Origin of the sequence: Psychrobacter phenylpyruvicus DSM 7000 = NBRC 102152 (assembly GCF_000685805.1) — a bacterium.
Taxonomy (GTDB): domain Bacteria; phylum Pseudomonadota; class Gammaproteobacteria; order Pseudomonadales; family Moraxellaceae; genus Psychrobacter; species Psychrobacter phenylpyruvicus.
Genome location: NZ_JMKP01000013.1, coordinates 1 through 57,671, shown reverse-complemented (window position 1 = coordinate 57,671; position 57,671 = coordinate 1). Strand labels below are relative to the sequence as shown.

Annotated in this window: 44 protein-coding genes and 3 tRNA genes (1 of these 47 running past the window's edge); 26 read left to right on the top strand and 21 right to left on the bottom strand. The window is 41.3% G+C overall.

The features are described from left to right. The 3 genes from rpoC to G561_RS0106960 form a co-directional block, all read left to right on the top strand. Nucleotides 1-1,542, top strand: partial view of a DNA-directed RNA polymerase subunit beta' gene (gene rpoC, locus G561_RS0106970; protein WP_028858894.1) — the 3' portion only. The gene continues 2,688 nt to the left of window position 1, outside the view; 1,542 of the gene's 4,230 nt are visible here — the last part of the coding sequence; the start codon falls outside the window, past its left edge; its stop codon occupies nt 1,540-1,542. Nucleotides 1,543-1,907: 365 nt separating this feature from the next. Further along, nucleotides 1,908-2,630: a hypothetical protein gene (locus tag G561_RS0106965; protein ID WP_028858893.1), complete on the top strand. Its 723-nt coding sequence runs from the start codon at nt 1,908-1,910 to the stop codon at nt 2,628-2,630. A gap of 149 nt (nt 2,631-2,779) precedes the next feature. Continuing rightward, complete coding sequence (locus tag G561_RS0106960) at nt 2,780-3,289, top strand: DUF6586 family protein (RefSeq protein WP_028858892.1); 510 nt, start codon at nt 2,780-2,782, stop codon at nt 3,287-3,289. 191 nt (nt 3,290-3,480) lie between these two features. Here G561_RS0106960 and G561_RS0106955 read toward each other — a convergent pair whose 3' ends face one another. Then, nucleotides 3,481-4,173, bottom strand: a complete 693-nt coding sequence (locus G561_RS0106955) for a DUF4442 domain-containing protein (protein WP_037031906.1) — start codon at nt 4,171-4,173, stop codon at nt 3,481-3,483. Between the two features lie 199 nt (nt 4,174-4,372). Here G561_RS0106955 and G561_RS14205 point away from each other — a divergent pair, with 199 nt between their 5' ends. From G561_RS14205 to G561_RS15655, 16 genes are all read left to right on the top strand, one after another. Continuing rightward, nucleotides 4,373-5,854, top strand: coding sequence for an McrB family protein (locus tag G561_RS14205; protein WP_028858890.1), 1,482 nt, complete (start codon nt 4,373-4,375; stop codon nt 5,852-5,854). A gap of 3 nt (nt 5,855-5,857) precedes the next feature. Beyond that, nucleotides 5,858-7,390 (top strand): 5-methylcytosine restriction system specificity protein McrC, encoded by a 1,533-nt coding sequence (locus tag G561_RS0106945; RefSeq protein WP_028858889.1) that lies wholly within the window; start codon nt 5,858-5,860, stop codon nt 7,388-7,390. 157 nt (nt 7,391-7,547) lie between these two features. Further along, a tRNA-Pro gene (locus G561_RS0106940) sits at nt 7,548-7,624 on the top strand. Nucleotides 7,625-7,745: 121 nt separating this feature from the next. Next, nucleotides 7,746-7,822: transfer RNA gene (locus G561_RS0106935), tRNA-Arg, on the top strand. 73 nt (nt 7,823-7,895) lie between these two features. Beyond that, nucleotides 7,896-7,971, top strand: a tRNA-His gene (locus G561_RS0106930). 270 nt (nt 7,972-8,241) lie between these two features. Further along, complete coding sequence (locus tag G561_RS0106925; protein ID WP_028858888.1) at nt 8,242-9,267, top strand: hypothetical protein; 1,026 nt, start codon at nt 8,242-8,244, stop codon at nt 9,265-9,267. Between the two features lie 182 nt (nt 9,268-9,449). Further along, nucleotides 9,450-11,708: a cytochrome c biogenesis protein CcdA gene (locus G561_RS14200; protein ID WP_037031905.1), complete on the top strand. Its 2,259-nt coding sequence runs from the start codon at nt 9,450-9,452 to the stop codon at nt 11,706-11,708. 151 nt (nt 11,709-11,859) lie between these two features. Further along, nucleotides 11,860-12,399 carry a DUF3465 domain-containing protein gene (locus G561_RS0106915; protein ID WP_227674067.1) on the top strand — a complete coding sequence of 180 codons (540 nt, stop codon included), beginning with the start codon at nt 11,860-11,862 and terminating at the stop codon, nt 12,397-12,399. Between the two features lie 249 nt (nt 12,400-12,648). Beyond that, nucleotides 12,649-13,971 (top strand): phospholipase A, encoded by a 1,323-nt coding sequence (locus G561_RS0106910; RefSeq protein WP_028858886.1) that lies wholly within the window; start codon nt 12,649-12,651, stop codon nt 13,969-13,971. 6 nt (nt 13,972-13,977) lie between these two features. After that, nucleotides 13,978-14,778, top strand: a complete 801-nt coding sequence (locus G561_RS0106905; RefSeq protein ID WP_227674066.1) for a ComF family protein — start codon at nt 13,978-13,980, stop codon at nt 14,776-14,778. A gap of 135 nt (nt 14,779-14,913) precedes the next feature. Beyond that, nucleotides 14,914-15,495, top strand: a complete 582-nt coding sequence (locus G561_RS0106900; RefSeq protein ID WP_037031903.1) for a prepilin-type N-terminal cleavage/methylation domain-containing protein — start codon at nt 14,914-14,916, stop codon at nt 15,493-15,495. Between the two features lie 40 nt (nt 15,496-15,535). After that, complete coding sequence (locus tag G561_RS0106895) at nt 15,536-16,549, top strand: prepilin-type N-terminal cleavage/methylation domain-containing protein (protein ID WP_028858883.1); 1,014 nt, start codon at nt 15,536-15,538, stop codon at nt 16,547-16,549. A 13-nt stretch (nt 16,550-16,562) separates the two neighbouring features. After that, complete coding sequence (locus G561_RS0106890) at nt 16,563-17,444, top strand: hypothetical protein (protein WP_028858882.1); 882 nt, start codon at nt 16,563-16,565, stop codon at nt 17,442-17,444. 263 nt (nt 17,445-17,707) lie between these two features. Beyond that, nucleotides 17,708-21,910 (top strand): pilus assembly protein, encoded by a 4,203-nt coding sequence (locus G561_RS0106885; protein ID WP_028858881.1) that lies wholly within the window; start codon nt 17,708-17,710, stop codon nt 21,908-21,910. 12 nt (nt 21,911-21,922) lie between these two features. After that, nucleotides 21,923-22,423: a type IV pilin protein gene (locus G561_RS14975; RefSeq protein ID WP_051584425.1), complete on the top strand. Its 501-nt coding sequence runs from the start codon at nt 21,923-21,925 to the stop codon at nt 22,421-22,423. A gap of 116 nt (nt 22,424-22,539) precedes the next feature. Then, a complete protein-coding gene (locus tag G561_RS15655; protein WP_051584424.1) occupies nt 22,540-22,947 on the top strand; it encodes a pilin in 408 nt (135 codons plus the stop codon). Nucleotides 22,948-23,050: 103 nt separating this feature from the next. Here the strand turns inward: G561_RS15655 and fdxA are convergent, their stop codons facing one another. Next, nucleotides 23,051-23,374, bottom strand: coding sequence for a ferredoxin FdxA (gene fdxA, locus G561_RS0106870; protein ID WP_028858880.1), 324 nt, complete (start codon nt 23,372-23,374; stop codon nt 23,051-23,053). A 231-nt stretch (nt 23,375-23,605) separates the two neighbouring features. Further along, entirely contained in the window at nt 23,606-26,683 is a 3,078-nt protein-coding gene (gene mutS, locus G561_RS0106865) for a DNA mismatch repair protein MutS (RefSeq protein ID WP_037031902.1), read from the bottom strand. Nucleotides 26,684-27,100: 417 nt separating this feature from the next. On the opposite strand from mutS, the gene secA reads away from it, so the two are divergent. After that, nucleotides 27,101-29,878 carry a preprotein translocase subunit SecA gene (gene secA, locus G561_RS0106860; RefSeq protein ID WP_028858878.1) on the top strand — a complete coding sequence of 926 codons (2,778 nt, stop codon included), beginning with the start codon at nt 27,101-27,103 and terminating at the stop codon, nt 29,876-29,878. Nucleotides 29,879-30,053: 175 nt separating this feature from the next. Next, nucleotides 30,054-30,398 (top strand): hypothetical protein, encoded by a 345-nt coding sequence (locus tag G561_RS14185; RefSeq protein WP_037031900.1) that lies wholly within the window; start codon nt 30,054-30,056, stop codon nt 30,396-30,398. 140 nt (nt 30,399-30,538) lie between these two features. Here the strand turns inward: G561_RS14185 and G561_RS0106850 are convergent, their stop codons facing one another. From G561_RS0106850 to G561_RS0106825, 6 genes are all read right to left on the bottom strand, one after another. Further along, on the bottom strand, nt 30,539-31,153 hold the full coding sequence (locus tag G561_RS0106850; RefSeq protein WP_028858877.1) for a YsnF/AvaK domain-containing protein: 615 nt from the start codon (nt 31,151-31,153) through the stop codon (nt 30,539-30,541). Nucleotides 31,154-31,358: 205 nt separating this feature from the next. Further along, nucleotides 31,359-32,207, bottom strand: coding sequence for a DUF2382 domain-containing protein (locus G561_RS0106845; protein WP_037031897.1), 849 nt, complete (start codon nt 32,205-32,207; stop codon nt 31,359-31,361). 441 nt (nt 32,208-32,648) lie between these two features. Next, the gene (locus G561_RS0106840) at nt 32,649-33,830 is read right to left on the bottom strand and encodes a thiolase family protein (RefSeq protein ID WP_028858875.1); all 1,182 of its coding nucleotides are present in this window, start codon (nt 33,828-33,830) and stop codon (nt 32,649-32,651) included. A gap of 123 nt (nt 33,831-33,953) precedes the next feature. Next, nucleotides 33,954-35,291, bottom strand: coding sequence for a homoserine dehydrogenase (locus tag G561_RS0106835; protein ID WP_028858874.1), 1,338 nt, complete (start codon nt 35,289-35,291; stop codon nt 33,954-33,956). Nucleotides 35,292-35,667: 376 nt separating this feature from the next. Then, entirely contained in the window at nt 35,668-36,489 is an 822-nt protein-coding gene (locus tag G561_RS0106830; RefSeq protein WP_028858873.1) for a DsbC family protein, read from the bottom strand. Nucleotides 36,490-36,848: 359 nt separating this feature from the next. Next, the gene (locus G561_RS0106825) at nt 36,849-39,296 is read right to left on the bottom strand and encodes a YgiQ family radical SAM protein (protein ID WP_028858872.1); all 2,448 of its coding nucleotides are present in this window, start codon (nt 39,294-39,296) and stop codon (nt 36,849-36,851) included. Between the two features lie 983 nt (nt 39,297-40,279). On the opposite strand from G561_RS0106825, the gene G561_RS14965 reads away from it, so the two are divergent. Continuing rightward, a complete protein-coding gene (locus tag G561_RS14965) occupies nt 40,280-40,993 on the top strand; it encodes a DUF2059 domain-containing protein (protein WP_081794405.1) in 714 nt (237 codons plus the stop codon). A gap of 194 nt (nt 40,994-41,187) precedes the next feature. On the opposite strand, the gene G561_RS0106810 is transcribed toward G561_RS14965, so the two are convergent. Continuing rightward, entirely contained in the window at nt 41,188-41,439 is a 252-nt protein-coding gene (locus G561_RS0106810) for a YfhL family 4Fe-4S dicluster ferredoxin (protein WP_028858869.1), read from the bottom strand. Between the two features lie 44 nt (nt 41,440-41,483). Then, nucleotides 41,484-41,993 carry a pantetheine-phosphate adenylyltransferase gene (gene coaD, locus G561_RS0106805; RefSeq protein WP_028858868.1) on the bottom strand — a complete coding sequence of 170 codons (510 nt, stop codon included), beginning with the start codon at nt 41,991-41,993 and terminating at the stop codon, nt 41,484-41,486. A gap of 358 nt (nt 41,994-42,351) precedes the next feature. Between coaD and smpB the strand changes: the two genes are divergently transcribed. Then, nucleotides 42,352-42,828: an SsrA-binding protein SmpB gene (gene smpB, locus G561_RS0106800; RefSeq protein ID WP_028858867.1), complete on the top strand. Its 477-nt coding sequence runs from the start codon at nt 42,352-42,354 to the stop codon at nt 42,826-42,828. Nucleotides 42,829-42,939: 111 nt separating this feature from the next. Here smpB and gorA read toward each other — a convergent pair whose 3' ends face one another. The 8 genes from gorA to G561_RS14170 form a co-directional block, all read right to left on the bottom strand. After that, complete coding sequence (gene gorA / locus G561_RS0106795; RefSeq protein WP_028858866.1) at nt 42,940-44,295, bottom strand: glutathione-disulfide reductase; 1,356 nt, start codon at nt 44,293-44,295, stop codon at nt 42,940-42,942. 226 nt (nt 44,296-44,521) lie between these two features. Continuing rightward, the gene (locus tag G561_RS0106790; RefSeq protein WP_028858865.1) at nt 44,522-44,974 is read right to left on the bottom strand and encodes a threonine/serine exporter family protein; all 453 of its coding nucleotides are present in this window, start codon (nt 44,972-44,974) and stop codon (nt 44,522-44,524) included. Nucleotide 44,975: 1 nt separating this feature from the next. Next, a complete protein-coding gene (locus tag G561_RS0106785; RefSeq protein WP_028858864.1) occupies nt 44,976-45,764 on the bottom strand; it encodes a threonine/serine exporter family protein in 789 nt (262 codons plus the stop codon). Nucleotides 45,765-46,212: 448 nt separating this feature from the next. After that, nucleotides 46,213-46,899 (bottom strand): hypothetical protein, encoded by a 687-nt coding sequence (locus tag G561_RS0106780; protein WP_028858863.1) that lies wholly within the window; start codon nt 46,897-46,899, stop codon nt 46,213-46,215. Beyond that, the gene (locus G561_RS0106775) at nt 46,899-47,684 is read right to left on the bottom strand and encodes a hypothetical protein (RefSeq protein WP_028858862.1); all 786 of its coding nucleotides are present in this window, start codon (nt 47,682-47,684) and stop codon (nt 46,899-46,901) included. Before G561_RS0106775 ends, G561_RS0106780 begins: the two co-directional genes overlap by 1 nt. A gap of 20 nt (nt 47,685-47,704) precedes the next feature. Then, a complete protein-coding gene (locus G561_RS14960; protein WP_051584423.1) occupies nt 47,705-48,220 on the bottom strand; it encodes a PAAR domain-containing protein in 516 nt (171 codons plus the stop codon). Nucleotides 48,221-48,477: 257 nt separating this feature from the next. After that, the gene (locus G561_RS0106765) at nt 48,478-49,476 is read right to left on the bottom strand and encodes a DUF368 domain-containing protein (RefSeq protein WP_028858861.1); all 999 of its coding nucleotides are present in this window, start codon (nt 49,474-49,476) and stop codon (nt 48,478-48,480) included. Between the two features lie 347 nt (nt 49,477-49,823). Next, the gene (locus G561_RS14170; RefSeq protein ID WP_051584422.1) at nt 49,824-52,439 is read right to left on the bottom strand and encodes a TonB-dependent receptor domain-containing protein; all 2,616 of its coding nucleotides are present in this window, start codon (nt 52,437-52,439) and stop codon (nt 49,824-49,826) included. An 815-nt stretch (nt 52,440-53,254) separates the two neighbouring features. Between G561_RS14170 and G561_RS0106755 the strand changes: the two genes are divergently transcribed. Both G561_RS0106755 and G561_RS0106750 read left to right on the top strand, forming a co-directional pair. After that, nucleotides 53,255-53,536 (top strand): DUF503 domain-containing protein, encoded by a 282-nt coding sequence (locus tag G561_RS0106755; RefSeq protein WP_028858860.1) that lies wholly within the window; start codon nt 53,255-53,257, stop codon nt 53,534-53,536. Nucleotides 53,537-53,716: 180 nt separating this feature from the next. Continuing rightward, complete coding sequence (locus G561_RS0106750; protein WP_028858859.1) at nt 53,717-54,103, top strand: DUF805 domain-containing protein; 387 nt, start codon at nt 53,717-53,719, stop codon at nt 54,101-54,103. 188 nt (nt 54,104-54,291) lie between these two features. On the opposite strand, the gene G561_RS0106745 is transcribed toward G561_RS0106750, so the two are convergent. Next, nucleotides 54,292-55,398, bottom strand: a complete 1,107-nt coding sequence (locus tag G561_RS0106745) for an ArsO family NAD(P)H-dependent flavin-containing monooxygenase (RefSeq protein ID WP_028858858.1) — start codon at nt 55,396-55,398, stop codon at nt 54,292-54,294. Nucleotides 55,399-55,753: 355 nt separating this feature from the next. Here G561_RS0106745 and G561_RS0106740 point away from each other — a divergent pair, with 355 nt between their 5' ends. Beyond that, on the top strand, nt 55,754-57,376 hold the full coding sequence (locus tag G561_RS0106740) for a tetratricopeptide repeat protein (RefSeq protein WP_028858857.1): 1,623 nt from the start codon (nt 55,754-55,756) through the stop codon (nt 57,374-57,376). Between the two features lie 7 nt (nt 57,377-57,383). On the opposite strand, the gene G561_RS14165 is transcribed toward G561_RS0106740, so the two are convergent. After that, nucleotides 57,384-57,671 (bottom strand): transposase (locus G561_RS14165; protein ID WP_037031887.1); only part of this gene is annotated, 288 nt, incomplete at its 5' end.

Sequence of the window (57,671 nt, the reverse complement as noted above, 5' to 3'; positions counted from 1 at the left end):
GCTCAGTGTTACGGTCGTGACTTAGCCCGTGGTCATAAAGTGAACATTGGTGAGTCTGTGGGTGTTATGGCTGCTCAGTCAATTGGTGAGCCAGGTACTCAGTTAACCATGCGTACGTTCCACGTAGGTGGTGCAGCAAGTTCTACTTCAGTAGATAACAGCATCTCTGCGCGTAACACAGGTTTCATCCGCTTCCATAATATGAAGACGGTTGAACACGTAGATGGTCACTTAGTTATCGTTTCACGTTCTGCTGAAATTGGTATTGCCGATGACGTAGGCCGTGAGCGTGAGCGCTATAAAGTACCTTATGGTTCAAGTGTTCTAGTGAAAGATGGTGATGAGGTTGAAAGTGGACAGGCTATTGCCAAGTGGGATCCGCACACTCACCCAATTATCACAGAATTCGCTGGTAAAGCACGCTTCAGCGACATTATCGATGGCTCGACTGCCACGGTTAAGATTGATGAAGCCACTGGTATGAGCTCGTTTGAAATTCTTGGTTCAAAAGACCGTCCAAGTAACTCAAAAGACTTACGCCCAGCGATTATTCTAGATACTACTGGTGGTAAAGAAGTAGTTTACTTCCTACCAGCTGAGACTATTATCCGTGTCTCTGACGGTGAAGAAGTGACTGCAGGTTCGGTATTAGGTCGTGTACCACAAGCTACCTCAGGTACTAAAGATATTACCGGTGGTCTGCCACGTGTTGCTGACTTATTTGAAGCACGTCGTCCGAAAGATCATGCCATCATGGCAGAGATGTCTGGTGTGGTAAGCTTCGGTACCTCGACCAAAGGTAAGAACCGCTTTATCATCACCAATGAAGATGGCGAAGTACACGAAGAGCTGATTCCAAAATGGCGTCAAATCAACGTATTCGAAAACGAAACCGTTGCCCGTGGTGAGGTCATTGCAGATGGTCCATTAAATCCGCATGACATCTTACGCTTACAAGGCGAAACCGCTCTGGCGAACTATATTGTTGACGAAGTACAAGAGGTATATCGTCTGCAAGGTGTTAAGATCAATGATAAGCACATTGAAGTAATTATCCGTCAGATGCTACGTAAAGTAGAAGTTACTGATGCTGGTGATTCTAACTACTTCAAGGGCGATCAGGTTGAATACGCTGATGTGAAAGCGCTGAACGAAAAACTACTGGCTGAAGATAAGTTCCCAGTACAGTTTGAGCGTCAATTATTGGGTATTACCAAAGCCAGCTTGGCAACAGAGAGCTTTATCTCAGCGGCTTCTTTCCAAGAAACCACTCGTGTGTTAACTGCTGCTGCTGTTGAAGGCAAAGTGGATGAACTTCGTGGCTTGAAAGAGAACGTTGTAGTCGGTCGTCTGATCCCAGCGGGTACAGGTCTTGCTTACCATGCGGCTCGTAAGAAAGCCAAAGAAGGTAAGCCGGCTTATGATGTAGAAAGTGCTCTAGATGCTGCGTTCGATCTAGAAGCAAATACTACTGCTCAAGACTTTAGAAGCTTCGATGAAGCCTTTGCTCAAGAGCTTAGCCAAGACAAGCCAGGTCAGTAAGGATTACTTGCTGATTTGAGTAATAAATAAAAGTCATAGCTAGCAAAAAATCCGGCATTCGTGCCGGATTTTTTATTGCAATAAACTATTAGATATCAGCTACTTATTAATTTTTGAATTTTTAGATCAAAAAGTTAGGCCCAAGGCTTCAGAAACTTGCCCATAAAGCAATAAATGAACTTGAATCGATCTCTATAAGCCTTTATAACTATAACAAGAGCAGTTATTTAACAAATTAACCAAACTTACTGTTTGTTTAACTTCTCTGTATGATAAGAGTAGTAAAATACTACATTTATTTAATAATAAATTAATAATGATATAAAGACAGTTTTAATTATTTTGATTAATTATTTGAGGCGATTATGAGAAAAGTTATTCTATTAATATCTGCCTTGTTCTCAGCAGGGATGATGAGTAGTGCGTACGCTGAAAATAAAGCACCAGACTGTGATAGTTTAAATATCATGTTGATGTCTATGAAAGACGAGCTGAATATTAATGCCAACTGGCGCACAACTGGCTCATCACCCAATAAATTTAAGACAGTAAGCGTTGGTGACTCCAATAATTCAGGGGATCCCAGTTTTGATATCAACTGCCCAAACTTAACTGCCAGTTATGATGGTAATGCATTGAAGATGAAGGCAGACAGCTATAAAGGCATTATTGATCATTTATATAAGCAGTTAAATCGGGGTGTGGATTTATATAACTATCGCTGGTATACCGATCCTAAGGTAAAAGCTGATTTTAAAGTGGATAAGTATAGTTTTGATTTAGAAAGATTATTGCTTACCGATGGCTATATTAAAATGCCCGAGGGAGGCAGTATTAGTAAAAAACAGTCTTTTATTCCTAATACGGCAGTTATTAGTTATAAAATTAATGGGGGCACGTTAAAGCCGCTGCTGGTTAATAAAAACGTTACCAAATACTCTTCGGATTTTAAAGGGGCCAAAACCATTGATATTTATCATAAAAATCCGAATATGGCCCGCAGAGGTTTTGGGGTTGAAAGAATATTTATTGATAAAGAAAATGGGGTACTAGAGATTTATAAAGAGCATGTTTTTCCGCCCAAATAAATGGTTTTAGTCATTTATTATTGGTACCAAATTATAGGAAGCCTGCTTGTATTAAGCGGGTTTTTTTATTTTCAGCAAGGATGAATGAGATATAAATAACATATTTATGGTACATTTATCTTTTATATAAGTAGGGTGTGAGAGTAGAAATGGCAGATAAAGGTAGAGTAGCCCGTTATCAAGCAGATCGAACCAATCAAAAGTTTTATTTTTGTAGAGTAGCGTGTAAGCAAGCAGGCGAGACGACAGATAAACAGTTATATCAAGCCCATTGTGAAACCGCAATCTTTCATCTACAAGGGGCGTTATGGGCTTTCTTACAGGAGTTGGCACATTTTTATAACTTAGATACCAGTCAGCCCAGTATTGACTACATTGAGACTGCTTTAGAGAAAAAAACTCTAATTTCACCAGAGCTACAACGTATTAAAATCTCGCTAGATTCTGGGGTATTGGCCAATATCAATAAGGCCTATCAGCGCTGTCAGTATGCACCAGCACCTGACACTAAGGGCTTAGAAACCTCTAGTCAAGATTTGATTGTCAATGTGGTAACGTTGTCAAATCAGTGGTTGCCCGACGAGCAGACCATTCGTGACTGGCGCACTGAGTTTATGACTTTGGTCGATGAGATGCGCGGCGGCATGGTGGAATACTAGTCATATCCGTGGCTATTATCTCAGACTCTCGGTTACAGCTAGTTTAGGTTAAAGCTAATTTTTGGCCATAAAAGTTTAAGCTATAATAAGTGATAAAAAGGCACTGCTGATGGTCAGTCGTGCCTTTTTTATTGAGCTTGATTAAGTGGCTCCTTGAAGAAGCTACTCAGAGTAAGTTTATTTACCTTAACTTATTTGCTTTTACCTTCACGGCGCTGTTTAAGCTGAGATTTTGGAATCCAAGCCCAAGTCATATCTACCGTAATTGGAGCACGGTCGCTATCAGAGTTACGGTCCTCGATGACACAAGGAATGACCATCTCACCTTTAGGGGTATCTAAAATATATTGACGCTGCTCATCACTTAAAGTGGCTATGGCAGCTATTTGTCCTTTTTTGACAGGACGATAGAAATTCACTTCATAAGATTTAACCAGTAGGACTCTATCAGAAGGTAGATTCATTGCCAAGACAAAGCCGGTAGCGGTCTCTGCCAATAAAGTTACTGCCACAGCATGTACCGAACCAATGTGGTTTTGTACGGCTTTTTTATTTTCTAAGCTAACCACCAGCTTATTTGGGCTCACTTCTTCGTAAACAATGCCAGTAGTGCCGACATAAGGTACAATCTTACTAAAGGCTTTGGTCAGTACAAAAGATTGAGTCGATTTGGGTAGAAATTGTACCGCCTTTAAGATTTTGGTAAAAGGATTACTAACTCCTTTGGATTGAGTTTCATTAGAGGCGCCCTGATCGGCAGTATTATTGCTCGACTGAGCCGCTTTAGAAGGCAGGTTTAGTTGAGCGGCTATTGTGGCTGCTTTTTCAGCCGCAGCTTTGCTAGTAGAAGAGACTTGCTGTATAAGGTTTGATAATTGGCTCATAACGCTTCCTTTCATGGTTTGAGTGAACTTTTATGGTTACAGTTGTTTTATAGTTACAGTTAAATAGTGATATCCGGTCATAATGAAAAGAGTATAGCAAAACCAGCAGCCAATAAGAGATGATATAGCGGTCACAAAAAAGCGTTGCCGATTGCTAAGTAACCCCACCATTAAAACTTTAAAAATGCGAAGAGATACTTTGAACCAAGATTTGATACCCCATTTAACCTCCTTACCGACTGAACCTACCAATATTATTTTTACTGGTGTAGCAGGCACAGGAAAAACTCATAGGCTGCTTGAGTTACAAAAGCAATATGACGAATCTATCGAGTCTTCCTGGGGCAGTTGGCGTATCCAGCAGCTTAGTCATTATGGATGGTGTGAGGTGGTGTGCGCTGTATTGCTCCTAGAAGACAGGTTGATGACAGTGCCGGAGATGATGCGTCATCCGCTAGTCATGGATAAAGCCGCGGCTAATAAACGTAATGAAAATATCAATCAGACTTTATGGGTTCAGCTGAACAAGCACGCTCATCCAGAATCGGTGACGGTCAATACCAGCCAACGTTCTGCTAACTCTTATTTTGATAAAACACAGAGCAGTCAGTGGTTCTTATTAGATGAGATGAAGCAGGCACTACGCAGTCAGCTATCTGAGCTGTTGTCGTTGTATGAGGAACAGGGTAAACAACAGCATCACAGCCAAGAGCTAGTGGTAAGCCGTAGCTGTTTGGTGAGTTTTCATCAATCTTATGGCTATGATGAATTTGTGGAAGGAATTCGCCCTCGTATTCACCCACAAACCGGTCAAATGCAGTATGAGATACAGCAAGGGGCTTTTTTGGAGCTGTGTGCTAAGGCAAGTAATGATCCCAATCACCGTTATGCGATGTTGATTGACGAGATTAATAGAGCCAATACTTCACAAGTATTTGGTGAGCTGATGAGCGTCATAGAACCGAGCAAGCGAGCAGGGGGAGCAACCCCAATGGCGGTACGTTTGGCTTACTCAGGGCGTCAATTTATGGTACCTAGCAATGTTGATATTTATGCCACCATGAATACTCAAGACCGCTCCTTGGCGACCTTAGACACTGCCTTTAGAAGACGCTTTGAGTTTGTTACTTGCTATCCTGACAGCTCGATTTTAAGTGATATTACAGACAAAGCAGGCGATAGCGTTAACTTAGCAGCTTTGATGCAAGCTTTAAATCAGCGCTTGTTTACTTTGTTTGGGGCAGAAGCTCAGTTGGGGCAGTCTTATTTCATGGGTATAAACGATACCGCTCAGCTGGCTCGACGTCTATATCGCCAGATTATTCCGCAAATCATTGAGTACATAAAGCTCAGCGCTATGCCGGCACAAATCCCTGGGCTATTGGCTCAAGTGCTATATGGTCAGGGCAGTGGGGGAAATCAATTAATGGACAGCTTTACTGAGTTAACCCCCTCACTCAGCTTGTTACAAATGGGTATTGAGCCCAATGCTCAAGAATCGCAGTGGTCACCTGCTACGCAGGGTCAGGCTTCTGCTTCAGCTGGATTAAACCCTAACTTCATTGCTGCAGCTACCCTAAATACTGAGGTAAAAAAAGAAGCTGATATAGAAGACATATATCTAACAGCCAAGCCCTATCAGCTGCTTTATGCCAGCTATCTGTCACCACAGGAGTCATAACCCTTGTATTCAGGCGTTACTGGTCAAAATACAGATCGATATGGCGTGATCAACACTTATCAGAATGATGGCGTGATTAGCTGCTTTGAACATCAGCGTCTCAGCCGGCAAGACTTTGCGTACAGCACAGACTTTGACTATTTGATTGAACAAGAGCTGCCTTGCTTTGGTATAGAAGTTAAGCGCGGTCAGCTGAGATTGGTGGTCAGTCATTATTTAGCAAAAGTAATTTTACCCAGTGGCTTAACTCTTGAGATACTGCCGAAAATTAGTGTAGAGACAGCAGCAGATACTCACCAAAGCCCCTGGCAGCTGCCAACTGCAACTGACTCAACTGCTGTATTGGCTAAGCGTAAGATAGAGATAGCACAGGCTCGGCAGTGGGTGGCGACCATGCTACAGGATATTAGTACAGATAACTTACAAAAAGAGCTAGCGGCGCTAAACCTAGCCTCTAAACCTGGCTTTTATCCTCCTTTTTATTCAAATATACCCTCGCAACTGGCAAGCGCTTCGCCAGCGTTAGATAAGCCTTGGTATGAGGGCTTGCTAGCAACAATCCGTCAAGCACTGCATCAAGCAGCACAGATCTTACCGAGTCGCTATCAAACTCAGGTGCATAATCAGCCCAAAGCACAAGGTAAGATTAATCTTGCCGCTCAGCTAAAAAACAACTGGCATCGCCCGCATTACCTATATACTGAGCAAGCGGTGTTTGAGACTGATCAACTATTGGCACAGTTTTTGGCCACTGCTTGGCAACAGCTGCAGAAGCTGTCTGCTCAGGCTGTGATAAATGAAAGCAGCTTTGATCAGCAGCTACCGAGTAGCTTGCAAGGGGTGATGGCCTTGCCCTCTCAGAGTTGGACGCCCATTTACCAACAGCTAAAAAACAATACAGCCAGTTGGGGCAGCCAGTTAGGTGTTGTACAGCTGCAGCGCGTGACTCATGCCATAGAGTGGGGGTGGTGGTTATTGACGCAAGGGACTGTGGCTGAATCGAAACACAGCAGAGACCGTAAGTTTGGGGATCAGCTGCCTACTGCGGCACTAATGATAAATATGAACCATGCGTTTGAGCGTTGGGTGCTCGGTAAGCTAAAGGGCTGGGTTACCCAGCAGTTAGCAGATAGCCAACTTATTATTCAGCCCAGTTTTGATTGGCTACACGTGAAGTCGCCGACCGCTCACTCGCTATCAAACCCAGAGGTTATCCAAAAGCTGGTACCTGATGCTTGTCTAATGACCAAAGACGGCAGAATTAGTCATGTGTTAGATATTAAGTATAAAGCGCTTTCTGCCGCTACTCATGTAAGCGGGGCAGACTGGCAGCAGCTTTATAGCTATCAACAGCACTTAAATTGTCAAAATGCGTGGTTAATTTATCCCAAAACAAAAAATTTTGCACAAAGGCTTGACGTTTTTGATAATTTGGACGAGAATAGGCACTCAAATCAGGACGGTGATGTTTCAGACAGGATTACACAAATGAGTGTGATACCTTTTGACCCCCATCAGGGCTTACTACTGATTTGATGGTTTTATAATAGGTTCGACATTTTTTGAAAATAATTTAAAAAAAGTGTTGACAAGATGAAGGTTTAGTCCTATTATATGCACCTCGATAGCGATGACACAGATTATTTAGTTAATCACAAGGTTATCAAAGTCGAAAAAAAGAAAAGTAAGATATCGGAGTGTGGCGCAGTTTGGTAGCGCATCTGGTTTGGGACCAGAGGGTCGTAGGTTCGAATCCTATCACTCCGACCACTTTTTACTAGAGCCTTACAGGCTTTTTTTTATGCTTCAAATACGACATTCGTTGTTTATTACTCTCTTTTATGTGTTTTAATAACAGTGTAGTTAGATAACAACAATGTTAGCACTATGAGCGCCTGTAGCTCAGTTGGATAGAGCATCTGCCTTCTAAGCAGGTGGTCGCAGGTTCGAATCCTGCCAGGCGCACCACTTTCGCCTGAATTGTAATACCTATATGGTTAGGTAATGCATTGCACTTTCAATACACTCTGTGTTGATTATGGCGGCTGTAGCTCAGTTGGTAGAGCCCCGGGTTGTGATCTCGGTTGTCGTGGGTTCAAGTCCCATCAGTCGCCCCATTTTTATCCCTCCTTTTACTTCTCAAAGCTAAAAATTATCTTATTTGCTAATCTAGACGTTGTCTTGGTTGGTTTTTTTGCATTTTCGTTTTTTGTGTTTTATTTCATTGCTATTTCAATTCCAATTCCATTATTTATGGCTCCGTATCTATATTGATTGATTCATGGATTACTCAGTCAGTAGCTACCAAACTGCTTATCAATCTAACATGTTCAGCTTTGGCAATAATGGTATGATAAAGGCATCTTAAAGAGGGTCGAGATATTATTATGGCAAACCGTTCAATAACGATTACCGCACAAATTAAGTCTAAAGATGACGTTAGCTCTGAATCCGTCACTGTTCAACAAGGTGAGGTAGAGGCTATTGACGTTGTGGATCAATCTATGACCATGCCTAACACAAAAGCGGAATTAGTTGCGTTATACCAAACCGAAGCTTTTGAGATTAATAACTCTGTCCAAGCTAAGGAAATGGAGAAGGTAGCCAAACAGCGAGTGGGGTTGTATGAACATCAGCTAAAACGCACTGAGTTTTTTTATACCATAAACCCCTTATTACGTCCCACTTATATGGTGCAGACGCTAAAGTCACAGTTTATTGAGTACCAGCAATTCCAAATGGCCCGAGCCCTTGATCAGCGGGGCATAATTGATTTGGATAAAAATGAGATGATGTGGCAGCAGTTGCACATTGTTGATGATCTTATTGCAGATATCGTACATCATATGCCTGCTCAGCAGCCTGTGGGTTGGCAATTGACTTCAGTGAATAAAAACCATCTAAAACTCCCTACTGTAGGGCGTCTTAGAGATAAAGACAGTATCGCCGATCAGGCCAGTCTTAATAGCTATGTATTGGGCCACTTTGGGGTAATGAGTTACACCTATGACCGGGGCTACTTTATTGGTCATGTCTTGGGTTATTTATTTTGTTGCTATTATCTAGCTCACTTGTCGATAGCCTATGGGGTAACGCCTTTACCTGAAACTGTCGTGCCTGACTATAAATATGCTTCATTAGAAACTGCGAAGCTGGTTCGGTTATTGCACAGCGTTGATGTCTATTGTAAGCGTCGTATTTATCAGTTGGCGGTACTTTGTGCCCGACTTAGCTGTTATCAATTGGATAAATATATTGAAAAAATGCTCATTGCAGAGGTCAATGAATTTGATAAAAAACAGCAAATTGAGCATTTGGATGCCTTGTTTACCCAAGGTATCATGCCTGAGATGCCGGATACGGTGGATTTGAAGCAATTTCCTGGTGCCTTTGGAGATGAAGGTAAATCTTAACAGCTGGTGTCATTAATACTTATTATACAAAAATATATTATATAGCAAGTTCAGTGAATTATAGTCATAAATCGTTTGTGGCTATTCGATAGATAGCTGTGGACTTGTTTTATTCAGTACACCCACCCACTTGACCTTATCCACTGCTAGTAAGGTCACCTTGCCGATATGAAATGACTTTAATGAAAAACTCAGTAAAAATAACAAACACCCCTTCTCGTTTTGGTGGTAAAGCCTTAGCGGCTTCGTTAGCCTTATCTATAAGCTTTGGATTGGTTTCTGGAGTAAGTGGTAATCAAGCCCAAGCGGCTAGCCTAGCAGATTTATTTGGGGGTGCTGAGACTCAGGGTAGCCAAGAGAAATTCCTAAAGGTAGATCAGGCCTTTTCGGTCAAACCTAGCCAAAATGGCAATAAAGTTAACATCGCGCTAAAGATTACCCCCAAGCACTATCTATATAAAGACAAGATTTCTTTAAAATTGCCAGCAGGGGTATCAGCCTCTACGATTAAATTCTCTCATGCCTCACAGACCATTGATGATCCTACCTTTGGTAAGGTAGATGTGTTTAAGCAGCCGCAAGTTACTGCAACGGCAACCTTGACCAACACCACTGCTGCTGCAATTAATGAAAACATAACCATTAGCTGGCAGGGCTGTGCTGAGGCAGGGCTGTGCTATCCCCCGCAAACAGAAACGCTGGCCATAAGTTTACCGCCCTCTACGTCAAGCGCAGCAGGGCAAAATAGAAGCGAGCCAGCGGCTACTGCTAAGCCAAAAGAGACTGCTGCGGCTAATTCCAAGCCAGTAACCAGCGGAAATAGTGCTTCGGCTAACCCAGATACAACAGCTAAAACCCAAAATAACTTGGCAGCGCCAGCGAAACAACAGTCACAGACGACAGCAGCTACCACTGCCAGTGCTCTTGAAGCAGACGATAACAATGCATTGGATGAGAAGTTACCGGCACAAGATACCGAGCTTGCCGATACCGCTAATAGCGAAAATGAGACTGCCTTAGCTTTTAATGAGGATAGGCAAAATGTAGAAGGTGTTGGCGACTCTACTGAGGCTAGCCTAACTGCGCAAGATAATGGCTTAAACGCAGGCTCAAGTGAGTCTGGTTTGCGGTTGGGTAGTGAAGGAGTTGTTGATCAAGATCCCTTTGGTCTGGCAGAGCACCCTTGGTTGGCTTTGTTATTGTTATTTTTGGCAGGTTTGGGTCTAGCGTTTACTCCTTGTGTTCTGCCTATGTTGCCTATTGTCAGTAATATCGTGGCACGACAGCATACTCCGACTGCCAAAAAAGGTCTGATATTGAGTGGTAGCTACGCCTTAGGTGTAGCCATTGCATATGGTATCTTAGGTGCGATTATCGCTGTATTTGGTCAGCAACTTGGTATTATTGGTTGGCTGCAAAACCCAGTTATATTATTAGCTTTTGCCGCAGTATTTGTTCTGTTGGCTTTGTATATGCTAGATGTGATTAGAATTCCTGTTCCCAATGCCATTCGCCAAAAGACTCAATCTTTGAGCCAAGCAGGGGATAAATATCTGGGTAGTACCTTTGGTAGTTTTATTGCTGGGTTACTGTCAGCACTTGTGGTATCTCCTTGTGTGTCTGCTCCTTTGTTCGGGGCCTTACTGGCTGTCTCAACCATTGGCAATCCGCTACTGGGCTTTGCCGCCTTATTCATGTTAGGTTTTGGATTGTCAGCACCGCTCATGCTACTTGGCGCTAGTCAGGGTAACTTAATGCCAAAAGCAGGCGAGTGGATGAACTGGGTGAAGCAAGGGTTTGCTTTATTATTATTTGCGGTGGCACTGTTACTGGTTGAACGTGTCATGGTTAGCCCTATTATGTTGATGCTGTGGGCGATGTGGTTCATGGTAGTAGCAGTATGGGCTTGGAAATGGAGTGGTCGAGGACAATTATTTACTAAGCCATTAGCCATCTTGTTAGGCGGTTGGGCTGCTCTGACACTGGTAGGCGCTGCTGCTGGTAGTAAAGACTCATGGCAGCCTCTGGCTGTGTTTTCTCAGCCTAACGCGGCATTAATTAATGCCAATTCACAAGCATTAGGCTCATCTGATGCGATAACAGGTATTCAGAGCAGCGATAAGCATATCTATACTTTAGATGAGCTTATTCCTATTATTGAACAAAACCCCAAAGTATTGGTTGATGTTACGGCAGAATGGTGTGTTGAGTGCCGTATTATGGACAAAACCTTGTTTACCAATCGACCAGCTGCAATGCAGCAGTGGCAGTTAGTCCGACTAGATGTGACTGAAACTAATGAAGAGTCGGCACGTATTTTGTCCGAGTTAAGCTTATTTGGGCCTCCTGCCTTATTGTATTTCGTCGATGGCAAGTTACAGGTGCAGCAAGTGGGTACGGTTGAGCGTCCTCAATTTGAAGAAACTTTGAATAGATTTTAAGGTATGAACTGGTTTAGAATAGCTATACTATAAAGTTTTATATAAAGAAGTGCTTCAAAGTGTAGGCGCTGTTTATTGTGGTTAAACTAGAGTTGCTTTAACGGTTATTTTACACTATATTGCTTTACACCTTATCTTTAAGGCGATAATTGTGAGAAACTTGATTCCTAAACTGGGGCTAGCCCTAGTGCTAAGCTCTGGGTTAATCTTGTGTGCCTGTGAACCTGAAACTGGAGGAACGACAGGTACTGTGGAAGGCGGCTCCAACCTTAACAACATTGAAATAGATTCAGCAGATACTTCTGTTGCCGCTGGTACTGAACAACGTACAGAATCCTCTTTGGTTTGTGTTAATAGAGTGATTTTGGAAGCTTTTGAGCAGCAACGCAACTCTATACAAGTTAAAGGCTGCGGGCAGGTAATAGCGGTATTGGCTGACGATAATAAGGGCAGCCGTCACCAGCGTTTTATTGTTGAGTTAGCGGATGTTGAACCAAAACATACAGTACTTATTGCTCATAATATAGATTTAGCACCAAGAGTTGACGCTCTACAAAAAGGCGATGAGGTGGTCTTTTATGGCCAATACGAATACAACCCACAAGGTGGGGTAGTACATTGGACGCATCATGATCCCGCCGCACGACACCAGCATGGTTGGATAGAGCATAAGGCGCAGCGTTTCCAATAGTTCCTATTTACCGGGTTTGGTTTATATTTATAGGACTTAACCTGCCGTTACTAACAACTTACTGGCAATCTTTCTTTATATTGTGATTTTTTAGTTTTTAACCTATTTTGGCAGAGTTTTTCTACCTCTACAGAGGCTAGGGAACTCACTATAAGTCAGCGTTTTGTCACTTATAGATGATAATGTTTTTAGTTAACTGTTTTGTTTAATAGTATAATGACCCTTTTACCCTATTTATCAGGAATACGCATGATTACTTTGCGGCCATTAGTACAGATGTCGAGACTGCCTTCTGCAAAAATTAAGTTTTTGACCCTTTCTGTTGCAGCGGCTTGTTGCGTGCCGTTAACCGTTAGTGCTGCTTCTGCTGAGACCGGAAATTCAACCACCGACGCCGTAGGCTCAAATGCCCCACAAGTGGCTGTTGATGCCTTTATGAAATGTACCGATTTAAAACTAGAAGCGGCTCGTCTGGCTTGCTATGACAAAGTTGCTTATGGTGAAGAGGTTATTTTAGGTCGTGAAAAAGCACCTTTGGATTTGGTTGAGACCGTTAAGGCCAGCTTTAGTGACCTTCGACCAACTGCAGTCTTTGTAACCGAAAATCGTGAAGTTTCAAAGGTAGATGTAGAGTCAGCCACTGAAGTAGAGGAACCAGTCTCTCCTGGAGCGCCGACCGCTTTTGGTAATGAACAGCTGGCTAAAGCAGGTGTTACCATTGAGGATGTTGCGGCTTATACCCCGCTTAGTTTGGCTTATGACTTAGATAAAAATAGTGAGCAGGGCACTTGGACTGTTAGACCGCATCGTCCTATTTATTTATTACCCGCTTATGTTCAATACTCTCCAAATCTCCGTCCAGAAACACCTACTCAACATCCTGAAGATTTTGAATTTGAAGATTATGGCAATAAATATGCTGACAAATTAGAGCTTAAAGCTCAGATATCTTTGAAGACTAAGATGATAGAAGACGTGTTTGATACCAACGCCGATGTTTGGTTTGGTTATACGCAGCAAATGCATTGGCAGGTGTATAACAGTGAGCACTCACGTCCTTTTAGAGCTACCGACTATTTGCCTGAGGTGTTTATTACTCAGCCAGTAAAAGCGAGCTTACCTTTTAATGGTCGTTTGCGTATGTTGGGTGCGGGGGCTATTCACCACTCTAATGGCCAGTCTGATCCTTGGTCGCGCTCGTGGAACCGTTTGTATCTAATGGGTGGGGCTGAGTGGGGTAAGTTTAGTCTTCAGCCCAAGATTTGGACCCATGTTAAAGAGAAGAATAACTCTAAGTCGAGTGATAACCCAGATATTACCGATTACTATGGTCATGGAGAGCTTAAAGCATTATACGACTTTGGTCGAGGCGAGACCTTGTCTGCTTTAGGTCGTTATAATTTTGAAACTGACAAAGGGGCTATTGAGGTAGATTATACGGTTCCTATATCGCGTGATGTGTATGGGTTTATCCAACTTTTCCATGGTTATGGGGAGTCTATCATTGATTATAATAAAGAAACCACTGCTGTCGGTGTGGGTCTATCTTTAAATGATTGGAAAGGTCTGTAGAAGTCATTGACTTCTTTGGCCCAGAAAGCGGCACAGCGAAAAACTATACGACCAAGAGTTATCCAACAAGCTGTGCCTGCCTTTTATCAACTGGGTATGTGGCGGGTACAGTATTTACAAAGTGTTTGCTGTGTTTGCCATAGCAATCCAGCTGTTGCACAAAAAGAGGGCTTGCATTGTAAGCGCTCTTTTTTTTCATCAATTATTTGTCAAGCCTGTCATGATAGTGTCTCTTGGCAGCCTAAGCTTTTGCAGCACCTCATCCCTCTCGAAGATGTTGACCCTCTTAATTCTCAGCCAGTCTCTCCTCGCACTTTGCAAATTCAAGCAGCGGCTCCGCATCTCAGCTATATAAGAGCTGCTATCATTGCTTTTAAATATAAAGAGCAAGTGGATGCTTTACCAGTATTGGTTCATGCCATTCATCAATTACCTAGACCGAAAGGTTGTCATGCAACCAATAGTGTCATTGTACCCACACCAACTACTTCCAATCGGCTAAAAAAGCGGGGTTATGACCCTGTCTCAGTACTGGCTTACTATTTATCAAAGCATTGGCAAATACCTTTGTGGTATGGGGTAAATCGTATTGATGATGCGGTTAGCCAGCAAGGTTTGGCCAGAAACGAACGTCAAGCTAACATAAGCCATGCCTTTAATATCAATGCCAAACCTACAGTGAAGCGGTTGTTGTTATTTGATGATGTGGTGACTACTGGAACGACCTTAGCTGCGATCGCTAAGACCATAACTAACATCCATCCTGATACAAAAATAAGAGCTTACTGTGTCTCTCATGGTAAATAAATCCCCCTTTAGCACAAAAGTTAGGTACTATAATATTTAGTTTTACTTAACTTTGTTTTATTTATTTCGCCTTAATATTATATAATAAGCTCCAGAATACTAGTCACTTTCTAAGCCTATCGGGATAGCTCAACAATGGTCAGAGACCCGAAATTATATTATGGCTTTCAGCAGCAGGGACTTGGACTTATGGAAGTCTTAGTGGCCTTGTTTATATTTAGTAGTGCTGCTTTAGGCTATGCTATCTTGCAGGGTCAGGCCATGAGCAGTACCAATCACTCAATGATGCGCCTGCGGGCATTGATGATATTGAATGAGACTTCAGAGCGTATAAGGACTAATAGTCAGCTGCAGGACTTTAGTATTTATCAGCAATACTTTAATGACACGGGGGTTTTTGAAGCGGCAGACTGTATACAAAGTAAAGGTTGCAGTGCAGAACAGCTGGCACGGAATGATGTCGTAAATTTAACACAGCATGCGGCTGAGCAAGGATTTAGCCTAGGTATGATTGACTGTCCAGGAGTTAGGGAGAGGATAAATGGGGTAGCCCCAAAGTGCTTGATAGTAGCTTGGGGGAAGACCACAGCAGATAATCAAAGTGGTATGAGCCAGGATAGTAAGGAGCGCAGCGAATCAACGCATTGTTTTAATGCAGAGGGTAGCGTCGCAAAACAAGCTGACTGTGTCTTTGCGAGATTAATTGATGCTTCATAAAGTCAATCACAGACAGCGACCAGTCAAGGCTTTAGCCAAAATGCGTTGTCAATCTAAGGCCAATATGACGCTAACTGAGCGAGGATTTACCTTAATTGAGTTAATGTTAGCCTTGAGTTTAGGATTGGTAATAAGCTCAGCCGCTTTTCAGCTTTTTACCCATAGTATGAGCACTCAAAAGCTACAGCGTTCTGTCTCTGAGGTACAGGATGCAGCTGTTTTTGGGTTAACTGCAATGGTGAAAGAAATCTCACATGCCAACCTAGGTGCTTCAAACTCGATGCGACAACAAACGGCTGGGACAGGGATTGTGTTAACTGGCTCTGAGGATAGCTTGCAATCAAGCTTAGCGGGCAAGCCGATCAAAGTGGGTAACCTAAGAGGAATACGCGGCATTGAGCCTAGGCTACTGACCAAAAATGGGGCGGGGCCTAGTAATCTTATAGCGCCTGCAACTAGTGATCAGCTGACCATACAGTATCAGGCTCCTTTTGATAGTTATGACTGTGAAGGTAGGACAGTTAATAAAGGAGATATGGTGATTGAGCGCTATTTTACGCGTATAGACAATCAGCGTGTCGGTAAAGAGGATAAAGCACAGGCCATTGTTTTGGCATGTGATGCCGGTAGCTATTTATTAAATGGGGTACAAAATGCCAATAGCCAAGCTAAAGATAGTCTGAGCATTGAAGGCTTTGGTGACAATGGGGTGATACTGATTAATAGGGTAGATTATTTCTCAGTTAAGCTAGGCGTTCAGCTAGAGCAAGGAGTGGCTTATATGCCTATCGATACGTATCTTACTAAGCATGCTTCGAGTCAAATCTTGATGCCCTATGCCTCAAACTACATCTATGATGCGCCTATTGTGGCGATTGAGTTAGGGGTTATTGCCCGCAGTATGAGTGAGGTGGCTGGAGGAGATAGCAAAAAAATGCGTACTACTTTTCAGTTGCAAGGTGAAGACTATCAAATTAGACAAACAACCCCCCATTATAAGCGTCAAACGTTACAAACTGTGGTAGCGCTACGCAATACTCGGCTCAGCCAATGATGAAGAATTGGCAATGAAAACAGCCGAAAACTTCAAAATAAACCTTGCTTATCGAACAGATAGTCGATTTAGACGCCGACTTAATAATCAGGGGCAACACACTCAAAAGCAACAAGGGGCAGTGTTGATGATAGTACTATTGCTCCTGCTGTTAATGGCTACCGCTAGTCTTATTGCTATAAGAAGTGCTAATACCTCTTTGGATTTGACCACAACCTATCAAATCAATCAGCTATTGTTTCAAGCATCCGACGCCCCGCTGCGACAGCTAGATAAGCTATCAAAAGATAAGGAGCAGTTAGGCTTATTAACAGCGGACTCCGGACCTTTTGGCTACTTGTCAAAACAGGGAATAAATCCAGTACTAGCAGAATATACGGTGTGCTACCAGCCAGAACTGCACTCGAAAATTTTTAGCGCTTCTAGCGCAAAAATAATAACCGATAGCAAGGAAGTTCTAAATCCTAAAGGCTACTGTAATTTGGCTGACAGTGATGGTGATCACTTTGTTAGTGACCGAAAAATCATCGCTACCCAACTATCATTTGTGCGGCTAAGCTCAGTAGAGCATCACTCCTTAGAGCCGGCAAAATCTAAAGATACCACCAAAACTCATACATCGACTCCATTTTCAGGTCCTGTAGGGCAAGACTTAGCAAATAATAAGCAAACCCACATTCGGCTTTATGTCACCTCTGTTATGCCAAGCTTCAGCAGAGCTAGGCTGGGTGAGATTGACAGCTGCTTGGCCAAGCCGGTGACTATAAAGATCTCAAAAAACACTTGGTTTAGCCAGAGCGAAAATCAATTGGCTTGTCTAAAAAGAACAGGTACTCCTTTCAATACCCAAGTGCAAGACTATGTGTTTTCTTATCAGGCAGTACCTGATATATAACCTTAGTTTTGCTTTTTTATCATAGTAGCCGGTGATTTATTACCAGCTAATAATACCTAAATGGCCCCATCAACAGCTAAGGATAATGACTTATCGAGGATGATGACTTTCAGTCTAACCACTTCCGACCTAATAACTGTCAGTTTAATAACTATCAGCTTAATAACTGTCAGTTTAATAACTATATCCTTTTTTGTCTGCAGAGGTTATGGCGTAGCGGGATACAGCTGGTAAAAAAGTCTTGTCAGAGTTTTAGGCTGCTTATGCCATCAATCAGTGTAGTTTTGATTGTGATGGCCATGCTCATTCAGCTTGTCGTTAGTCCTTATGCTTCGGCCAATACTTCACCGGCCCAAGGAGATTTAGCTGTTTATAGTGTGGGCTATCATTCAAGCTCGGTACAAGCGCCAGGACCGGTGTTATTTTTATTGCTAGACCCTGCCTTATATACAACTCCCAATCACACACAGCACCTGCAATATTTACAGCACGCTTTAGATTATCTTATGGACACGCCCGGACTGATGGCAGATAACTTGCAATTGGGTATTGGTAAAGTGACTGATGTGGATCAGGGAGAGACGGCGGCAGAGTTGGTATTGGTTCCAGTAGCAGCCCTTGGTCAGGTAGCCGATAGCCATCACCCTAAGTCACAGCGTCATAAAATTAAAAACTTCATCAAAGATCAGTGTCCGCAGTTTCCCAACTGTAGAAGACAACATACAGGGGACGATGACTTATTTATCAGCAGTATGGCTGCTTATGCTCAAGCGTCTGCTTATATGATGGGCACAGATAACGGCAGTAGGGCAGTTAACAAGGCTAATAGGGTTAACAAGGCTAGTAGGGATGGTCGTTCAAGCGAAACTGATTCAGTATCGCTTGACGATATTGAAATTGTTGATATCGGAAATACTTCGAGCCAATTGCCTGTAGGGCAACCCTCCATTAAAGCTAATAATGAGCCAGTCGCATTGATGGATATAGAGCCAGCTTTCTCTATAAGCAATGCTCAAAAGCTTTATTCAAAACCTATCTATAATCAATGTTCTGCACGGCACTTTGAGACCGAGGCATTAGATGCTTTGGCTTATAGCGTCGGCAATGCAGTGGTTATCATAACGGCGGACTCAGATTCAGCAGCGTTGATATCAAGTGGGCCTGCATCGCCGATGTCAAACTTAGACCCTTTAGCCATGATGACTCAGTCTTTAATAGCAAAATACCCTTCATCTACTCGTGGCGATTTAGCTTACCAACAATATATCTTGCAGCAGTGCCATTCACAATCGCTGAGCTCAACCTCAAATCCAACCGCAGCCTTGAGTCCAAATCTAATCCAAACATTAGGCACTGAGGGGGATTGGTCAAATAAAGCCCTATCTTGGCGCTGTGTCCAAAATTATGCTCGCCATCTCAATCAGTTTAAGGCCGCTAACGTTGATTATCATAATCCGTTAGGGATTGCCCTAAAAACGGCGGTTATTGCTTTTAGTAATGCAGACAATGCTCTAAACGTAGTGGGTGAAAATAAAGGCTTACCCAGCTACGACTGTCTAGCAGCCACAGTAGCACCGAGCATAAGACAAAAGTGTTTGTTAGGGCAGTATGGACATAATTATGGAGAAGGGGGCTTTTTTCAGTCAGTTAATACTAGGGTAGGTGCGACTTCTGAACAAGGGAGAAAGCAAAGTGTAGAGCTGGCTCAAGCCTTGATTATTATGGCAAAAAACTTGACGACACAGCCCTCCGCTATGGCAAGGAAAGCACCGTTTCAGATGGTTAACTTTATGCATGGTAGTGAGTTGTTTAAAAAGAGTTATCAGACTTATTTACAGCCTCAATTTGGCAGCTTACAGGCACAGTGGCCAGGAGGTGTGAGTAAATATCAGTCATCCGTAGTAAACAATATTTTTGCTGCAGAAGTTATTAAAAATAAGCGGCAATTATTGAAAAATCCTAGAAATATCTATCTAAGTCAAGCTGAGACAGGAGAGCTGATAGCACAAACCACTGAGAGCATTAACCGCTTTCAGCTGCCTAAACTGACTCCAAAGCAACAGCTCAAACTTCGACAATCGCTACTGAGCTATATGTTTGATGCTAGCCCGCCAAGTGGTGGTATTCATCATTCAACGCCTATTGCTTTAATTAGTAAAGCTCAACCGCTAACCTCCAATCAATCTAGTACTATTAACCTGTCTGAATCCACAAAATATAGCTATAAAAAGCATATTTTATACGGGGCTATGGACAATGCTTTGCATATTATTGATGAGGCAACGGGTGAGGAGATAGCGGCCTATTTTGCCAAAGAGGTCTTGGCTGAAAACGGCCAATACCAAGCTATCAGGCAGGACAGCTTGGCGGCATCAACAGAAGCTCATCCCAGCTTTGGTATCGATGGGCCTTGGACTCAATATGCCCGTTATATAACCAATGCAGAGGGGGAGAGTATCGCGAAGCCTTTGTATGTATTTGGTGGTGCAAGATTAGGGGCTAGGGCTTACTACGGCTTGGATTTAACCGGTCTGGATAGAGTAGACTCTGCCCATAACCTAAATGGCTTTGCGCCAAAGCAGTTATTTACTATTACCCCTGATCGGCAAGATTTTGGTCAGCAGTATTTCAAACAGTTAGCTTATAGTTGGAGTAAGCCGGTCATTACTCATATTAATTGGTTTGGTGTGCCTAAATTAGTTGCGATACTCTCAGGAGGCTATGATGCCAATGAGTATGATAAGCCGGATGGATTACGGGAACGCCACTACTTACAACAAGGCCAACAGTCGATATTGGGTAATGCTATATATATTGTCGATGCCAAAACAGGAGTGCCACTTATTGTGGCTACAGCAGACAATGAGACACAGAGTATTATAGGCAGTAACGATGATAACGGCTTTTCTGACTTGTCAAAAGACGCCGGTAAAGTATTGCAGGTAGCAAATGCCTCAATGTTGTATAGCATCACAGGTTCAGTTAAGGCTATGGATAGAGAGGAGGATGGTCTCACAGATCATCTGTATTTTGCAGATTTGGAGGGACAGCTATTTCGATTGGATATAGACAATGTGGCTTCCTCGCCTGCCCTAGCGAGTAAGGTGCGGGTGGTACGTTTAGCAGATTTTAGACGTCAAAAAAACAGTCCTGGACCACGCTTTTATGAAACTCCTGTGGTCACTCTGCAAAATCATAATGCTGTTGATAGTCGCTCTAGTAAATTTGCCACAGTCAGTGTCGCTTCAGGCGATCGTAGCCATCCTTTGCGTATTACTGATCCTACAAAGCATACCGTGAGTCTGGAGATTGAGTATTTAGATAGCTTAGGGCATAGACAGATCTTACAAGCTGTGCATAAGCAATTTTTAACTACAGATGATGCAGGAGTTAAATTAGAAAGTAGCAAGTGGCAACTGATAGCTTCTGATTTAGCGCTAACTAGTGACATTGATAATAATAGTGATATTCGCTTTGATAACGGTCAGTTTCAATTGGCCACCAAGCTGTTTATGCCGGGTTCATTGCTGAAGGCAACCACTACATTTGCTTCGACAGATAAAATCAGTGCCAGCCTTAGAGTGCCAAGCTCTTTTGTCTCAATTAGTCCAAGTCAGTCTCTGCCAGCAATAGCAGATCCTTTGGCTCCTATTCTTAGTGTTACCAAATACTGGATTGGAATTAAGCCGATGACAACAGAAAAAATGTCAGTCCTTAGTCGCACAGCCAATCATGTCTATACCCTCTACGATAAGGATGTGGCCAATCCGGCTTTATTTAATACGCCGGTGTCCGCATTACAGACTCGTGATATCTATTTGACTGAAGAGAACTTCCCAGATTTACCCACTATTGATGTCAGCAATCCCCAATTCAGTGGTTATCAAAAGCAAGGTTGGCGCTCGCCTTTGACTCAATTTGGTCAACACCATGCCAATTTTAATAAGGCGGGTGTGGTAGAGAAGCTGAATAATCAAGATAGGGTTTCGGGTAGTAACAGCTTAGCCAATGCCTTAGCTATTAAAGCTTTTGGTCCTATGTTTGCAGTCAGTAATAAGCTTTATCTAACCGCCTATAATCCGGTACCAAAGTCACAGCCTCTAGCTGCTTGTCGCGCGCAGCTTATAGGCAATACAGAGGTGTATCAGTTTTGTCTTCCATACGGTAACTGTAACACTGCTAACAAAGTCTATCGCAGTCATGTGCAGCGAATTGGCTATGGTAACGGATTAAATCCTTTGTCTTGGAAAACAGTGGGAGAGGGCAAAGCCAGACAGCTATTTATAGCTCAAGTTTCCGGTATTTACTCAGAAGCAAATCCGACTGAAGAGACTCACTTATCTATACTAGTGAACCTTAATGATATCCAAGCGGCTCCTAAGTTTGTTAATAGCTTTACGCTACAGCCAAAATTACAGCTCGAGCAGTGGTTTGATTATAGCAATCACCTTTCAGTTTCAGACTAGGCAGTACATAAAATGGCTATCAGTGCAGACTCTAAGAGAAATCAATTTGTTATTAGCAAAGAGGCGCAGGGATTTAGTTTAATTGAGTTGATGTTGGTGAGTATGATCATCGCTGTATTGATGCTGATTGCTGTACCAAGTTATAACCATTACCTACTGCAAAAAGAGCAACATATTGCACAGCAGCAGGGACTGTATCTTGCCAATCAATTGCAGCGATGGCGAGCAAGGCATCTGACTTATGCTGGGTTTTCGGTCAGTGAAGCACTTAAAAATCAGCCCACAACTAAATATTCAGTCCAACTCACAGACGCAACCGGCAAGCGACTATTGACTGACAGCCATGCAAATCCACAGGGGTGGCGGCTGTTGATTCAGCCTAAGCCTGAATTTGAGAAGCTTAAATCAGCCAGTCATTATTATCTAGACAGCTGGGGGCAAAGATGTGTGTTTGCGAGTACGCCGTCTTTGCCAGAAATAATCTCTATGCAGCAGTGTTCTAATAGTTGGTAGGTAAACCTTATTGGATTAATGTTAACCCATCATTACTTTAGTCAATTATTATTTAGTTAATTTAAATAAATAGTGTTATTATCAAATTTAATTGATTTATTTGGCAAGGATGTATGATGGAAACAGAAAAAGGTTTTACTTTGATAGAGTTGATGGTGGTGGTCGCCATCATTGGGACCTTATCCTTAATTGCCATACCTGCTTATCAAAATTATGCCAAAAAGTCTTCTGAAGTGGCATGTCTTGCTGAAACCAAGGCCTTTAGTGATAAGCTATTTATAGATATTAATACAGGTATAGATGACTTAAAGACAGAACCTTCTTATAATCTATTGGAGGCTTTTAAACTAAAAAACTCTGCTTGTAAAGATTTAATCTATACCGCAGAAGTCTTAGACGCAGACAATAAAGTAACGACTTTGGCCAATATTACCGGCACCATAAAAAACCCGATAGATAAAGATAAGCATCAGATTATATGTACTTTAGGGGAGGTAGTGAACTGTCCTTATCCACTTAATTAGTCTGACGTAGTAACAGCCATAAGAAAAGCGACCCATATCATAGATATAGGTCGCTTTTTGATTCACCGAGCTTGGCTATGCGTAAGTGTGTAGGGCTTAGTGCTTAGCGCTCTAAATACTGAATCTTACCTTCAACGCCATCCCACTTCGCAGCGTCTGGTAATTGATCTTTCATTTCAGTAATGTTTGGCCACTCTTCTGCAAGCTCTGCGTTCAACTCAATAAACTCTTCTTGACCCTTAGGCACTTCGTCTTCTGAGAAAATAGCATTGGCTGGGCACTCAGGCTCACATAAGGCGCAGTCAATACATTCGTCAGGATGAATGACCAAAAAGTTAGGCCCTTCATAAAAGCAGTCCACAGGGCAGACTTCAACACAATCGGTGTATTTGCAGCGGATGCAATTATCAGTGACAACAAATGTCATAGCGAGCTACCTTTATAAAAGTTATCTTGGACTTTGTTTTAACCATTATGGCGAATTTGGCTTAGTGACTTATAACTTCAATATGAGTCATAGTAACCGTACCAGTAGCAAGCTAAATGGTTAATATCACAAGATAAGTAAGTTGCGAATGAGGGATAAGATTTATTTGTGAGGTGTATTTTACCCTGTTAATCACTATTTCACAAATTCCTATCAGTCAGCTTTTTTGATTTAATTGTCCTCAGTATCGCTCTTTAACTTATATAGCAAATCAAGCGCTTGTCTGGGAGTTAATTCATCGGGTTGCAGTTGTTTGAGTTTTTCAAAGACGGCCATAGCCCTAGGATTTATCGAGTCTGCTTGGCTTATCTCAGCGGTTTGTTCAGAGCTAAATTCTGCAGGCTGAGACGGTGTTAACTGTAACGATGTCTGCGAATAAGCTGTGTTTTTTTGCTCAGTATTCAGGCTTTGGTCAGCATTTGCATAAGCTTTATCGATTTTAGCATGATTAACTTCGTAGTCGGCTTCAGGGGAAGCGGCTGCTCTATTTAACGAGTTTTGTTGGGTGAGATAGTGAGTAGCTGCAGTTAATACTTGTTCAGGGATCCCCGCCATTTTTGCCACATGCAGGCCAAAGCTTGAGCTGGCAGCTCCCTTTTGTATTTTGTGCAGCAATAACAATTGCCCTTCTACTTCACTGGCAGCAACATGTACGTTTCTGATTTTATGAGCCAGTTCAGGTTGTTTTGCCAATTCAGTTAGCTCAAAGTAATGCGTGGCAAATAAAGTTAAACTTCCCATTTCAGCCAACTGAACCGCACAAGCATGAGCAATGGCCAGACCATCGGTGGTAGAGGTGCCCCGACCTACCTCATCCATTAATACCAATGAGCGCGAGCTGGCAAGGTTTAAAATTTGAGCGGTTTCAATCATTTCCACCATAAAAGTAGACTTACCACCCGCCAAGTCGTCAGCCGAGCCAATACGGGTAAATATACGGTCAATGTCACCGATACGTGCGGAGCTAGCTGGCACAAAGCTACCACAGCATGCAAGCAATACAATCAAGGCCGTCTGACGCATATAAGTGGATTTACCGCCCATATTAGGTCCGGTAATCAGCAGTAAACGTTGCTCATTAGATTCAGTGCCTAATTGACAGTCATTGGCCACGAACTGCTGAGCTGAAGCAGGGGAGAGGGGTGCCGATGCTTTACCGTGCAGATTCTGTGGTTGGTTCATAGCTTCCACCACCAAGTGACGACCGTCTTCGATATCAATATAGCTTGATTCAGGGGTCAAAACAGGCCGTACCCAGTGGCTTTCTTTAGCCAATACTGCCCAGTTTAGCAGCACATCAAGCTGTGAGAGGGAAGAGCTTAACTGCTGTAAGTGAGACAGCTGTTCGCTAAGGGTGACCAAAACCCCTTGGTATAAAGCTTTTTCACGGGCTAGGGCATTGGTTTGAGCTTCTAAGTAGTCCACTTCTAGAGTTTTTAGCGGTTCGGTGATAAAGCGCTCACTATTTTTCAGAGTTTGGCGACGGATAAAGGCCTCTGGTGCGGAGCTGGCTTGTCCTTTAGGTAGCTCAAAATAAAAACCACTGACTTTATTAAAGCCCACTTTAAGGCTTGGTAACTTGTAGTTTTGACGCGCCTCATCAGCCATCTCTTCCAAGGTTTCTTGAATATTGTCATGCAAATGCACCAAGCGATCAAACTCTTCATCGTAGCCAGTTGCTATCATTCCGCCGTCACGAATATGGGCTGGCGGTTCTTCTACAATGGCTCTGTCTAATAAGTCAGCAATCTCAATGAGCTCAGGGTGCTGTAAAGGCAGCTGTTTAAATAATTGCAGCAATAAAGGCGGTGCCTCAGCGGTTAGACCTAAAGTCTGTAAATATTCAGCCACTTGCTCACTGCTTCTGATACTAGATGCCAGACGTCTTAAATCACGAGGCTTAGCGCTGTGTAACGCGATACGGCTGCTGATGCGTTCAATATCCCCAATGCTTTGTAGCTGCTGTTGTAACGGCTGCAAATTAGCCAGTGCCGGCTGATCAACAAACCATTCAACAGCGTCTAGTCGGGCCTGCAATTGCTGATGGGCTTGCGATAGACGTAAAGGACGCTTTAGCTGGTTTGCCAGCAGTCTCTTGCCCATTGGGGTCTGACAGTGGTTGACCACACTAAGTAAGCTAGTACCAGTTGGGCTTACTGGTGAAAAAAGCTCTAGGTTGCGGCTGCTAATGTCATCAATAATAAGATAGTCCTCATCACGCTCGACAATAAGCTCGTTCAGCTGAGGGGTATGACGCTGCTGAGTTTGCTGCGCATAATGAATTAAGGCGGCGGTACTGGTCTGGGCCACTAAGCTGTCGGCAATACCTAGCCCTTCAACGGTCTGAACATTAAATTGCCGGCATACTGTGGTGGCCGCATGCTGAGCATGGAAATCACTGGCTGCTACACTAATAACGGGGCAGTACAGCTTGTCTTGTAGCCAGTGTCGCCACTCATCTGAGGTGGTTTCAGGAATGATAACTTCACTGGGCGAAAAGCGAATCAGTATCGTGAGTAGCCGCTGCTTTAATAACTGCTCAAAGTCTAGGGATTTTTCTGGACTGTTGCCCTCTTGAGGGCCGCTGTTGTCCTTATCATAGCTATCGAGCATTGGCTGCTGTAATAAGGAGTCTAGACGAAGGGTCTGAGTACGAATAGTTCCGGCATTTAAGTCAAGTTGACTGATGCCCACCTGCCATTTTTTGGCTTGGGCTAAAGTAGCTTGTTGTAAGTTTTTACTGACCTGAAAATCAATGGCAACAACACTTGGAGTTTGGTTAGGCCCAATTAACGCATCGTCAGTCAGGGTACCTGCGGTTAATGTTTTTACCACTTCACGGCGCATAATACCTTTGGCAGCGGGCTTGTCGCTAGGGCTATTTGGCTCGGCAGTATCTTCTACTTGCTCACAAATAACTACAGTTTCACCAGCAGCGATAAGACGGGCCATATAGCTTTCTGCAGCGTGAAAGGGTACGCCTGCCATGGCAATATTATTGCCTGCTTTATCATTACCACGGCGGGTGAGGGTGATGTCTAAAATATCGGCAGCACGCTGGGCATCGTCGAAGAACAACTCATAAAAATCGCCCATACGATACAGCAGCAAAGCATGGGGGTATTGTGCCTTCAAGGTTAAGTACTGCACCATCATTGGGGTGTGGTCATCTAAGTTATAGACCGTACCAGCAATATTTAGAATTGAGTCGTTAGTAGGGGTATTAGACATAGTTGGGGTAACAGACATAGTAAGCTTTCAAAGAAAAACAATAAGCAAAAAATAGGAGTGGCCCCTCTTGTTTGGGGCTTTAAGAAGATAAAAAAGAGTATTACAGTAATATACTCTCTCTATTTTCTATTTTAACATCTATTGAGGGCGAATTTAGAAACGTATGGTAAGCGCTGCCTGAGCGGTTATATAGTGTTGTCTGCGCGGTTATATGGTGTTGCTTGGGCGGTTATATATAGTAAAGCCAAGCGTGGACTGGTAGGTAAAATTACTGAGACAAGCCAACTTTTTTATAAAAAATAACAAATAATTTATGGCTGTAGATTCAGTTGCCCTTGTATCTATCAATACTGTTACCATATATAATAGATAAAATTTTTTTATGGTCTGCACCTAATAATGCACGACTGAGTCGATAAGTAGGTCTACAAAGTTATGTTGTCAAAAATAATCGGAAGCGTAATTGGTACTAAAAACGATCGTGAGTTAAAGCGGATGCGCCAAATTGTCGCAAAAGTAAATGCTCAAGAAGAAGCAATAGCCGCCCTGACAGACGAACAGCTTCGTAATAAAACGGCAGAGTTTAAGAGTCGTTTTGACGAAGGGGCTAGCCTAGACTCTTTATTGCCTGAGGCTTTTGCGGTGTGTCGTGAAGCCTCAAAGCGTGTGTTAGGTATGCGTCATTACGATGTGCAGATTATCGGTGGTATCACCCTGCATGAAGGTAAAATCGCTGAGATGCGTACCGGTGAAGGTAAAACCTTAATGGCAACTTTGGCCATTTACCTCAATGCCATCAGTGGTAAAGGGGTACACGTGGTCACGGTGAACGACTACCTTGCGGCGCGTGACGCTGATTTAAACCGTCCCTTATTTAACTTCTTAGGATTAACGGTCGGCGTTATCTACTCGCAGCAGCCCCCACAAGAAAAAGTAGATGCTTATCAAGCTGACATTACTTATGGTACCAACAATGAGTACGGGTTTGATTACTTACGAGATAACATGGTATTTAGCTTAGCTGAGAAAAAACAGCGGCCGTTAAACTACTGTATTATTGACGAAATTGACTCGATTTTAATTGATGAAGCCCGTACACCGCTTATTATTTCAGGTCAGGCAGATGACTCTTCTGCTACTTATGCGCTAATCAATAATATTATTCCTCGTCTAAAACGCTCGACTGATGAAGAAGCCAACAAAGAAAATAGAGATGGTGACTTCTGGATTGATGAAAAAAACCGCTCAATCGAAATCAGTGAAAAAGGCTACGAAAAAATTGAGGCTTTCTTAGTTGAAGTTGGTGAGCTTGGGGAAAATGAGAGCTTATACAGTCCAACCCGTCTGCCATTACTGGCTCACGTACAAGCAGCGATACGAGCACATCATATCTTCGTCAAAAACGTGCACTACATCGTTAATGATGGCGAAGTAATCATCGTTGACGAAAACACCGGTCGTACCATGCCAGGTCGTCGTTGGTCAGATGGTCTGCATCAGGCAGTAGAGGCCAAGGAAGGGGTAGAAATCCAGGCAGAGAACCAAACTCTGGCAACCACCACATTCCAGAACTATTTCCGTCTATATGACAAGCTATCGGGTATGACGGGTACTGCGGATACTGAAGCTGCTGAATTTAAATCTACCTATGACATCGATGTGGTGGTTATTCCAACCCACAAACCGATTGCCCGTATTGACTTAGATGACCAGATTTTCTTAACTAAGCTGGGCAAATACAAAGGCATTATCCGCGAAATTAAAGAGATTCAGGCCAAGGGCGCTCCGGTATTGGTGGGTACTGCCACTATTGAAGCCAGTGAAGAATTATCATATTTACTGGACCAAGAAGGTATCAAACACAACGTCCTAAACGCTAAGCAGCACGAGCGTGAGGCTGAAATTATTGCTCAGGCAGGTAGCCCAAGAGCGGTCACTATTGCCACTAACATGGCAGGTCGTGGTACCGATATTATCCTAGGCGGTAACTGGCAGGCACAGATTGTCGATCCAGAAAACGTTAGCCCAGAAGAGATGGAGCGTCTAAGACAAGACTGGCAGAAAAAACACGATGAAGTATTGGCTGCAGGTGGCCTGCATATTATCGGTTCAGAGCGTCATGAATCACGCCGTATTGATAACCAGCTGCGTGGTCGTGCGGGCCGTCAAGGGGATCCAGGACAGTCACGATTCTTCTTGTCTTTAGAAGATGACTTAATGCGTATTTTCGCCGGTGATCGTGTGGTGAATATGATGCGCGCTATGGGTCTGAAGGAAGATGAAGCCATTGAGCACAAGATGGTGTCTCGCTCAATTGAAAATGCGCAAGGTAAAGTTGAAAGCCGTGACTTCGATGCGCGTAAAAACTTACTTAAATACGATGACGTGGCTAATGAGCAGCGTAAAGTTATCTACTCACAGCGCGATGATCTGCTTGCTGAAGCGGATTTACAAGATGCTATTGAAGAGATGCATCGTGATGTTTATGATGCGTTAATTAGCCAATTTGTTCCACCAGGATCTATTGATGATCAGTGGAATATTGATGGGTTAGAAGATGAGCTAGAAAGCGAGTTTAAATACTATATTCCCATAAATGACTGGTTAGATGAAGATCGCCGATTGGATGAAGAAGGTCTGCGTGAGAAAATTATCCAAACCGCCATTCAGCGTTATCGTGATCGCCGTGAGCAAATGTCGCCTGAGAATGCTGCTCAGCTTGAGCGTCATTTTATGCTACAAAGCTTGGACCGTCACTGGAAAGAGCATTTAACCCAAATGGATCAACTGCGTAAAGGGATTCATTTACGAGGGTATGCCCAAAAAGATCCGCAACAAGAATACAAGCGTGAGTCGTTCGAGCTATTCCAGATGATGCTAGGTGCTATTAAGTCAGACACCGTTCAAGATTTATCACGTGTTCATATTCCAACCAAAGAAGAATTAGAAGCGATGGAAGCTGAGCGCTTGGCACAGGCCGAACGTCAGCGTATGATGTTTGAACACGATGACTTAGATAGCTTAACTGGTGAGCGTCATAACGAGGCTGAAGTGGCTGCTGTTAATCAGGCACAACAGCAACAAAACAGACAGATGGCTGCACAATCAGCGGCAGATGGGGACAACCCATACGAAGGTATGAACATTAGTCGTAACGCTCCTTGTCCTTGTGGTTCGGGACTGCGTTATAAACAATGTCATGGGAAAATATAGTAGGCCAAAGAAAAATATAGTAGCTGTCAACTTTAGCTTATTCTTGATACTATTAAGTTAAGTTTGGTATCAAAGTCCTAAACACACAGTTAGAGTGCTGTTTATCGATCATGAGCACTCATAATGAGGTTGAAACTGAGTTTTTTTAGTAACACAAAACAAAAGGATAATGAATATGATGGGTATCAAATACTCTATGAAGTTAACAGTATTAACTGCAGCAATGGCGGCAGTGATGGGACTTACTGCCTGTCAAAAACAGTCAGAAGAAGCCCCAGCACCAGAAGCTGAAGCAGATGTGCCAATGTCAGCTGAGCCTGCTGAAGGTAATGATCCTGTTATCGTGGCTGATGATCTAGACGATGTTGATGCGCGCTCTGATAGTATTGAAGAAGCACAATCACAATCAATGGATGTTGAGAACGGCACGATGACTGCAGATCCAGAAGAGAAAACGGTTAAAGAGCCAGCCTCTACTGACGCAGCACCGGCTGAAACAGAGCAGTCACCAGCTGAGTAATGATACTTTTATAAGTGGTATTTTATAAGAGTAGCTTATAACTGACATTGTGACGATATAAGTAAGATAGCCAGCAATTGCTGGCTATTTTTTTGATTTATTTAATCAACTGTTTGTTTGAATAAAGTTCGTCTTAAGCCTCAAGGCTTGCGCACTTCATGATCAAAGTAACCTTCTTCTTGGACATCTAACTCTTCATGCTTCAGTTCCACATCAAAAGTATCTTTATGGATATGAGTGGATTTCTCAATAGCCACATCCTGTACCGCATAAGTTTCTTTTTTGATAACTGCCACCTGGCGAGAAATTACTATCTCTACAGGCTCATGCTCAAGCGATACCTGCTTGCCATTGACTGTAATACTTGGCTTACTGTCTAGTGTGGGCTCAATATGGCGCACTAAATCCGCCTCACTGGCCGTTGAGTTTAACAACTGTCTTGAGTCGGGATCATAGTACTCAGTATCAATGACCAATACTTCTTCCACTAGTTCTACCGGTACATTGACTGTTTTAGTTCTAACGTGCTTAGTTACGGTTACTTTACCGACATCAAGGCGTTCTTTATCTACAACAGCACGCTCTTCAAGCAGCTCCATATTACCGACTAAAGTACGATTGCTCTCAGTCGCTGTAGGACTAGAGAGGTCAGTCACTGAACGGTTCGTTGCAGTCTGTGGTTGGTTTTGTAGTGACTCTGACTGGGTAAGATTGGTATTATCTAATTTATTAGAATTATTTGATATAGGGCTCATAAGCATTCCTTTGGAATTAAAAGAGGTAACTATTAACAGCATACCCGAGGTACAATTAAAGCGCGTTTTTATTATGTTTATTTAGTTATAGATAGCGTTAAAAAAGCCAGAGTTAATTAACCCTGGCTTTCGCTTCGCTGCAATCTAACTGATTGAGTTACATCATAAGATTGCTATTTTTGGTAATTCATATCTTCAATATTGATTATTTATTACGATAGGCACGTACGTCGTCAGCAGTGATATCATCACGATCAACGATGTTACCTTCGCGGTCCACGATATTACCATCACGGTCGATATCTAGCTCTTCACGCTGAATCGTTTCATGAATGGTCTCAGTGCGGCGCTCAGTAGTTTTGCCGATATTAACTTCTTCTGTAACATAAGTGTCTTTGCTAACATTGGCACGTTCTGCTTCAAGTTCAACTTGTACCGAGTCTGCACCAGCATCATCACCAATTCTACGATCAGTAGGACGGTTCACTTCTTTACGTTCGATATGAGCATGCTCTTCTTCTAGCTCAACATCTACTGCGCGGTCTTCAGATACCACATGCTTGCCTACTTTAACTAGACCAGCAACAATGCGATCTTTGTTTACAGTTAGACGCTCTTCTAGCAGCTCTAGAGTATTAGGTGCATTGTAGTAATCTTCGTTCAATTCAAGACGCTCTTCAGCTGGAATAGTATCAGCTACGAAAGCTTGACGGTCTTTATTAGCTTGTTCATTATAGCTGTACTGATAGTCATGGTCATACTCTTCCATGGCTTCCACTTGAGATTTAGTCAGGCTGTCAAAGAAAATGTCATCACCAACGATACGGGCTAGACCAGCAGGCACTAAAACTTCTTTTGAGCTAAACCAACCGCCTGCATCTACAATTAAGTAGCGGATGCGACCAGTAATATCTTCAACCAACGCTCCTTCAACTTTACCGATTTTTTCTTCGTTGGCACCAAAAGCAGTTTTGCCAGTTGGATCATAATAATCATCACCAATTAGGTCACGGTGAGTAGCTTGGATGTCTTTTAAACGAATTAGTTGACTCATTATTTTTCTTCCTTTTGTGTTTGAGTTTGAAGTGTTTTCTGACACTTTATTGCTTGGTTAAAGTTAATTTTTTATTTAATAATTCTTGATGCTTTAAAACGAAACCGTCCACCTAAGTATCGGTTAAGTATCTGATTTAATTAAAGATAATTGCTAAAAAGCCTTTTCAGCAACTCATCCTCAATTGCTCGTCGATAACTTGATTATTAGAATAACAATAGAAAATTGGAGTTTATATAGTGAACGAGTATCACAGTATTAAAATGCGTAATTGCGTGTAATAGGGTGTAAACCAACTAACAAAGCTTTGTTTACTGTTACACATCCACTGTTTATTAGTGAGGGCATTACTGAGTTGCATAAAAAAAGAGCCTCATAAAGAGACTCTTTAATAAATTAAGAAATTGAAATAGTTATTTAATAACTACTATTAGATAACTACTAAGGCAATTCGATTGCGACCGCAACGGCTTCACCGCCACCGATACATAGTGAAGCAACACCTTTCTTACCACCAGTGCGTTTTAAAGAATTGATTAGTGTCACTAGGATACGAGCACCAGAACAACCTACTGGGTGACCAAGGGCACAAGCACCGCCTTCAATGTTTACCTTAGCATGAGGAATATTCATCTCATCCATAGCAGCCATAGTTACCATAGCGAAGGCTTCGTTAATTTCCCATAAGTCGACATCTTCAACTGACCAACCCGCTTTTTCTAGTACTTTTTGCATAGAACCAATTGGGGCGATGGTGAACTTACTTGGGTGTAAAGAGTTGGTAGCGGTAGCAACGATACGGGCTTCAATATTTAAGCCTTTTTCAGAAGCTACTTTTTCAGAGGTTACCACAACCGCTGCTGCACCATCAGAGATTGAGCTGGCGTTGGCGGCAGTAATTGTCCCTTCTTTAGCAAAAGCAGGACGTAAAGTAGGAATACGCTCAGCATTGGCTTTAGCAGGCTGCTCGTCAGTATCGATAACCACTTCACCCTTACGGGTTTTTACAGTAACAGGGGTGATTTCATCTTTGAAATGACCTTCGTTAATAGCGGTTAGCGCACGGTTTAATGATTCAATAGCGAAATCATCCATTTGCTCACGAGTATAACCTTTTTCATCCGCCATTTCTTGGGCGAACTGTCCCATAAGCTTACCGGTATCAGCATCTTCTAAGCCGTCAAGGAACATATGGTCTTTAACTGCATTATGGCCCATACGGTAACCTTGACGTGCTTGAGGCAAGACATAAGGAGCATTGGTCATAGACTCCATACCACCGGCAACGATAATATCAGCGCTGCCTGCTTTAATCGAATCATGAGCTTGCATTACTGCTTTTAAGCCTGAACCACAAAGTTTGTTGATGGTTACAGCGCCAGTGCTGTCTGGAATACCAGCATTGCGCATAGCTTGACGAGCAGGGCCCTGGCCAATACCTGCAGTTAGGATGCAGCCCATAATAACTTCATCAATCTCTTCCGCGTTTACACCCGCACGTTCAACGGCTACTTTAATGGCAGTAGCACCAAGCTGTGGAGCAGTGGCACCGGTAAGGTCGCCTTGGAATCCGCCCATTGGGGTACGGGCGCCGCTAACAATAACAATTGAATCTGAAGACATACTATTATCCTTAATTATGAAATGTAATTTATAACAGGTTATAAAACCCTTTAATCTTAGGTGGGTTAATAAAAACGGAGACTATCCCTTGTTATCAACCCACCCACAAACTAAGTCTTAACTCTAGTCTAGTTCGTGTAAGCGAATACGCACCACATCCGAGGTAATCGCTTCTAATGCTTCAATCTTATTAATGGCGCTATTCATTTGATTTTCAATTACTGGTAGCGTCAAAATAATGATGGGTACTTGGCCTTTTTGATGGGCCGGCTTTTGTAAAATAGCATCAATATTGATGCCGGCATCACTTAGAATACGGGTCACATCGGCTAATACGCCAGGGGTGTCTTTGGCTTCAAGACGCAAATAATAACCGGTGATCATCTGATCGGCAGCTAAGACCGGTGTATCAGACAGTTGGTTTGGCATAAACGCTAGGTGGGGAACGTGATGGCCATCTTTCACCGTTAACACACGGATTAAATCCATCACATCGGCCATAACCGCAGAAGCGGTAGCGCCGGCACCAGCACCGTCACCATAATAAAGCGTTTGGCCTAGCGGATGAGAGTTCACCAATACAGCGTTCTTCACCCCATTGACGTTGGCCAGAAGTTTATCTTCAGGGATTAAAGTGGGGTGAACTCGCAGCTCAATACCGGTAAGCTTCTTATCATTAGCATTGCCCTGTTGATTGTCATAGCGGCGCACGGCAAAGCCTAAATGCTTAATACGATAACCCAGCTCTTCAGCGTAAGTCACATCTTGTAGGGTGATTTTGGTAATGCCTTCACAGTACACTTTATCAAACTGCAAAGGAATACCAAATGCAATAGAAGCCAGTAGGGCTAATTTATGAGCAGCATCGATACCTTCCACATCGAAGGTAGGATCTGCTTCAGCATAGCCAAGCTCTTGTGCTTCAGCCAATACGTCATCGAAGTCGCGACCTTTATCGCGCATTTCCGACATAATAAAGTTGCCAGTACCATTGATGATGCCCGTTAACCAGTCAATTTTGTTGGCGGCCAGTGCTTCACGTAATACTTTAATAATAGGGATACCGCCAGCAACAGCGGCTTCATAAGCCACATGGACCTTGTGCTCTTCGGCCAAGGCAAAAATTTCGTTGCCATGTTCAGCAAGTAAGGCTTTGTTGGCAGTGACCACATGTTTGCCGTTTTTGATGGCGTGAATAATGACTTCTTTAGCAACGGTCATGCCACCAATTACTTCAACAACAATATCGACATCATCGCTTTCGGCAATCGCCATTAAATCACTATTCTGTTTGATGGCAGGGTCGATGTCATCGCGTTGACGACGGGTACCTACCTGGGTAATAACAATATCGTGACCACTACGCCTCTTAAGTTCTTTTAAGTTGTCCTTCAGTAGGTCTAGGACACCTGTGCCCACAGTGCCCAGTCCCAATATAGCAAGTTTGATTGATTTGCTCACGTTATCCTCAGTAGTGTTATCCAGCGTTATAATCTTTTTTTGGTATGAATAAAATTATAGAAATGCTTAGTAAATAAAGGTAAAGCCTCTATAGTTTATTACTATATAGGTTAATAATACTATTGTTTTCTAAAACTAAATAGCCCTTATTCATTGTGCCTTAATAGCTATGATTTACCTTCCTATCTTTGGTTTTATATCAAAGCGTTATTTATCTTAGCAGTCAATGTTAATCGAATAAAGCACTAACTACTTAACAGTCATTACTATTGCTAACCCCCTAAATCTATATTACTTCTATTTATTAATTTAAATAAGGCATACAGCTTTAGGAGGGGTTAAAAGCTTTAGGGGCTTATTAAAAAAGTACTTAGGATTATTTATTAGCAATAGCTGCCGCTGCCATCTCTTTGGCTGGCAAGTAACCGCCAATTTGAACCCCAGATTCAGTGAAGACGGCGGGTGTGCCGCTGACACCTAAGCTTAAGCCTAAATCAATATGAGATTGAACGGGGCTATCACATTTTGGTGTAGAGAGGGGTTGGCCTTTTTTGGCTTTATCCATGGCTGCTTTAGGATCATCGCTACACCAGATGGCTTCCATTTTTGGCAAACTGCCTTGGCTACGTGGCCACGCCAAATAGCGAACCTCAATACCTTCGGCATTAAGTTGCTTCATCTCAGAGTGCATCTTGGTACAGTAAGGACAATCTGCGTCAGTGAAGCTATAGATAACTGCTTTGGTTTCCCCCTTAGCAGGATAAATAATCATTTCATTCTTAGGCACAGATGCCAGTTTTTCTTTGGCTACTTTGGCTATTAGTTCAGCACTAATCTCAACTGGCTGCTGCTGACCCACTTCCAAGATTTGACCTAGGATAATATGGCGGCCTTCTTTATCGCTATAAAAAGCTGGGGCACCTTCAGCATCGACCCAGTAGATATTTTCCATACTGGTGGGCACAGCAGATAAGATTTTTTGTTCGATGCCAGAAGCTTTTAGATTGTCTTCAATGGCTTTAACCACGGTAGCATCTGACTCTGAAGCGCTTGTAGCTTTTGTGGTAGTAGGTTGGTTTTGCTTAGCTTCAGTGTTGTTACTATTACACCCAGTTATGGCCACAGCCAGAGCCAATAAGGCTGCCTTTGGTAGAGCAGGGGAGGTTGTTGAGAAGGATTTGGAAAACAGGTTGATCATAAATATTATCTCTTAAACGACGTTTTTGAAGGATTGTTATTATTAATAAAGGCTAGAACAATAATAGAGGTTAGAAAAAGATAGATATTATTTGTAATAACTAAATTTGCAATTTGCAATAACTAAGTTTGCAATCCCTAAGGCTACTGCCCTTGGTTAATACTGAATAGTTATTGCTATAGTTTTTGCTATAAAAAGCGCTACAAAAAGTGCTTTCAGTTTAGCATATTATATGTTTTATATGACCCAGTTAAACAAAAGCCCCACTGCGGTTAACAGTGAGGCAATGATTGGCTAAGCATTCAGCGGCTAGGCTTGACTGATAAACCTAATCGTCAATAGATAGCTGCATCAAGCAACTACTTTGTCGCACGAGGCGGTAGGCCTGTATGCTGGGTTTGGAAGTTGCCTTTTTTAACTCGTTTAGCATTTGAGTGCTTATGGCCTGCAGCAGCAGATGAGTTTCTACGCTTAGCAGAATCAGATCCCACACGGCTGTTCTTTTTGCGTGCAGACTTATAGCTGTCCTGACTGTCTCTGCCCTCTAGACGTGAGTTGAATGGAGGCACCAAACAATGGCGAGCGGTACCAATTAAGTCTTCACGGCCTAAGCGCTTTAGGGCGGCTCGAAGCATGGCCCAGTTTTTGGGATCATGATAGCGCAGGAAAGCTTTGTGCAATTTGCGCTGTTTGCCTGACTTCACAATCTCCACATCACCACCTTCACGGGTTACCTTACGCAGTGGATCTTTGTGGGTGTGATACATAGTGGTCGCTGTGGCCATTGGGCTTGGATAGAACGCTTGTACTTGATCGGTTCTAAAGTCATGGCGTTTTAGCCACAGAGCCAGATTCATCATATCTTCATCAGTGGTGCCGGGGTGAGCGGCAATAAAGTAGGGGATTAAATACTGCTCCTTGCCTGCCTCAGCGCTGTATTGCTCAAACATCTGTTTGAATTTATCGTATGAACCCATACCTGGCTTCATCATCTTCGACAGCACGTTTTCTTCAGAATGTTCAGGGGCAATTTTTAGATAACCACCGACGTGATGGGTTACCAATTCTTTGACATACTCAGGGTCTTTTACCGCCAAGTCGTAACGCAGACCGGAAGCAATTAAAATCTTCTTGATGCCTTTAATATCACGGGCTTTACGATACAGCTTGGTCAAATTGCTGTGGTCGGTTAATAAGTTCTCACAGATATCTGGATAGACGCAAGAGGGCTTACGGCAGTTTTTCTCAATAGTCTCATCTTTGCAGCTGAGACGGTACATATTGGCGGTGGGTCCGCCTAGGTCGGAAATAACGCCCGTAAAGTTTGGCGCTGTATCACGAATGGCTTCTACTTCACGCAAAATAGAATCTTCCGAACGGTTCTGAATAATACGGCCTTCGTGCTCAGTGATAGAGCAGAAGGTACAACCTCCGAAGCAGCCACGCATAATATTGACCGAGAATTTAATCATGTCAAAGGCAGGAATGCGTGCTTTACCATAGCTTGGGTGCGGCACACGAGCGTAAGGCAAATCAAAGACATAATCCATTTCTTCAGTGGATAACGGAATCGGTGGTGGGTTTAACCACACATCAATATCAGTTCTAGAGTTGCCACCACCAGTGCCATGACGCTGTACTAGCGCACGAGCGTTACCTGGGTTGGTTTCTAAATGCAGAATACGGTTGGCGTGAGCATATAGCACAGGGTCGGATTTCACTTGTTCATAATCTGGCAAGCGAATAACCGTCTTGTCGCGTGGTGGCAATTTAAGTTTGTGTTTACGCGCTGTTTTTGGTTTGTTGCTTTCATCCTGGGGATCGACTAAACCCACCATCTTTACCGGTTGCACGTCATCATTAACTTGATCGGCGTTTAGGATTTTATTCTCAACCGGCTCAGCTTTAAAGCCTTTGTACTGACGCTCCATCGCTGATAGGCTCTCAGTCACTTTGCTTTCAGAGTTGCCTTTTTCTTTTTCGATAGAGCAGCTGTCTAAGTCTTCAGTCATCACATAGGGATTAATGATAGGGTCAACACGGCCCACGGTATCCACATCATTACTAGCCACCTCAATCATGTCGGCCTTCCAGTGGCGACGTGAGGGCGTTAGTAAATAAGCGGTGCCACGTAAGCTGCTCATTTGCTCAAAGGTGTAGCCCTTTGACAAGCCATGCACCACATCGACAATGGCACGTTCCGCATTACCATACAGTAGCACGTCGGCACGACTGTCTAGCAAGATACTACGGCGCACCTTATCTGACCAATAGTCATAATGAGCGATACGGCGTAAGCTGCCTTCAATACCACCCAAAATAATCGGCACATCTGGATAAGCTTCACGGCAGCGCTGACTGTAGACAATGGCGGCACGATCAGGTCGTTTATCCGGCGCATTGTCTGGTGAATAAGCGTCATCGCTGCGGATACGGCGGTCAGCAGTATAGCGGTTAATCATACTGTCCATGTTACCAGCAGTCACGCCATAAGCATAAACTGGTTTGCCAAGCTCCATAAACGCATCTTTGCTGGTCCAATCGGGCTGAGCGATGATACCAACACGGAAGCCTTGCGCTTCTAACAGACGTCCAATAATGGCCATACCAAAGCTAGGATGATCGACATAAGCGTCGCCTGAGATGATAATCACATCACAAGCATCCCAGCCCAACTCGTCCATCTCGCGTCGGCTCATGGGTAAGAAGGGGGCAGGCTCAAAGCAGCTGGCCCAGTGCTTATCGTAGTCATATAAAGGAGTCACGCCTTGTTTGAAGGCAGTGCGGGCGATAGTTTCAGCAGACATGGGGGTTAACCTAGATAATAATTTAAATAAATAATAGAGGGTAATAGAGGGGGTACAGAGGATGGGTTAAATAAAATTTCGCTCATTTTAACATGAATTAGGTTCATCATGGCAATTTAACCAGTTTTGATAAATAAATTATATGACATCGAATTTGGTTACACCGTAAACAATGGATTAGGATGCGATAACAACAAATATAATCATAGTTATTGTTACGACTCATTGAACCTTACAATATAAGGTATTAGCTTTGAGTTAAAAGCTTAGAGAATAAAATTAGACAGTACTGACCCAATAGACAATATCCAGGGTAAGTCGAAAATATACCTTCATAACCGAAAAATCTTAAAACCAAAAGCTCTTAAACTATTAACAAGGGATAAAGTCATGTTTTCCAAAGGCCTAACTTTTCTCCACCTCAGCTTAATGCTTTTGATAGCGCCCCCGGTCTATGCTAACTGGCAATCACCTAGTATGAGCCTCAACTTCTTTTGGCTGGTTATCATCCCATTTTTTGTGCTCCATCTTATCTCGAGTACAGTTTTAAATTTAAAAGGGGAGTACAAATCTAGAAAAGTGGCGTTAACCCATTTTCAAATCGCGTTACTGTTTCCTTTATTGGGCATAGTCCTTTTGATGTATGAGTTCTTCGATAACTTTCCGAAAACTTACTATTATGTCAATGACTATGGCTTAGGATTAGGTATGTATTGCTTGTTAATAATGATAGCTGCCTTGCCTTATGTGATGTGCCTTATTAAATCGGAATAAAACCAAGCTAAAATAACATTGAATCAAAGCAAAGGGTCAATGTGGCTAAAATAGAGGTCGTACAAGGGGTGAGCTATATAAAATATCGCTCCATTCACCGCGAGTTAGATTTAAGTTGGCGTTATCTATAAATATTAATAGATAGAGAGATAATCGTGCTTTCACTTTAACCTGCCTAGCTAATGGAGTACGAATAGCTATAGGTTGGTATGGCGACACCCAGTTCAAGATGCATCTTAAGCGTAGCAGGCACAATGTTAATCGGGTATAGTTGGTTTTCAGAGTGTTTTAATAAAGAGGCAGTGATGTTTAAGAAAGGTTTATTAGTTGTTTTGTTAGGTGGAACTGGGTTGTTCTATGTCACTGCGGCGAATGCAGAATTGGTTATAAACAGCAAAGATAATCAATATAAATCCGTAACAGAGGTTCGTAATAGCCAAATACCAAGTGATAGATCAATAAAACAGCTCATGGAAATATATGATTATGACCAGTTAATAGAGGAGGTTATTGGTGACTCTGAAGGCAAAAGACAAGCTGTTATAAGTGCTATGTATTCTTCTATGGGTGTTGATATTAATGATACAGCTGACTTGACCGAAGAACAAAAAACTAAGCTAGCTAAGTTTAACGATATGCTAGATGATTATGCAGAGTATATTTTTGAAAATCGCAAAGAAGAAATGCAAGAAATCTATAAACAAGGCATTCGTCAAACCTTGCAGAGTATTTACACTCAGGAAGAAATCGATGCTCAAATTGATTTTTATAGTACGCCCATAGGTCGTGATATTGTGGAAAAGCAGACCGTCTTTACTAAAACATATTATGAGTCTATTTTGCCTAAAATAATGGCAATTCAAAATGAGAATATGCAACAAGCGATGATAAAGCTTGCTGAGGATATAACCGCTATTAAGTAACAGTTGCACCTATTCAGTATTTTTGTCGTGCATTTAAGACGGTAACTAAAGTAGCAGTTTATGCTAGCACAATTAAATATTCTGCAAGACTCTCTGGGTAGTTTATTATTTAAAACATTCTCCCATAAAAAAAGAGCTTTAATCAGAAGATTAAAGCTCTTTTGCCATTAAGCACTTGTATTGAATATAAAATATTAGCTTTTCCCAGTAATGCGCTTATATTTAGCCATCAAGTCACCCTCAGATTCCGCATGATTGGGGTCTTTAGGAATACAGTCAATAGGGCAGATCTCGACACATTGCGGTTCATCAAAATGACCGACACACTCAGTACATAGGTCAGGATTAATCTCATAGATCTCCTCACCTTCATAAATGGCATCGTTGGGGCAAACCGGCTCACACACATCACAGTTAATGCATTCATCAGTAATCATTAAAGCCATAGCTAGCTCCTAAATAAGATAACGAAAAACCAAACGCTGCGAATTTACTGCCAATTGTTAGCCCGCTTTTTGTCAAACGCTTGTTGGACGCAGATAGGAACGAATTTCTTCACACCCCCATCAAGCTTGGCAATCTCACGAATCATAGTAGAAGAGATGAATGAATATTGAGGGGCAGGGGTCAAAAATACCGCTTCAAAGTTATCATCAAGTTCACGGTTCATATTGGCTAACTGAAACTCATACTCAAAGTCTGAAGTGGCACGTAAACCACGCAAAACCGCAGTGGCTTGTTGCTCTCTCATAAACTCTACTAATAACCCTTCAAAGCCTACCACAGTGACTTGCGGAAAGTCAGCAAATACAGTTTCAACCAGTTCCACTCTCTCTTCAAAGCTAAACATGGGTTTTTTGTGATGGCCTAAAGCAACGGCTATCACCACTTCATCAAACAGCTTAACGGCGCGCATCACTAAATCACGGTGACCATTGGTAATGGGGTCAAAGGTGCCTGGATAGACAATTTTGGTGTGTAGATTTGAGGTTTTATTCATGAGGATAAGCTTAGAGAGTAGTGAGGGTTAAATGGAAGTTAAATAGGTGCCTATCGTATCAAATTTTTGAGTGTGAGGTAAGGCTATTCAAGCAGGGTTTTTGTGAGTAAGTTACGGAGCATTGATAAGAAAAACTGATAATAGCTTACATTATAGAACCAAAAAGCTGCTGTCGCTATTTACAAAGCTATGAATTAGTTTAAGCGTTTAATTTGCTATACTGAAGATTCGACCTAACTTAAATAAGATTAGGGACATGTACGACAAGATATAAGCTGACCGTAGCTTTGGTTTCGACTGAATAGTTCGAGATCTGAGTTTAAGGGAGGCGTGTCTTGGTTTTTAAAGAGAATTTAACATGGCAAAGAAGACAAAAAAACCTTCAAATCAGATTGCAGCCAATAAAAAAGCGCGGCATGAGTATTTTATTGAAGAGACGTATGAGGCCGGTCTAGAACTACAAGGCTGGGAGGTAAAGGCTATTCGTGCTGGCAAGATGACCATTACCGAAGCGTATGTGGTATTTCGCAATAATGAAGCCTTCTTGTTTGGGGCTCATATTCAGCCCCTAATTTCAAGCTCAACCCATGTGGTGCCAGACAGTATTCGTACCCGTAAGCTACTGCTACATCGTAAAGAAATCGACACTTTATTTGGAGCAGTAAACCAAAAAGGCTATGCTTGCGTGCCATTAGAGGTTTATTGGAAAAACTCCTTGGTGAAGTGCAAAATTGGCCTAGCCAAAGGTAAAAAGCTACACGATAAGCGTAAGACACTCAAAGACAGAGATTGGGAACGCGATCAACAGCGCGGCTTTAAACAGCATTTGGATTAAAGCGTGTTGTTTTATTGGTTTATAGCATCTAAAAGGCCACTCTATTTTTATAGAGTGGCCTTTTTTATAGACCGGCATCAAGGATTAATCAATGCCAAAGCTGGCAGTAGATTAGCGCATGGTAACAAACTCTTCAGCACCAGTAGGGTGAATGGCAACGGTATTATCGAAGTCGGCCTTGGTTGCACCCATCTTAATAGCTACCGCAAAGCCTTGAATCATTTCATCTACACCAAAGCCAATACCGTGTAGGCCAATGATTTTCTCTTCTTCACCTAGGCAGACCAGTTTCATGCTGCATTTTTGACGGTGCTGGGTAACGGCACTGTACATCGGGGTAAAGTTTGAGGTGTAGCATTTGATAGCATCTTCACCATACTGTTCGATCGCCTGCATTTCAGACATACCAATGGTGCCGATCGGTGGGTGAGTGAAGATTACTGTGGGTACCAAGTTATAATCTAAATGCTCATCAGGCTTATTGTTGAATAGGCGTTCTGACAATCGACGACCGGCAGCAATGGCTACAGGGGTTAGGTCGATACTGTTTTCTATGATATCGCCAACAGAATAAATGCCTTCAACATTGGTATTCTGGTATTTATCGACTTTAATTTTACCGATAGAGTTGGTCTCTACACCGGTCACTTCTAAATTAATATTATCGGTATTAGGTCTGCGACCGACAGCCCAAATTAAGCAGTCTACAGTGTTGCTGCGGCCATCTTCTAAATTAATAGTTAGGCTGCCATCTTCATTTTTGATAACTTCTTTTAAAGTGCTGTGGGTATGTAGCTCAATACCCTCATTGTTCATCTCTTCAAGTAAGACGTTAACGATGCTGTGGTCAAAAGAGCGTAGAGGAGAGTGTTGACGCACATATAAATCAACCTCTGAGCCTAAGCTGCGTAAAACTCCCGCGATTTCGACAGCGACATAACCAGCGCCAACGATAGCGACTCGCTCAGGCAGCTGCTCTAGTGCAAAGAAGCCGTCAGAATCGATACCATACTCAGCCCCTTTAATGTCTGGGAAAACAGGGCGGCCACCGGTCGCAATTAAGATATGATCAGCAGTAATGTGCTCGCCGTTTACTTCAACGGTTTTTGCATCCACAAATTTGGCATATCCTTGAATCACTTCGACGTTGTTTTTGGCCAAGTTATTGTCATATGAGCGGTGGATATTGCCAATATATTTTTGACGGGTTTCGACAAGCTTCTTAAAGTCAAAGCCTTTAACTTCAATATCGAAGCCATAGTCTGGTGCATATTTATGCATAGCTTCAGCGACTTGAGCCCCATACCACATAACTTTTTTGGGTACACAGCCTAAATTTACGCAAGTACCGCCTAAGTGGTTGGCTTCAATAATGGCGCATTTTTTGCCATACATAGCAGCTCGGTTGATAGAAGCAATGCCGCCACTACCGCCACCAATGGCGATATAATCATAATGTCTACTCATAGCAAGTCCTTTATTATTTGTGATTATTAATGGGATATTATTTATTAGAAGATAGGGGTAATTGTAATAGTAATTGGCTCTAGTGTTTAGTCCAATGGATTATCTTTAACCAAATCAATACCATTCGCGCCTACCCTGTCAGCGCTATATTAACTTAATCAGGGCAATTCTTATTTAAACAATAGGATGGTTTAGACAATAGGTCAATCTAAACAAATAGGTCACTCTAAACAATAGGGCGACGTCGATAAAATAGTAGCCCAGGAATAGAGATGCCTAGTACCAAGCCCGAGGTGATAAATAAAGCTTCAAAGAGATAGGTAAGCATCTGGCTAAATAAAGCATCAGAAAACCCAAAGTAGCCAATTTGAACCATACTCACCATGGCCTTATAAGCGGCAATACCTGGCATCATGCAAATGACACTAGGGGAGATAAGGGCTTTGGGCGGTAAAGTATATTTTTTGGAGAAATAAACTCCCAAAAAGCTGGCGAGCATCGCCCCGCAGAAGCTGGCAATGGCAATATGAATCTCATGGTTTACCAGAGCAGTCTTTAACCCGAACCCGCAGGCCGTCATTAGCAAACAAGGCAGTATATAGCGCTTGGGCACGGTGAACATCAAAGTCCAGCCGAGGGTGATGATGCAAGACAGCGCAATGCTTTCGATAAATCCCATCTTAAAACCCCCAGTGCTTAATACTAAGTAGCAGTAGCGCCATTACAATGCCCACACCAGCAGACAGCGTCAGCATATAGGTAAAAACCGCACGGCCAATACCAATATTGATATAACCTTTTAAGATATCTGATAAAGAGTTGATAAGAGGGAAGCTGGGCACCAATAATAAAACACTTGAGGCCACCGCAATATCCGCATTATTGCCGATATCGAAGTAGTAGGTAGTTGCCCCAATTACTGAGGCAATAAAAGCGGTAATAATTACCGTAATAAAGGGATTGAAATATTGCTTGGATAAAAAAATACGGGTGAGCATGGCTACCATACCTGCCACAAAAGTGACCGCAGTAATCGACCAACTGCCGCCATTTAAGAAGGCAAAAGCGGCGCAAGAGCCTCCCACAAATAGCGCAACTAGCCAGCTAGGATAAACGGTTTTATCTAGCTCATTAAAGGCTTGAGTGGTGATATCAACCAGTTCATCGTTACAGATTGAGGTCTCAGTTTTGTTCACAATCTGCTGAATTTGTACCAATAAATTCACATTAATACTTTGGTTCGCCGTATCACGAGTGGTAGTAATACAGCGCTCATTATAGATAGTAGTGAGGGTTAGAGCATTAAAGCCTAGGGCGCATTCGACGCTGTCCATACCTAAGGCTAAGCCTAAGCGCTTAGATAAATCCACCACAACGGCAGACTCAGCCCCATATTGCATCAATAATAATCCGCAGCGCACACACAATCTGGTAATGAGTTGCTGCTTGGCGTAAGTGATAGCGGTCATGGGTTAAATAACAATCCTGAGTATGAGGTCATTGATATACACGGATAAAATACTTAGATTGGATAAGTAGACAGTTTATAATTATAAAGGGTCTTTAGGGTGCATGACCATAGTATGGCTTATTATATTTTTTTGACAATAACTGTATAACTTTACTTTTTGCTTTTTATTTCTCATCACTAACGCTGAAGGCTGTTACTAAAATTGCATTTAGTAGCATCAGGCCAGTATTTATTACACAGTACCGCCATTAGGGTAATAATAAATAGATTAAAGATAAGAGCATCTATTATGAAAGATAAAAGCAGTTATTATTCGTTTAGATCGTAGCAAGCAGGGAGTAATCATATAGTAGCTCGACTAAGGTGCGAGTTTTACTAGATTTATACTTTCTATAATGATGTTTAGTATCAATATGAATAAGAATGGTCGTGTTAGAACCTGATGTTTATATACAAATCGAAAGCCTATTAAAATCTGAAGTTATATCATTAAAATTCAGTTTTTGCTCTAAACAATTTATTTTATCGCTTAATTTATGTTGTTGTATATTGTTTAACTTTTGAACCTCTTCTATATTAAGGTCTCCTAACTTATTCAAGCTCAGAGCTAATTGATATTTACTTAAAATTTGATATCTAAAGTCTTTGATAGTTGTAGCCACAAGAAAACCTTCTTCAAAATCATTTAGAGTTTCACAGTTACATATTATTTTGACATTTTTTAGATAGTGTTGCATCAAGGCATCTCCTTCTTTTACTAATATCTTTGGAGATGGATAAGCCAATGCCCCCATACTATATTTATCCCATGCTTTAAACAATTTGCCATCAGCCAAATATTTATCACCTTCTTTTTCAAATTCTAATAACACACTGTAGGCTTCACTTTTTTTATCTACTGAATTTAGTTTTTGCTGTGTTTCTATTGCTGATTGCAAAATGTACTCAAATTTATCGTAGTTTTTGGGAGGTTGATATTTCTTGATGGCTGATTTTGTAGAATTAGAATTGAGTATTTTTTTTAATACTTTAATTTCAGACTTTTCATTACTATGCCTGACATAATTATCATGATCTGAGGTGCAAGAAATCGTAATAATCATGGTAAATGCAATAATTAATAGCTTTAGCATTAATAAAGATTCCTTATTCTTAATTTTCCGACATATTGCCTATTATCAGATTGACGATTGTTAATTAAATATTTATATAATTGATTCCATCCCTTTAAATCATATATTGTCATACAACCATGCGACACTGCACCTACATGAATGTAGCGATCATTTATATTATTTCTATCTGATATTGCAATTGAGAACCACACCTGATCATATTTTAAATTGCGGTTTTCCATACGATAAAAGCGAGTCATATTTGCATCATGTGGAAAGTCTGGTAGTAATATATTATGACTACCATTTGGAAGTATAGTATAGTTGTTAGGCAAAGTTGAAACAGTAATATCTATAGCTATTGTGTTGAATGTTAGCTTACCCTTAACTTGCAAAAGGCTTTCACTTCTAGCTTCTGACCATACCTTTTCAGGTTCAGAATTATATCGTATTTCCAATTCAGCACCATTTGGTGATAATTTAGGTCCAGACTTAGAAAAATGGTTTTTTGCATTTTCATTTGAAAGAGAAGCGACTACATTTTTACTAATATGATCTAAAATTTTAAAATATGTACGTCCGTCCTTAATATCTCTAATTTGAACTTTAGTATTCTCACATATTACAAGTTTTTGTCCTTTATTTTTAATATTGATAGCTCTTTGAACACCGTTAGGATTTTCAATTTTAACCCATAACCAACCACTATCTGGAGGGTTTGTAATATATCTGATAGGGCTTACCTTTTCTCTAGAGTTCTCTTCGTCGTTAGTAGTGCCCAAAAAATTCAAAATAGAATGCATAATTTACTCTTATCTTCTTATTAAATAAAAACAATCCTAATTTTTCTTTTCGATTCCGTACTTGCTCGCTCAGTCAACCCATTTTCGTTAGTAAATCCTGCTGCTAAAACTTCTTCTGTTTCATCATCAATTATTTGATACTTAATATTTGACATAGGTTCATTATTTTCATCTAACACTTCAAATTGCTCGTCGAATTTGTCTTTTATAGAATCACTCGCCAACGACTTAGGAAAAACCAAAGGCGCAGCTTGAGCAATACTGCCAACCTCAAAATCAGACTGAGCAAAAGCCTGCTGAATCGCAATCAGCTTAGAACCACAAGTGGTTACATCTCCAGCACGAGCAATAGGGGAGCCATCAACAATGAATGAGGGGTCGCCAGTAGCAATGGTGACTATCTTTTTGCACTTCTTACAAGAGACTTTATCGCCTTTACGAGATACAGGTATGCCATTGTGAGTCGTATGCGGTGAGCCACTGATTACTGTACCGCCGTGCGTTGTTTTTGCACCAACTGTAATATAAGCTGCCATAAGTTCCCTTAACGAATTTATTAATATCAGCTTAACATAGTGTGTTACCAGTTAATATAAAGCTATAAAGTTCATAATAATTTATTTAAAGGAGATTTAAAATACATTAAGGGTTTCAGCTCAGCTATAAGTTATGACTTAATAAAGATTTAGATAAAAATAACCCTAAATTTTATGACGTGATTTTTGGCCAAAAAAAAAGACCATTCTATTAAGAATAGTCTTTTCAAAATAATCATATTAGCCGATCAAATTAATCACTTAGTATTTTTGCTTTTGATTCCCCACCAAGATAAAGCAGTGACCAAAATAGCGCCCAAAATCATTAACCCTAGTGTGACTAGCCACTGCGCGCCAGTGGGGTAGTTCCAAGGAGCTACGTTATGAATAGCTTCACTATTTAAGGTGCCCAAAGCATCAACTTTCCACGGCCATACCTTCACCAAGGAGCCAGCAATAAAGCCGGTTAATAAGGCCAATGTGCCTTGATAGTAATGGGATAGTAGCCATTTAAGCGCGCGTGTAAATAGTAATAACCCTGTGACCATTCCCGCCATTAACGTGAAGATAATAGATAAGTTAAAATTATGCACAGCTTCTAAAACTCGGTCATATACTCCGAGCAACAGTAAAATAAATGACCCTGAGATACCTGGTAATATCATGGCACAGATGGCGATAGCCCCAGCAAAAAAGATATACGGCAAGCTGGGTTCAGTGGTGATCAAAGGCATGCTACTAATACCTACGGCTGCCACAATACCAAAAATAAATAATCCAGCCCGTGCCACATTCCAGCGCTTTATTTCGCCTAATAATATGCCTACTGTGGCGACGACCAAACCAAAGAAGAAAGACCAAATTAATAACGGTTGGTTGTCCAGTAAGTGTTTAATAAACCCCGCTAAAGTAGCAAAGCTGGTGGCAATACCTAAGACTAGAACCAATAAAAACGTGGCATCTACATGGCGCCAGATAGCCATTAAACCTCTCATACCGCCTTGACGGCGATACACCTGCCACAAGTCCGGACCAATACTACCGATGGCATTAATCAGGCGCTCATAAATACCTGCAATAAGCGCAATTGTACCGCCAGAAACACCTGGAACGATGTCAGCGGCGCCCATGGCCATGCCTTTGACATAAGTGGCTACTAAGTCTTTTGGGCTGTCTTTAGCGGTTAAATTTGTATTGGGTGGTACAGAAGGTGACGACTCTGGTAATGAAGATCGCTGTGAATTGGGTGCCGTCATCGACATTCCTTTCAATTTAGTTATTTGAAAATTTTGTTTAAGTGGGCTATTTTAGCAGGCTAGTATTGCTATTTATATAGATTACTTAAGCAAGTTAAATTAAACCTTTTAATAGACAACGCCTTCCAGTTTTTAATTATCAGAAGTCTATGGTTTGAGCAAAGGCGATAAAGAGACATAGGTATAATAAGGTTAAAATTAGTAATAAACTCATTTTAAGTTAATAGTTTGAATGGCATTTATTAGTGTAGCAAACTCTACTTGACAAAAAGGCCATTCTTTAAAGAATAGCCCTTGAGTTAACCATCTTAGTTAAGGTGCAATATTTTTATAAACTGAATCTGTTATTAGAATTGGAAGGTCATGCCAAGCTGTGCTGTTCTACCAGGAGCAGGCATAAAGCTTTGGGTTAGTGCGTCGATATAATACTCATTAGTTAAGTTTTGAATAGCAAAGTTAAGTTCGCTATTTTTTGAAACTTGGTAGTTCATATACAAATCATAAGTGGTTACAGGGCGATAATATATCTGATTTGTGGTGGCGCTTTTTTGCCAAGGTTTATCCATATCATCAATTGACTCAGAGGTATAGTTAGCCCTTGCTCCAATGGTTAATGTATCCTCTATCCAACGCGTACCTAAACCAAGATTGACAGCATATTCAGGTGGGTTTTGCGTATTAATATAGGAACCACCATAGCTTGCAGGTGTACAATTAGGAGTATTGGCTAAATTTTCGTGGCCACTATTTCTAAGTCTTTCAGCATAAGATTTATCACAAGTCTCGGTTTTTAAATAGTGTGTTGCAGATAAGTCTATAAAGCCCCATCCAGCATCGTAATTAGTTTGTAGCTCTAAACCTTCTAACTTATAGTAATCGGTGTTACTAAAAGTCATAACTCCATTCATATCTGGGGGTAGATATCGGGTAACGTAGTCATCAATTTTGTTATTAAAGTAAGTAAGTTTAAAGGATGCTTTGTCTGAATCTGCAAAGAGTCCTGTATGTCGTGAGCTAACCCCGACTTCCCAGTTTTTTGATGTCTCAGGATCAATACTGGTCTCGTTCATAATAGGGACAACTTGAGTAGTCCCCATAGAGGTTTCAAAAAGGGAGGGCATGCGACTACCCTCTGTATAAGAGGCATAAATAAACGAGTTAGGTAGGAAGTTATATTTTACCCCTGCTGAAAATGACAAAGCGTCATCATCTTCCTCAATGGCTTCGCCAAAAGTATAGCCAGTGATTATGTCAGAAGTTCTTTCATCATAAACATTGTCATAATGTGGGCCAAAATCATCTATTTTTATGCCATCAAAAGGATTTTGATGATCTTTATAAATTATACCGTTGTGTAAACGAGGGTCCGTTGCGTCGGTATAATTTCCTTGCTGATCAGGTAACCACCTCATATAGCCCCATCGATCATCATCTTGAACTAAGATAACTTTGTGAGTTACATCTTTATCATATACTGGTGAAGCTCGGCGATTGTGGTCTTTCATTTTATAGTGGCTATACTGAGAGCCTGCCCATAAGCTTAATTTATCATTTACTTCGTATTCTGCTTTTAGATTTAAGTCGTATTCGAAGCGTTTAGCATCTCGATAATTACGGTTTGCCCATAAATCTACATCTTTAATCTCTACATCACTTTGAGGTTGAATATCCTCTTCCATCAACGAGCCGCCTAAGGTTAGATGAATATCACCTTTATCAGTATAGAACGTAGAGCGGTTACTTATATTTGCTCCGGTCCGTTGATTATCCATTTTTACCCAGCTACGATAGCCTTCGATATACTGTTCACTTGCAGGTCCTTCAACCGCATTAATTTGATTGGTCTTAGCATCGGTTTGCCACACACCTACATTTAAGTCTATCAGTGGGTTTTCAGGTTGGTATTTATAATCAATGTAATAACGGTCTATTTCGGTAGTAGCGTATGGGTACTGCAATATACCAGCATCGCCGCTTCGATAAATATCGGATGGCATGATTTCACCATTTTCGCTATTATAATTATTATAGCCAAGTTTAATGCTATGTCCTTCTGCAGGACGCCAGGTTGTTTTAAGTAATATGGATTCTGTATCAGCTGCAGAATTTAGTACTTCTTCACCAGGCTTGTATGCTTTGGCAACAGTTTTATCTTCAACAGTGAACTCATAGGGTTTACCAGGGTAATAAGTGGTAAAGCTCCGATAATCCTCATGACCCTTTTTACCCGTAAAATAGTTACCTTGTTTTCGTTTGGCATATGCTGCTACAACATCTAGCTTATCGCTAGTATAGCCTACTGCAATACTACCTGATTTGGCATCGGATTCTAAGATATTACCTCTATTACTATGTTCAGGTTGAGTTTCTAATTCCTCTTCATCTACTATTTGACTACCGTCACGTACTGGTTTAATTGGGGTTGTGCCGTTATTCCATAGCTGTCCTGTCAAACGTATACCGACATTTTTGCCCGGTAGTACAACATCTTCCACATCTATAGTTTTTATAGCTACTGTACCGCCTATGCCGTTTGCACCTTCTTCGATTGAGCTACCTGCTCCTTTGTGAATAATTACTTTTGATATTAAGTCAGGGTTAATATAGCTACGCTGTTGGGTACCAGCATACCCCCGATAGACATCCAGCGCTTGCTGAGTCCCATCGACTGTCACCGCTACACGGCTTTGACCTTGAACACCCCTAATATTGAAATCAAGTCCGCCCCCGTTTCTAATATCTGCTACTTGCACACCTGGTTGACCTTTAAATATATCACCAACTGAAATAGGAGAGTAACGCTTGATGTCATCACTAGAAATATAAGCTATTGACTCTGGCTTATTAAATAATTGCTCTTCTTTATCAGATAATGATTCGATGTTGACACTTTCAAATACTGCTGAAGGTGCTTCTGACTCTTTTGTTTCTTTGACTTCGTTTGCATAAGTCGGAGTTACCATGCATAAACTAACTCCACCTAGCAATAAAATGTTAAAGCAATCACTTCTGGATTGGGCTCGATTATGATTTTTAATAGTTGTTAGACAGGTATTTAATTTAATGTGATATTGTAAAGAATTTAATAAGAAGTAAGGGGAATGTTTCATGAATATTAATCCAAAGCAATTTTTTGTTGTAAATGATTATCATTTGCATTATAGGCTACATTGATAATTATTTAAAGTTTTTTTGAACATTACTAATTTAAGGTAAATCAATAAGTTGATATTTTAATAATGGTGTTTATTACGTTTCTGAGAGAGGTTTATTTGATATTTATTTAAAAAAACCACTATAGATAAACTCTATTACTTTGGAGCTAGACTTAGAGTCTTAATGCGACTTTATAGTTTTCACAAATGATAGAAGGGGCTAACAAAGAATCCATTGCACGGGGGGATGAGGGGATAGGTTATAAAACACAGAGCTGAGCGCTATAATAAATTAGGTATTATTTAAGGTGTATAGCTATTAGTGGCACTCTAATTTTTGACGACTGATGCTGTAGTTATTAATGAGGCAGGGCATCGAGGACTTATTACAAAGTATGCTTCAGACTTTAAGTCGATTTTATGCCAACTGGATTTTGTGGTTACACAAAAATGAGCCACCACTTTTATGGTATTGGTATTATCCTCTAGATCAAGCAAGCCAACAGGAATCTAGTAGTATTTCTCGTTGGGTGAAGGGGTAAATAAATTAGCCACAGTACCGTTAATTTTAGTAGAAATCTAGGGCTAATATATCCAAAAATTTACTCAAATAGGAGATAACTATGCACATAGGAATATTAACTCTGACATTCTCATTGCCCGGTTGTAGCTCGCTAAAAGAAAAGCGAATACGAATGGGCGGATTGCATGAGCGCTTTGGGCGTAACCCTGCAGTGGCAGTCAGTGAAAGTGGCGAGCGTAATCGTCATGACGCCAGTGAGTGGACATTTGTAGTGGTGGGATTGTCTAAACGTGAGATTGAGTCCGAGTTTAGTCAGATTGAGGATAAGATTCAGCGGGTGGTTGAAGCTCGGATTATGGATGTAAGACGTGAGTTTATTTAGGATTTTTAGCGATTAAGTATTTTAAGTCAGGTAATTGAAAGGGAAGCCAGATTTTTAGTACTTAGAAGAGTTTTGTAAGATTCATTATAGTAGAATTAAATATTTAGTAGGGTAATATTCTCTGCTTACACTTAATAGTAACTACTTGGATTTGATAAAACAGATTAAAAGGTTGGGTTTATGGATTGGTTTGTTGATGCAATTAAGAATAAGTATGCACAGTTTGATGGCCGGGCAAGACGTAAAGAGTATTGGATGTTTCAGTTATTTTATTGGCTGTTTTATTTAGTATTTTTTATGATTTTAGGATTATTAACTGGACTCGGTGATTCAGAAAGTATAACTACTTTAGGAGCAATGATAATATTTATATTTATGTTGGGTCTTATAATACCTATGTGGGCGGTTACTATTCGACGCCTGCATGATACGGGTAAAAGTGGGTGGTGGGCATTGATAACTTTTATTCCTTATATTGGACCTATTGTGTTACTTATATTTTGTTGTTTAGATAGTGAGCCTGGTATGAATAAATATGGTCCAAATCCAAAAGGGATAGAGTCTTAATTATAAATATTAGCAATTATAAAGGCTAATCGTGAAATTAGCCTTTACTTTTTCATTGACTAGCACTGACCGTAGCTCGTTAAAATAAAAAGCGAAAAAGCAGCTGTTGCAAAGCATTTAATTATGAAAGAAAAAGTTAACAAATTGGACTTAACTATACCTCTCTAATTTTGGTTTTTATCACTATATCACTGAGAACTCTCCGTCAAAAACTCAACCAAAGCCGGTACATTCTCACGTGCACTACGTCCAGCCCCAATAATGGTAGCTGAAGCAGGGCTAACCCAGTCGCCATAGCCAAACAACCATAGACGAGGCTGTTTAACAGATTGCCCGTGTTCGGTTAATACTTTGCCATCGTCTTCAATCACGTCCAATGGCGCTAAGTGCTCAAGCTCAGGGTTAAAGCCAGTACACCATATAATCGCATCTATTGATTCTTCTTCGCCATTAGACCAAACTACTCCTTGCTCAGTTAGGCGCTCAAACATAGGCTTTGTGGTGAGCAATCCTTTATCTCGTGCTTCTTTTACCGGGGGCATCATTACGATATCGCCTTTGGGCGCGTCCGAATCTTGTGTATTAATTTCATCTTCGGCATCACCACTGGCGTTATTCCTTACACGCTGTGTGGCTCTTTCAAAAAGAACGCGACCGTCGACATCATCGGGTAAGAACTGCGGGGGTTCACGGGTTACCCAACTGGCATCAGTGACTTGAACTAATTCTGCAAAGATTTGTGCGCCTGAGTTACCAGCACCAACCACCAAGACTCGTTTGTCCTGATAAGCTTCTGGACCAGCGTAATGGGCGGAGTGGATTTGCTCCCCTTGGAAGTCTTGGCGTCCTTCAATCTGTGGAATGTAGGGATTACTCCAAATACCGGTTGCACTAACCACGGCTCTCGTAAGCCAAGTAAACTTGCCGTCACTGACACGTAAATAATCGTTTTCGTTATCACGCTCTACGCTTTGTACCTTAAAAGGGCGGTAGATAGGTAATTTGTAATGCTTTTCGTAGTTATCAAAATAGCTTAAGACATCTTCTAGATACGGACTGCTATTATCTTTGGCGGAGGTCATCATCCTACCCGGAAGTGAGCTTACCGAGGCTGGCGAGAACAGTCGTAATGACGGCCAAAAGTTTTGCCAGGCTCCGCCACTTCGGGATTGATTATCTAAGATAATAAAGTCGAGCTTGGCACGTCTTAGGTAGTAGCCAACTGCTAATCCTGCTTGACCGCCACCGATTACAATTACGTCGAATATTTTGGTGGTTGGTTTTTTATTTGGCATTTTCTTTTTTGTTTTTAGGGTGTGGAGTATGGGTTAGGTGTGTATACTTTTTCGAAAATATAAAAGATAGTATATAGAAATATGATTTGAGTTAAAGCATAGGTTTATGTTTTAAATAAGATTTCATCAGTAATAAAATATAAATTTATTTGTTTATTATTTAAGTAATATATTTATATTAGCTAAGGATAGAATTATGTCAGAGTCGAAATTTTTATTTGTTGAGTGTCGTTAATTTCTATCCAAACTATTTGCTGGCAGGAGAGAAAGCGGGTGCTAATCTAAACTAAGTTGAAAAGCTTCGTATGAGTGTGGCATTACAAGATGAGTCTTTAAAATGATTGAGGAGTAAACTATGAGTGATGATATGTTCGAGGGGTTAGATGATGAGACAATAGCGAAGATTAAAAAATTGCAGGATATTACTCGTGAAACAGACGGTAATGAAGCCTTTGCAAATGCTCAGTTTACTATAGCTTTATTATTTATGTATAAAGGTGCCTTGCTTCAAGCTATTTCTACTTGGGAAAAGATAAAAAAGTCTGATAGTTTGGAGCTGTTTGCAAGAGCGCAATTTGATATTGGTTGTTGCTATGAGGAGCTAGGTTCCAAAAATGAGGCTATTAGAGCATGGGAGAATGTGGATAGAGAAAATGATGCGAACTCTTATGCACGAGCTCAATTAAACTTAGGTGTTATCTATGCTAAGGACAAAAAACTAGAAAAAGCTCTATCTCATTGGAGGAAAATTAGACGTTCAGACTCCCTAGAAGGTTATGCAAATGCTAACCTAAATATTGGGTGGGCTCTTGAGTTGCTAGGTCAGCATGATGAAGCTATAAAGACCTGGTATAAAATACTGCGTGAAGATAGCTTAACGTCATATGCGGAAGCCCAACTCAATATAGGCTTAAATCTGATAAGAAGGAATCAACCTGAAGAAGCTATTGCTATCTGGAAAAATATAGGAAGGGATGATAGTAAGTCCATATATGCAAGAGCTAAATATTATATTGGTCATGCTTTAAATGATGTAAGTGAGTCAATCAAGGAATGGGAAAAAGTCACGCGAGAAGATGATCCCGCAGAGTATTCAAAAATACAGTTCAGTATTGGTAATCTATTGATCAATCAAGATAATAAATTAAGAGTTGAGAACAACAAGTCAATATTAAGAAAGGCTAAAAAAAGTTATTTAGAAGCTAAACAACTATTTCCTTATGAGGCATATTGCTGTGTAGAAATATGTGAGCTTTTATTAAAAGATAAAACACATGATTTTGGTAGAGTTTTAGAGTCTTTTTTTGACAAGATAACTTTTATTCTTCATAAGCTCACAATAAATTTTGATAATACTTTTGAAAGAAAGTTAGCGCACTATACAAGTATTGATGTTGCTAATATTCTTTTATCCGTAGATAATCAAGAACGACCAAGTTCTTTTCGTCTAAATACTATTAATAATGTTAATGACCCAAGTGAGGGGCAAATGTTAGATAGTTTTCTCGACATTAATAGTAATAAAGTGGTTTATAATCCAGAGTTTGATGAGCGTTTTCAAGCGTTTGTAGGTTGTTTTACTTTTAACCATAACAGCCTTAATCAGTTTCGCCTATATGGTAAAAAAAATAATTTAGAAGCTTCAGGTGTCAGCTTAGTATTCCAATCAACATTTTTTAAACCTAAAAGCTTAAATGAAGGGTTGTCTTTTTTATCTAGCTTTGCACAAATAAGTAAAAGTGAAGAACGTATATTCGAACATATGGATATTGAAAATATTAATTCCTCAAAAAAAATAATAGACAAAGGGGTTTTAAATCAAAATGTTATGAGGTGTATTTATATTGAGCCAGAGTCGAGATATGTTCAGTTAGCTCAGAGAAATAAGGAAACTTTTTACAGGGAATTTGGAAAAGAAACAATAGCTGAAAAAAACTGGGAGGAGTATCATAAAGAGCCCATCCCGAAATCTGTGTAACTGCAATTTAGATTAAATGCTTACTAACACGCTCATCGAACATAATCATAAAGCGATTAAGAGCAGACGTCCAGTTACGGATAGGCATCGACCACTTTTTAGACGCCTGCTGAGTTGCTAGATAAACAACCTTAAACGCCGCTTGATCAGATGGGAATATCTTACGCTTATTCACAGCAGTACGAATCACGCTATTTAATGACTCGATAGCATTGGTCGTATAAATGGCTTTTCTGATGTCTTTCGGGTAATCAAAGAACACCGTTAAGCCCTCCCAATTATTGCGCCAAGAGGT

What these genes read in the sequence shown, in the direction of transcription:
- G561_RS0106960 (WP_028858892.1), top strand. Translation starts at nt 2,780, where the DNA reads ATGGCAGATAAAGGTAGAGTAGCCCGTTATCAAGCAGATCGAACCAAT.
- G561_RS0106900 (WP_037031903.1), top strand. Translation starts at nt 14,914, where the DNA reads ATGGTCAGAGACCCGAAATTATATTATGGCTTTCAGCAGCAGGGACTT.
- G561_RS0106750 (WP_028858859.1), top strand. Translation starts at nt 53,717, where the DNA reads ATGGATTGGTTTGTTGATGCAATTAAGAATAAGTATGCACAGTTTGAT.
- gorA (WP_028858866.1), bottom strand. Translation starts at nt 44,295, where the DNA reads ATGAGTAGACATTATGATTATATCGCCATTGGTGGCGGTAGTGGCGGC.
- G561_RS0106765 (WP_028858861.1), bottom strand. Translation starts at nt 49,476, where the DNA reads ATGACGGCACCCAATTCACAGCGATCTTCATTACCAGAGTCGTCACCT.
- G561_RS0106745 (WP_028858858.1), bottom strand. Translation starts at nt 55,398, where the DNA reads ATGCCAAATAAAAAACCAACCACCAAAATATTCGACGTAATTGTAATC.
- G561_RS0106925 (WP_028858888.1), top strand. Translation starts at nt 8,242, where the DNA reads ATGGCAAACCGTTCAATAACGATTACCGCACAAATTAAGTCTAAAGAT.
- G561_RS0106850 (WP_028858877.1), bottom strand. Translation starts at nt 31,153, where the DNA reads ATGAGCCCTATATCAAATAATTCTAATAAATTAGATAATACCAATCTT.
- G561_RS0106740 (WP_028858857.1), top strand. Translation starts at nt 55,754, where the DNA reads ATGAGTGATGATATGTTCGAGGGGTTAGATGATGAGACAATAGCGAAG.
- G561_RS0106780 (WP_028858863.1), bottom strand. Translation starts at nt 46,899, where the DNA reads ATGCTAAAGCTATTAATTATTGCATTTACCATGATTATTACGATTTCT.
- G561_RS14200 (WP_037031905.1), top strand. Translation starts at nt 9,450, where the DNA reads ATGAAAAACTCAGTAAAAATAACAAACACCCCTTCTCGTTTTGGTGGT.
- G561_RS0106885 (WP_028858881.1), top strand. Translation starts at nt 17,708, where the DNA reads ATGCCATCAATCAGTGTAGTTTTGATTGTGATGGCCATGCTCATTCAG.
- G561_RS0106775 (WP_028858862.1), bottom strand. Translation starts at nt 47,684, where the DNA reads ATGCATTCTATTTTGAATTTTTTGGGCACTACTAACGACGAAGAGAAC.
- G561_RS0106965 (WP_028858893.1), top strand. Translation starts at nt 1,908, where the DNA reads ATGAGAAAAGTTATTCTATTAATATCTGCCTTGTTCTCAGCAGGGATG.
- G561_RS14975 (WP_051584425.1), top strand. Translation starts at nt 21,923, where the DNA reads ATGGCTATCAGTGCAGACTCTAAGAGAAATCAATTTGTTATTAGCAAA.
- G561_RS0106810 (WP_028858869.1), bottom strand. Translation starts at nt 41,439, where the DNA reads ATGGCTTTAATGATTACTGATGAATGCATTAACTGTGATGTGTGTGAG.
- G561_RS0106895 (WP_028858883.1), top strand. Translation starts at nt 15,536, where the DNA reads ATGCGTTGTCAATCTAAGGCCAATATGACGCTAACTGAGCGAGGATTT.
- G561_RS0106825 (WP_028858872.1), bottom strand. Translation starts at nt 39,296, where the DNA reads ATGTCTGCTGAAACTATCGCCCGCACTGCCTTCAAACAAGGCGTGACT.
- G561_RS0106955 (WP_037031906.1), bottom strand. Translation starts at nt 4,173, where the DNA reads ATGAGCCAATTATCAAACCTTATACAGCAAGTCTCTTCTACTAGCAAA.
- G561_RS0106830 (WP_028858873.1), bottom strand. Translation starts at nt 36,489, where the DNA reads ATGATCAACCTGTTTTCCAAATCCTTCTCAACAACCTCCCCTGCTCTA.
- G561_RS14960 (WP_051584423.1), bottom strand. Translation starts at nt 48,220, where the DNA reads ATGGCAGCTTATATTACAGTTGGTGCAAAAACAACGCACGGCGGTACA.
- G561_RS14965 (WP_081794405.1), top strand. Translation starts at nt 40,280, where the DNA reads ATGGCGACACCCAGTTCAAGATGCATCTTAAGCGTAGCAGGCACAATG.
- G561_RS0106790 (WP_028858865.1), bottom strand. Translation starts at nt 44,974, where the DNA reads ATGGGATTTATCGAAAGCATTGCGCTGTCTTGCATCATCACCCTCGGC.
- smpB (WP_028858867.1), top strand. Translation starts at nt 42,352, where the DNA reads ATGGCAAAGAAGACAAAAAAACCTTCAAATCAGATTGCAGCCAATAAA.
- secA (WP_028858878.1), top strand. Translation starts at nt 27,101, where the DNA reads ATGTTGTCAAAAATAATCGGAAGCGTAATTGGTACTAAAAACGATCGT.
- G561_RS14185 (WP_037031900.1), top strand. Translation starts at nt 30,054, where the DNA reads ATGATGGGTATCAAATACTCTATGAAGTTAACAGTATTAACTGCAGCA.
- G561_RS0106785 (WP_028858864.1), bottom strand. Translation starts at nt 45,764, where the DNA reads ATGACCGCTATCACTTACGCCAAGCAGCAACTCATTACCAGATTGTGT.
- G561_RS0106755 (WP_028858860.1), top strand. Translation starts at nt 53,255, where the DNA reads ATGCACATAGGAATATTAACTCTGACATTCTCATTGCCCGGTTGTAGC.
- G561_RS14170 (WP_051584422.1), bottom strand. Translation starts at nt 52,439, where the DNA reads ATGGTAACTCCGACTTATGCAAACGAAGTCAAAGAAACAAAAGAGTCA.
- mutS (WP_037031902.1), bottom strand. Translation starts at nt 26,683, where the DNA reads ATGTCTGTTACCCCAACTATGTCTAATACCCCTACTAACGACTCAATT.
- fdxA (WP_028858880.1), bottom strand. Translation starts at nt 23,374, where the DNA reads ATGACATTTGTTGTCACTGATAATTGCATCCGCTGCAAATACACCGAT.
- G561_RS0106910 (WP_028858886.1), top strand. Translation starts at nt 12,649, where the DNA reads ATGATTACTTTGCGGCCATTAGTACAGATGTCGAGACTGCCTTCTGCA.
- coaD (WP_028858868.1), bottom strand. Translation starts at nt 41,993, where the DNA reads ATGAATAAAACCTCAAATCTACACACCAAAATTGTCTATCCAGGCACC.
- G561_RS0106840 (WP_028858875.1), bottom strand. Translation starts at nt 33,830, where the DNA reads ATGTCTTCAGATTCAATTGTTATTGTTAGCGGCGCCCGTACCCCAATG.
- G561_RS0106890 (WP_028858882.1), top strand. Translation starts at nt 16,563, where the DNA reads ATGAAAACAGCCGAAAACTTCAAAATAAACCTTGCTTATCGAACAGAT.
- G561_RS0106845 (WP_037031897.1), bottom strand. Translation starts at nt 32,207, where the DNA reads ATGAGTCAACTAATTCGTTTAAAAGACATCCAAGCTACTCACCGTGAC.
- G561_RS15655 (WP_051584424.1), top strand. Translation starts at nt 22,540, where the DNA reads ATGGAAACAGAAAAAGGTTTTACTTTGATAGAGTTGATGGTGGTGGTC.